The 57,671-nt window shown below is 59.2% G+C and carries 46 protein-coding genes and 1 pseudogene (1 of these 47 running past the window's edge); 35 read left to right on the top strand and 12 right to left on the bottom strand.

Annotation, left to right across the window (positions count from 1 at the left end; genetic code table 11):
- Together zntA and K5R89_RS14190 are read right to left on the bottom strand one after the other, a co-directional pair.
- Positions 1–1,975 carry the 5' portion of a Zn(II)/Cd(II)/Pb(II) translocating P-type ATPase ZntA gene (gene zntA, locus K5R89_RS14195; protein ID WP_217259330.1) on the bottom strand. It extends 236 nt beyond the left edge of the window, so only the first 1,975 of its 2,211 coding nucleotides appear in the window; it begins with the start codon at positions 1,973–1,975; its stop codon lies off the left edge, out of view.
- Between the two features lie 78 nt (positions 1,976–2,053).
- Positions 2,054–2,680, bottom strand: coding sequence for a lysoplasmalogenase (locus K5R89_RS14190; protein WP_004173987.1), 627 nt, complete (start codon positions 2,678–2,680; stop codon positions 2,054–2,056).
- Positions 2,681–2,830: 150 nt separating this feature from the next.
- Between K5R89_RS14190 and K5R89_RS14185 the strand changes: the two genes are divergently transcribed.
- Positions 2,831–3,181 carry a DUF2500 domain-containing protein gene (locus K5R89_RS14185; protein WP_023291234.1) on the top strand — a complete coding sequence of 117 codons (351 nt, stop codon included), beginning with the start codon at positions 2,831–2,833 and terminating at the stop codon, positions 3,179–3,181.
- 13 nt (positions 3,182–3,194) lie between these two features.
- Here the strand turns inward: K5R89_RS14185 and K5R89_RS14180 are convergent, their stop codons facing one another.
- Both K5R89_RS14180 and rsmD read right to left on the bottom strand, forming a co-directional pair.
- Positions 3,195–3,470 carry a DUF1145 family protein gene (locus tag K5R89_RS14180; protein WP_004202092.1) on the bottom strand — a complete coding sequence of 92 codons (276 nt, stop codon included), beginning with the start codon at positions 3,468–3,470 and terminating at the stop codon, positions 3,195–3,197.
- Positions 3,460–4,056 (bottom strand): 16S rRNA (guanine(966)-N(2))-methyltransferase, encoded by a 597-nt coding sequence (rsmD, locus tag K5R89_RS14175; RefSeq protein WP_023291233.1) that lies wholly within the window; start codon positions 4,054–4,056, stop codon positions 3,460–3,462. The genes K5R89_RS14180 and rsmD overlap by 11 nt, the downstream gene beginning before the upstream one ends.
- 182 nt (positions 4,057–4,238) lie before the next feature.
- Here rsmD and ftsY point away from each other — a divergent pair, with 182 nt between their 5' ends.
- From ftsY to rpoH, 4 genes are all read left to right on the top strand, one after another.
- Complete coding sequence (ftsY, locus tag K5R89_RS14170; RefSeq protein ID WP_217259332.1) at positions 4,239–5,771, top strand: signal recognition particle-docking protein FtsY; 1,533 nt, start codon at positions 4,239–4,241, stop codon at positions 5,769–5,771.
- Between the two features lie 2 nt (positions 5,772–5,773).
- Positions 5,774–6,442: a cell division ATP-binding protein FtsE gene (gene ftsE, locus K5R89_RS14165; protein ID WP_004202097.1), complete on the top strand. Its 669-nt coding sequence runs from the start codon at positions 5,774–5,776 to the stop codon at positions 6,440–6,442.
- Positions 6,435–7,490 (top strand): permease-like cell division protein FtsX, encoded by a 1,056-nt coding sequence (gene ftsX, locus K5R89_RS14160; RefSeq protein ID WP_002920816.1) that lies wholly within the window; start codon positions 6,435–6,437, stop codon positions 7,488–7,490. The genes ftsE and ftsX overlap by 8 nt, the downstream gene beginning before the upstream one ends.
- A 269-nt stretch (positions 7,491–7,759) precedes the next feature.
- Positions 7,760–8,614, top strand: a complete 855-nt coding sequence (gene rpoH, locus K5R89_RS14155) for an RNA polymerase sigma factor RpoH (RefSeq protein ID WP_002920815.1) — start codon at positions 7,760–7,762, stop codon at positions 8,612–8,614.
- Between the two features lie 45 nt (positions 8,615–8,659).
- On the opposite strand, the gene K5R89_RS14150 is transcribed toward rpoH, so the two are convergent.
- On the bottom strand, positions 8,660–10,183 hold the full coding sequence (locus tag K5R89_RS14150; RefSeq protein ID WP_060589718.1) for a PLP-dependent aminotransferase family protein: 1,524 nt from the start codon (positions 10,181–10,183) through the stop codon (positions 8,660–8,662).
- A gap of 118 nt (positions 10,184–10,301) precedes the next feature.
- On the opposite strand from K5R89_RS14150, the gene K5R89_RS14145 reads away from it, so the two are divergent.
- The 3 genes from K5R89_RS14145 to livJ all read left to right on the top strand — a co-directional run bounded on the left by K5R89_RS14145 (position 10,302) and on the right by livJ (position 14,320).
- Entirely contained in the window at positions 10,302–11,567 is a 1,266-nt protein-coding gene (locus K5R89_RS14145) for a 4-aminobutyrate--2-oxoglutarate transaminase (RefSeq protein WP_023291230.1), read from the top strand.
- Between the two features lie 147 nt (positions 11,568–11,714).
- A complete protein-coding gene (locus tag K5R89_RS14140; protein WP_023291229.1) occupies positions 11,715–12,959 on the top strand; it encodes an aromatic amino acid transport family protein in 1,245 nt (414 codons plus the stop codon).
- A gap of 257 nt (positions 12,960–13,216) precedes the next feature.
- Entirely contained in the window at positions 13,217–14,320 is a 1,104-nt protein-coding gene (livJ, locus tag K5R89_RS14135) for a branched chain amino acid ABC transporter substrate-binding protein LivJ (RefSeq protein WP_002920812.1), read from the top strand.
- Positions 14,321–14,588: 268 nt separating this feature from the next.
- On the opposite strand, the gene panM is transcribed toward livJ, so the two are convergent.
- Entirely contained in the window at positions 14,589–14,972 is a 384-nt protein-coding gene (gene panM, locus K5R89_RS14130; protein ID WP_110238281.1) for an aspartate 1-decarboxylase autocleavage activator PanM, read from the bottom strand.
- 423 nt (positions 14,973–15,395) lie between these two features.
- Between panM and livK the strand changes: the two genes are divergently transcribed.
- The 10 genes from livK to ugpQ all read left to right on the top strand — a co-directional run bounded on the left by livK (position 15,396) and on the right by ugpQ (position 25,479).
- Positions 15,396–16,505, top strand: coding sequence for a high-affinity branched-chain amino acid ABC transporter substrate-binding protein LivK (livK, locus tag K5R89_RS14125; protein WP_048298510.1), 1,110 nt, complete (start codon positions 15,396–15,398; stop codon positions 16,503–16,505).
- A 61-nt stretch (positions 16,506–16,566) separates the two neighbouring features.
- Entirely contained in the window at positions 16,567–17,493 is a 927-nt protein-coding gene (livH, locus tag K5R89_RS14120; RefSeq protein WP_002920807.1) for a high-affinity branched-chain amino acid ABC transporter permease LivH, read from the top strand.
- Positions 17,490–18,767, top strand: a complete 1,278-nt coding sequence (gene livM, locus K5R89_RS14115) for a branched chain amino acid ABC transporter permease LivM (RefSeq protein ID WP_004202111.1) — start codon at positions 17,490–17,492, stop codon at positions 18,765–18,767. Before livH ends, livM begins: the two co-directional genes overlap by 4 nt.
- Positions 18,764–19,531: a high-affinity branched-chain amino acid ABC transporter ATP-binding protein LivG gene (gene livG / locus K5R89_RS14110; protein WP_023291227.1), complete on the top strand. Its 768-nt coding sequence runs from the start codon at positions 18,764–18,766 to the stop codon at positions 19,529–19,531. Before livM ends, livG begins: the two co-directional genes overlap by 4 nt.
- Before the next feature lies 1 nt (position 19,532).
- Positions 19,533–20,246 carry a high-affinity branched-chain amino acid ABC transporter ATP-binding protein LivF gene (gene livF, locus K5R89_RS14105; RefSeq protein ID WP_004145133.1) on the top strand — a complete coding sequence of 238 codons (714 nt, stop codon included), beginning with the start codon at positions 19,533–19,535 and terminating at the stop codon, positions 20,244–20,246.
- Positions 20,247–20,517: 271 nt separating this feature from the next.
- Complete coding sequence (ugpB, locus tag K5R89_RS14100) at positions 20,518–21,834, top strand: sn-glycerol-3-phosphate ABC transporter substrate-binding protein UgpB (RefSeq protein ID WP_032454248.1); 1,317 nt, start codon at positions 20,518–20,520, stop codon at positions 21,832–21,834.
- Positions 21,835–21,940: 106 nt separating this feature from the next.
- On the top strand, positions 21,941–22,828 hold the full coding sequence (gene ugpA / locus K5R89_RS14095; RefSeq protein WP_101989689.1) for a sn-glycerol-3-phosphate ABC transporter permease UgpA: 888 nt from the start codon (positions 21,941–21,943) through the stop codon (positions 22,826–22,828).
- Complete coding sequence (ugpE, locus tag K5R89_RS14090) at positions 22,825–23,670, top strand: sn-glycerol-3-phosphate ABC transporter permease UgpE (protein WP_008806976.1); 846 nt, start codon at positions 22,825–22,827, stop codon at positions 23,668–23,670. The genes ugpA and ugpE overlap by 4 nt, the downstream gene beginning before the upstream one ends.
- A 1-nt stretch (position 23,671) precedes the next feature.
- Positions 23,672–24,742 (top strand): sn-glycerol-3-phosphate import ATP-binding protein UgpC, encoded by a 1,071-nt coding sequence (locus K5R89_RS14085; protein ID WP_101989690.1) that lies wholly within the window; start codon positions 23,672–23,674, stop codon positions 24,740–24,742.
- Positions 24,739–25,479, top strand: a complete 741-nt coding sequence (gene ugpQ, locus K5R89_RS14080) for a glycerophosphodiester phosphodiesterase (RefSeq protein ID WP_101989691.1) — start codon at positions 24,739–24,741, stop codon at positions 25,477–25,479. The genes K5R89_RS14085 and ugpQ overlap by 4 nt, the downstream gene beginning before the upstream one ends.
- A 24-nt stretch (positions 25,480–25,503) precedes the next feature.
- On the opposite strand, the gene K5R89_RS14075 is transcribed toward ugpQ, so the two are convergent.
- The gene (locus K5R89_RS14075) at positions 25,504–25,824 is read right to left on the bottom strand and encodes a DUF2756 family protein (protein WP_023291222.1); all 321 of its coding nucleotides are present in this window, start codon (positions 25,822–25,824) and stop codon (positions 25,504–25,506) included.
- Between the two features lie 123 nt (positions 25,825–25,947).
- Between K5R89_RS14075 and ggt the strand changes: the two genes are divergently transcribed.
- Positions 25,948–27,693 carry a gamma-glutamyltransferase gene (gene ggt / locus K5R89_RS14070; RefSeq protein ID WP_044524972.1) on the top strand — a complete coding sequence of 582 codons (1,746 nt, stop codon included), beginning with the start codon at positions 25,948–25,950 and terminating at the stop codon, positions 27,691–27,693.
- A gap of 89 nt (positions 27,694–27,782) precedes the next feature.
- Here the strand turns inward: ggt and yhhY are convergent, their stop codons facing one another.
- A complete protein-coding gene (gene yhhY, locus K5R89_RS14065) occupies positions 27,783–28,259 on the bottom strand; it encodes an N-acetyltransferase (protein ID WP_072096665.1) in 477 nt (158 codons plus the stop codon).
- 240 nt (positions 28,260–28,499) lie between these two features.
- Positions 28,500–29,141: a polymer-forming cytoskeletal protein gene (locus K5R89_RS14060; protein ID WP_023291219.1), complete on the bottom strand. Its 642-nt coding sequence runs from the start codon at positions 29,139–29,141 to the stop codon at positions 28,500–28,502.
- Positions 29,142–29,405: 264 nt separating this feature from the next.
- On the opposite strand from K5R89_RS14060, the gene K5R89_RS14055 reads away from it, so the two are divergent.
- From K5R89_RS14055 to gntU, 5 genes are all read left to right on the top strand, one after another.
- Complete coding sequence (locus K5R89_RS14055; protein WP_032454242.1) at positions 29,406–30,443, top strand: oxidoreductase; 1,038 nt, start codon at positions 29,406–29,408, stop codon at positions 30,441–30,443.
- A 121-nt stretch (positions 30,444–30,564) separates the two neighbouring features.
- A complete protein-coding gene (locus tag K5R89_RS14050; protein WP_002920779.1) occupies positions 30,565–31,260 on the top strand; it encodes a pirin family protein in 696 nt (231 codons plus the stop codon).
- Positions 31,261–31,499: 239 nt separating this feature from the next.
- A complete protein-coding gene (gntR, locus tag K5R89_RS14045) occupies positions 31,500–32,495 on the top strand; it encodes a gluconate operon transcriptional repressor GntR (protein WP_023291217.1) in 996 nt (331 codons plus the stop codon).
- 180 nt (positions 32,496–32,675) lie between these two features.
- A complete protein-coding gene (gene gntK / locus K5R89_RS14040; RefSeq protein WP_004202126.1) occupies positions 32,676–33,206 on the top strand; it encodes a gluconokinase in 531 nt (176 codons plus the stop codon).
- Positions 33,206–34,546 (top strand): gluconate transporter, encoded by a 1,341-nt coding sequence (gene gntU, locus K5R89_RS14035; protein ID WP_217259331.1) that lies wholly within the window; start codon positions 33,206–33,208, stop codon positions 34,544–34,546. The genes gntK and gntU overlap by 1 nt, the downstream gene beginning before the upstream one ends.
- Here gntU and K5R89_RS14030 read toward each other — a convergent pair.
- A pseudogene (locus K5R89_RS14030) lies at positions 34,543–34,904 on the bottom strand (hypothetical protein). The gene gntU and the pseudogene K5R89_RS14030 overlap by 4 nt on opposite strands.
- 103 nt (positions 34,905–35,007) lie before the next feature.
- Between K5R89_RS14030 and asd the strand changes: the two are divergent.
- The 6 genes from asd to glgP all read left to right on the top strand — a co-directional run bounded on the left by asd (position 35,008) and on the right by glgP (position 45,786).
- A complete protein-coding gene (gene asd / locus K5R89_RS14025; RefSeq protein WP_032454240.1) occupies positions 35,008–36,114 on the top strand; it encodes an aspartate-semialdehyde dehydrogenase in 1,107 nt (368 codons plus the stop codon).
- A gap of 238 nt (positions 36,115–36,352) precedes the next feature.
- Positions 36,353–38,539, top strand: a complete 2,187-nt coding sequence (glgB, locus tag K5R89_RS14020) for a 1,4-alpha-glucan branching enzyme (protein WP_023291214.1) — start codon at positions 36,353–36,355, stop codon at positions 38,537–38,539.
- Positions 38,536–40,512, top strand: coding sequence for a glycogen debranching protein GlgX (gene glgX / locus K5R89_RS14015; protein WP_048335467.1), 1,977 nt, complete (start codon positions 38,536–38,538; stop codon positions 40,510–40,512). Before glgB ends, glgX begins: the two co-directional genes overlap by 4 nt.
- 80 nt (positions 40,513–40,592) lie before the next feature.
- On the top strand, positions 40,593–41,888 hold the full coding sequence (glgC, locus tag K5R89_RS14010; protein ID WP_002920566.1) for a glucose-1-phosphate adenylyltransferase: 1,296 nt from the start codon (positions 40,593–40,595) through the stop codon (positions 41,886–41,888).
- Positions 41,888–43,321, top strand: coding sequence for a glycogen synthase GlgA (gene glgA / locus K5R89_RS14005; RefSeq protein WP_004202133.1), 1,434 nt, complete (start codon positions 41,888–41,890; stop codon positions 43,319–43,321). Before glgC ends, glgA begins: the two co-directional genes overlap by 1 nt.
- Before the next feature lie 17 nt (positions 43,322–43,338).
- Complete coding sequence (gene glgP / locus K5R89_RS14000) at positions 43,339–45,786, top strand: glycogen phosphorylase (RefSeq protein WP_023291212.1); 2,448 nt, start codon at positions 43,339–43,341, stop codon at positions 45,784–45,786.
- A 101-nt stretch (positions 45,787–45,887) separates the two neighbouring features.
- Here glgP and glpD read toward each other — a convergent pair whose 3' ends face one another.
- Positions 45,888–47,396, bottom strand: a complete 1,509-nt coding sequence (gene glpD, locus K5R89_RS13995) for a glycerol-3-phosphate dehydrogenase (RefSeq protein ID WP_117127841.1) — start codon at positions 47,394–47,396, stop codon at positions 45,888–45,890.
- A gap of 204 nt (positions 47,397–47,600) precedes the next feature.
- Here glpD and glpE point away from each other — a divergent pair, with 204 nt between their 5' ends.
- The 3 genes from glpE to K5R89_RS13980 are packed head-to-tail and all read left to right on the top strand — an operon-like array spanning position 47,601 to position 49,619.
- Entirely contained in the window at positions 47,601–47,930 is a 330-nt protein-coding gene (gene glpE / locus K5R89_RS13990) for a thiosulfate sulfurtransferase GlpE (RefSeq protein WP_023291211.1), read from the top strand.
- A gap of 50 nt (positions 47,931–47,980) precedes the next feature.
- Positions 47,981–48,811: a rhomboid family intramembrane serine protease GlpG gene (gene glpG, locus K5R89_RS13985; RefSeq protein WP_004151408.1), complete on the top strand. Its 831-nt coding sequence runs from the start codon at positions 47,981–47,983 to the stop codon at positions 48,809–48,811.
- Between the two features lie 49 nt (positions 48,812–48,860).
- Positions 48,861–49,619: a DeoR/GlpR family transcriptional regulator gene (locus K5R89_RS13980; RefSeq protein WP_002920548.1), complete on the top strand. Its 759-nt coding sequence runs from the start codon at positions 48,861–48,863 to the stop codon at positions 49,617–49,619.
- Between the two features lie 15 nt (positions 49,620–49,634).
- Here K5R89_RS13980 and malT read toward each other — a convergent pair whose 3' ends face one another.
- The gene (gene malT / locus K5R89_RS13975) at positions 49,635–52,340 is read right to left on the bottom strand and encodes an HTH-type transcriptional regulator MalT (RefSeq protein ID WP_023291210.1); all 2,706 of its coding nucleotides are present in this window, start codon (positions 52,338–52,340) and stop codon (positions 49,635–49,637) included.
- A 624-nt stretch (positions 52,341–52,964) separates the two neighbouring features.
- Here malT and malP point away from each other — a divergent pair.
- Positions 52,965–55,355, top strand: coding sequence for a maltodextrin phosphorylase (gene malP / locus K5R89_RS13970; RefSeq protein WP_023291209.1), 2,391 nt, complete (start codon positions 52,965–52,967; stop codon positions 55,353–55,355).
- Positions 55,356–55,365: 10 nt separating this feature from the next.
- Positions 55,366–57,459 carry a 4-alpha-glucanotransferase gene (gene malQ / locus K5R89_RS13965; RefSeq protein ID WP_023291208.1) on the top strand — a complete coding sequence of 698 codons (2,094 nt, stop codon included), beginning with the start codon at positions 55,366–55,368 and terminating at the stop codon, positions 57,457–57,459.
- Positions 57,460–57,671 lie beyond the last annotated feature (212 nt).

Genomic DNA, 57,671 nt, shown 5'->3' with positions numbered 1-57,671 from the left:
CGGTCTCCAGCGCCACGTCGGTGCCGCTGCCCATGGCGATGCCGATGGTCGCCGCCTTCATCGCCGGGGCGTCGTTGATGCCGTCCCCGACCATCGCCAGCGGCGCATCGGCATTCAGCGCCATCACCGCTTCGACTTTGTCCGCCGGCAGCAGGCCGGCGCGGAATTCCAGCCCCAGTTCGCTGGCGATGGCCGCCGCGGCGCGCGGGTTATCCCCGGTAAGGATCACCCCCTGCACCCCCAGCTGGTGTAAGGCATCCACTGCCTGACGCGCGTCGTCGCGCAGGGTGTCGCGCAGCGCCAGGATGCCGAGAAGCGTCTCGCCGCGCATGACCAGCACCACCGTTTGACCGGCGCTCTCCAGCTGCTGGATCTGCGCCTCATGCTCTGACGGGGCGGCTTTGCTGGCCGCGCAGATCACGATACGGCTGCCGTTGACCTCGGCTTCGATACCGGAGCCGGCCAGCGCCCGCTGGCCGCTGGCCTGCGGAATACTCAACTGACGCCGCTGCGCTTCGCGGACGATAGCCTGCGCCAGCGGATGGCTGGAGCCTTGCTCAACCGCCGCCGCCAGCGCCAGCAGCGTGTTATCGTCATTCTCAGCCGTGGCGATGACCGAGGTCACCTGCGGCTGGCCGACGGTCAGGGTGCCGGTTTTGTCGAACGCCACCTGGCGCACCTGGCCCAGCTGTTCCAGGGCCGCGCCGCCTTTAATTAACGCTCCGCGTCGGGCGGCGACCGCCAGGCCGGAAGTGATGGCTGCCGGGGTGGAGATGACCAGCGCGCACGGGCAGCCGATCAGCAGCAGCGTCAGCCCTTTATAAATCCACGGCAGCCAGGCGCTGGCGAAGAGCAGGGGCGGGACAATGGCGACCAACAGGGCCACCACCATAATGGCCGGAGTGTAGATCCGGCTGAAGCGATCGATAAAACGCTCGATCGGCGCCCGACGCTCCTCCGCCTCTTCAATCAGCTTCAGGATGCGGTCGATGGCGCTGTCGCCCGGTTCGGAGATTACGGTCAGCTGCACCAGGCGGTCGACGCTGGTGGCGCCCGCCGCTACGCGTTCTCCGGCCTGACGCTCCACCGGCACCGACTCGCCGGTCAGAGCGCTTTCATCAAAGCTGGCAAATGGCGACAGCAGCTGACCATCCGCCGGCAGACGCCCGCCGGCGGCCACTTCGATCACATCCCCCGGGCGCAGATCGCGCTGGGCGACGGTTTCCCGCACGCCGTTGCGCAGGCGAATGGCGGTGTCGGGCTTCAGCGCCATCAGCGCGCTCACCCCCTGCCGCGCGCGGCTGGCGGCCCAGCCTTCGAGACGCTCGCCGATCAGGAACAGCAGCAGGACCATCGCCGCCTCTGCGGTGGCGCCGATAAACAGCGCCCCGATGGCGGCGACGCTCATCAGCGTTTCAATGGCGAACCAGCTCCCGCTCTTGATCAGGCGCAGCGCCTGGCGGGCAACCGGCCACAGGCCGACCAGGGTGGTGGCAATAAAGGCTAACTGACCGGCAGGGTGGTTGGCCTGCTCCAACCCCCAGCTCAGGGCCATCATCATGATCAGCGTCAGCAACGGTAAATTGTCGCGCAGCCGCGAGCCCTGAGTTTTCTCTGACGCGGGGGCATCGGCATCGCGCAGCGTATAGCCTGCCTGACGTACCGCCTGCTCAACCTGAGCCCGAACGTCGCCCTCGGCGTTAACCAATAATTTTTCAGTGGCGAACAGCACCTGAACCTGACTGACGCCGGGCACCTGACGAACCGCCGTTTCCACCTTGCGGGCGCAGGCGGCGCAGTCCATGCCTGCAACCTGCCAGCTGTAGCGGGCGTCGCTGAGCGCTTCGGCGGCAGGCGCGCTCACTGCGGCGCAGGCGTGGTCTGTGCAGCAGCTTTCCGCCGGGGCGGGCGCTGGCCGCATGGTGAATGACGAGAATTGTGGGACTTTTTTATCCTGCGCGTCTGGAGTCGACATGGCACCCTCCGGTAAATGATAATTTTCTCATTAGCCGTAGGATACACTCTGGAGTCGACTCCAGAGTCAAGGACTAAATTACAGGTACAGCGCGCGCACGATGAGGAAGTGGCCGGCAAAGTAAAACGCGGCGGCAATGGCGTTATCGGCGCGGAAACGGCGGCGATAGTGGCTCACCAGCCACACGGCATTGCTCAGCAGCAGCAGAGCGGCGCCGGCGAATCCGGACAGCGCGGTGTTGGTAGGGCGGGCAAACCACAGCTCACCGGCCAGCCAGACCATCACCAGCGTCATGCCGATAAAGGTCAGCACCGGCATTTTCATCTCTTCCAGCCGGCTCCAGATCACCGCCATCAGCAGGGCGCCGAATACCAGCAGCACCAGCGGCAGCGGCCAGAAGAACGACAGCGTCAGCTGGCTGGCGAACCAGATGGTATACAGCAGATGCGACAGGAAGAAGGCGCCCACCGCGTACATCACCCGCTGGCGCGGCAGCAGGGTCAGGGCGTCGCCGAGCAGTGAGGCGCACAGGCCGGCCAGCACCAGGTAGCTGATGGCATTGAACATCGGCGCCTGCCAGGCCAGCAACAGCAACAGAATCAGGGTGACAGGTTTAAATACCCAGCGTCGCCAGGCCGGCCCGCGATAGGATGCATCGACATAAAGCCATGCGGAGAAACAGACAGCAATAAATGACCAAAGCATAGTAAGTCCCTGTATCTGTTATCATAAGGAAAGTTACGGATGCGTGAAGCTACCACTCAGTGTAGTGGTTTGGCGCAGCAGATGACAATGTTATTCCAGTCGCAGTATGCTGATTCCTGATATTTTTTATGGGTAACCTTAATGAGTAAAATGCCGCTCTTTTTTGTTCTGGTCGTCGCGGTGATTGTGGTGGCGGCTTCGTTTCGCTATGTGCAGCAGCGCCGCGAAAAACTGGCGAACGACGCCGCGCCGGTGTTGCAAAAGCGGGTGATCGTCAGCAATAAGCGGGAAAAAGTGATTAACGATCGGCGTTCGCGGCAGCAGACGGTGACGCCTGCGGGCAGCGAGATGCGCTATGAAGCGAGCTTTCGCCCTGAGAACGGCGGGCTGGAGGTGGTGTTTCGCCTTGACGCGCCGCAGTATCATGCGCTGAGCGTCGGCGATCGCGGGATGTTGAGTTATAAGGGCACAGCGTTCGTGGCGTTCACGCCCGATCCCTGAGCCCTTGTCAGGACTATTTCTTCAGCGTCGCCTTCAGTTTTTTCTGCCAGGCGACGAGCTCAAACACGCCGAAGATAAAAATGCGGATTTGCTCAAAGCGGCCCAGCGGCGGGGCATCCTTCGGCTGCGTCGCCTTGAGCAGCGTCAGCTGCAGACCGTGCATCAGGATCATAAAAATCAGCGCGACGTTGACGAAGATATTCAGCGGCTTCGGGAAGGGCTGAAACAGATTCAATAACAGAAAGGCCCAGACGCACAGCATCAGCAGGCGGCCTAAATTAATCAGCATGGTTCTCTCCTTGGGCCTCACGTTGGTAAAGACGGTACGCGACCTGTCCGGCCACTTTTTCACGATACAGATGCCAGTTCGCCGGTACCGGCGGTAAACCGTTTTCGACTTCGCTTTCGACGTACACCAGGGCCTCGTCGGCCAGCCAGCCCTGCGTTTCCAGCAGGCGCAGCGTCTCCTCCAGCAGCCCCTGACGGAACGGCGGGTCGACAAACACAATCTGATGCGGCGTGCCCGGTTGGCTCAGGAAGCTGAGGGTGTTAGTCGCGATCACCTTGCCGCGATCCGCTTTCAGGGTGGCCAGGTTTTTTTGCAACTGCTGAGCGACGCCGCGCTCCATCTCCAGTAGCGTGGTGCTGGCCGCATAGCGAGACAGCGCCTCAAGCCCCAGCGCGCCGCTGCCGGCAAAGCAGTCGAGGCAGTGCGCGTCAACGATGGACGGCGCCAGCCAGTTAAAAAGGGTTTCGCGAACCCGGTCGGTGGTCGGCCGCAGGCCCGGGCTCTCCGGCACCGGTAATTTACGGCCGCGCCATTGCCCGCCGATGATGCGGATCTGGCCGCTGCCCGCGTGGTTTGGTTTTTTCATCTCTCTGCTCAAGTCTCAACTTCCGGCCTGCTATTCTAGCGATCGACGGCGGTTGACGAAACCTTAATCCGGGGGCGGTGCTGCGAGTTAAGTTAAGTGATAGACTATCCAACTAATTTCATCATTTTTTCAGCTTCTGATGAAGCTGCGCCATGAATAAACAGCGAGGAGTGTGGTCGCAAATGGCAAAAGAGAAAAAACGTGGCTTCTTTTCCTGGCTGGGCTTTGGACAGAAAGAGCAGGCACAGGAAACCGAGACTGAACAAAAAGTAGAAGAACAACAAGCGGTTGCCCAGGAGACGCCGGCGGCGGAAACCCCTGCTGAGCCGAGCGCGCCGAAAGAGGACCCGGAGGCGTTTGCCGAAGAGGTCGTCGAAGTCACCGAGACGGTGGTCGAAAGCGAAAAGGCCCACCTCGCGGAGCCTGCCAGCGCGCAGGAAGAAGAGGCGGCGCCAGCGCCTGCTTTGGTTGAAGAGGCGCCGGTCGTCGCGCCGGAGCCTGCGGTCAGCGAACCGCTGAAGGCGGAGGAACAGCCGGCAGTGGTTGAGTCGCTGGTGGAGGACGTTATCGCCGAACCGGTGGCGGCGGAGGCCGTGGCTGAGCAGCCTGTAGAGGATGTCGTCGCCCAACCTCAGGAGACGGAAGCGCCGGAAGAGGACGCGCCGTTAAGCGATGAAGAGCTGGAAGCGCAGGCGCTGGCGGCCGAGGCGGCGGAAGAGGCGGCGGTGGTGGTGCCGGCGCCAGAGGAAGAGGCGCCGGTGGAAGCGCTGGTCCAGGAGCAGGAAAAACCGACGAAAGAAGGCTTTTTCGCCCGCCTTAAGCGTAGCCTGCTGAAAACCAAACAAAATCTCGGTTCCGGATTTATCAGCCTGTTCCGCGGTAAGAAGATCGACGACGATCTGTTTGAAGAGCTGGAAGAGCAACTGCTGATCGCCGACGTCGGGGTGGAAACCACCCGCAAGATCATTACTCATCTCACCGAGGGCGCCAGCCGTAAGCAGTTGCGCGATGCGGAAGCGCTGTACGGCCTGCTGAAAGAAGAGATGGGCGATATCCTCGCCAAAGTGGATGAGCCGCTGAATGTTGAAGGCAAAACGCCATTTGTTATTCTGATGGTCGGCGTGAACGGGGTGGGGAAAACCACCACCATCGGCAAGCTGGCGCGTCAGTTTGAGCAGCAGGGCAAATCGGTGATGCTGGCGGCGGGGGATACCTTCCGTGCAGCGGCGGTGGAACAGCTGCAGGTCTGGGGCCAGCGTAACAATATCCCGGTGATCGCCCAGCACACCGGCGCCGATTCCGCCTCGGTGATTTTCGACGCCATTCAGGCGGCGAAGGCGCGCCATGTTGATGTGCTGATTGCCGATACCGCCGGGCGTCTGCAGAATAAATCGCACCTGATGGAAGAGCTGAAGAAGATCGTCCGGGTGATGAAAAAGCTGGACGTCGACGCGCCGCATGAGGTGATGTTAACCATCGACGCCAGCACCGGGCAGAATGCCATTAGCCAGGCCAAACTGTTCCATGAAGCGGTAGGTTTGACCGGGATCACCCTGACCAAGCTGGATGGCACCGCCAAAGGCGGCGTGATCTTCTCGGTGGCCGACCAGTTCGGCATTCCGATTCGCTATATTGGCGTCGGCGAGCGTATTGAGGATCTGCGTCCGTTTAATGCGGGCGACTTTATTGAGGCACTTTTTGCCCGAGAGGATTAAGAATGATTCGCTTTGAACAAGTCAGCAAAGCCTATCTCGGTGGGAGACAAGCGCTGCAGGGGGTGAACTTCCACCTGCAGCCGGGCGAGATGGCGTTTCTGACCGGCCACTCCGGCGCAGGGAAAAGTACCCTGCTGAAGCTTATCTGTGGTATCGAACGGCCCAGCGCCGGGAAAATCTTCTTCAGCGGTCATGAAATCAGCCGCCTGAAGAGCCGTGAGGTGCCGTTCCTGCGCCGCCAGATCGGCATGATTTTCCAGGACCACCATTTGCTGATGGATCGTACCGTGTATGACAACGTGGCGATCCCGCTGATTATCGCCGGCGCCAGCGGCGATGACATTCGTCGCCGGGTCTCGGCGGCGCTGGATAAGGTCGGGCTGCTGGACAAAGCGAAGAACTTTCCGATTCAGCTCTCCGGCGGCGAGCAGCAGCGCGTGGGGATCGCTCGCGCGGTGGTCAACAAGCCGGCGGTGCTGCTGGCGGATGAACCGACCGGTAACCTCGACGAGGCGCTCTCGGAGGGGATTTTACGTCTGTTTGAAGAGTTTAACCGCGTCGGGGTGACGGTACTGATGGCCACGCACGATCTGGGGCTTATCTCCAGCCGTCCGTACCGCGTGCTGACGCTCAGCGACGGCCATCTGCATGGAGGCATTCGGGGTGAATAAGCGCGACGCAATGAACCAAATCCGCCAGTTCGGCAGCAAGTTCGATCGCCTGCGCAACGCGGCGGGCGGCGGCGGCGGCGGGCGCAATGCGCCAAAACGGCCGAAAGCGGCGCCTAACCCGGCCTCGCGTAAGAGCAACGTGTTCAACGAGCAGGTGCGCTACGCCTGGCACGGCGCGCTCCAGGATTTAAAAAGCACGCCGCTGGCGACCTTCCTGACGGTGATGGTTATCGCCATCTCGTTGACCCTGCCAAGCGTCTGCTACATGGTCTACAAAAACGTCAGCAGCGCGGCGTCACAGTACTATCCCTCGCCGCAGATCACCGTGTATCTGGAAAAAACGCTGGATGACGATGCCGCGGCGCGGGTGGTCGGCCAGCTGCAGGCGGAGCAGGGCGTCGACAAGGTGAACTATTTGTCACGTGACGAGGCATTGGGTGAATTCCGTAACTGGTCCGGCTTTGGCGGCGCCCTGGATATGCTGGAAGAGAACCCGCTGCCGGCGGTCGCCATCGTGGTGCCGAAGCTGGATTTCCAGAGCACGGAAGCGCTGAACACCCTGCGCGATCGGGTATCGCGGATCCAGGGGGTCGATGAAGTACGGATGGACGACAGCTGGTTTGCCCGCCTCTCCTCGCTCACCGGGCTGGTGGGCCGCGTGTCGGCGATGATCGGCGTGCTGATGGTGGCGGCGGTGTTCCTGGTGATCGGCAACAGCGTGCGCCTGAGCATCTTCGCCCGCCGCGATACCATTAACGTGCAGAAACTGATCGGCGCCACCGACGGCTTTATCCTGCGTCCGTTCCTCTACGGCGGGGCGATGCTGGGCTTCTCCGGCGCGTTTTTATCGCTGATCCTGTCGGAGATTCTGGTGATGCGCCTCTCGTCGGCAGTGACCGAGGTGGCGAAGGTGTTCGGCACCCAGTTTGAGCTGAGCGGCTTAGGCTTTGACGAGTGTCTGCTGATGCTGATCGTCTGCTCGATGATCGGGTGGGTGGCCGCCTGGCTGGCGACAGTGCAACATTTACGTCACTTTACTCCCGATTAAAAAAAGCGTGATATAATCTTTCCCTGCTGCAATGAGTTCCTGTTCGCAGGGAAAGATACCGCAAGCTTGTTCTCCTTTTCCTGCCCTCACTTTTTCATCGTGGTGTCACATTTTGTGCGTAATTTATTCACACCGTTGCAGGGAACTTGTGGATAAAATCACTGTCTGATACTAATGTGAGTGATATTCTCGTTGCTCATGAATGCTGGCATGCTTGTTGCCTGATGGGGACAAGACCACGTCAGAAGATATCAATTGAGAGGATTTGAATGACCAAAGAAATGCAAACTTTAGCTTTAGCCCCCGTTGGTAACCTGGAATCGTACATCCGGGCCGCTAACACTTGGCCGATGCTGTCGGCTGATGAAGAGCGGGAGCTTGCTGAAAAGCTGCATTACCAGGGCGATCTGGAAGCAGCGAAAAAGCTGATTCTGTCTCACCTGCGCTTTGTTGTTCACATTGCTCGTAACTACTCGGGCTATGGCCTGCCGCAGGCGGATCTGATCCAGGAAGGCAATATCGGCCTGATGAAAGCCGTGCGTCGCTTCAACCCGGAAGTGGGTGTGCGCCTGGTCTCCTTCGCCGTGCACTGGATTAAAGCCGAAATTCACGAATACGTGCTGCGCAACTGGCGTATCGTGAAGGTCGCTACCACCAAAGCACAGCGTAAGCTGTTCTTTAACCTGCGTAAAACCAAACAGCGTCTGGGTTGGTTCAACCAGGATGAAGTGGAAATGGTGGCCCGTGAGCTGGGCGTGTCGAGCAAAGACGTCCGCGAGATGGAATCCCGTATGGCGGCCCAGGACATGACGTTCGACATGTCGTCGGACGATGAATCCGACAGCCAGCCGATGGCGCCGGTTCTTTATCTGCAGGACAAAACGTCAAACTTTGCCGACGGCATCGAAGACGACAACTGGGAAGAGCAGGCGGCGAATAAGCTGACTGACGCGATGCAGGGCCTGGACGAGCGTAGCCAGGATATCATCCGCGCCCGCTGGCTGGACGAAGACAACAAGTCCACGCTGCAGGAGCTGGCTGACCGCTACGGCGTCTCCGCAGAGCGCGTGCGTCAGCTGGAAAAGAACGCCATGAAAAAACTGCGTGCCGCGATCGAAGCCTGATACGCCACCCCTGCCTGACGCCAGGCACCCCGATAACGCCCCGCCTCAGGTTGGGGCGTTTTGTTTTTCTGCGCCATCCATGGGCAGCAGCACCTCTGGACAGTGCGTCCGCAGGCAGCCTATCAGCACGCTGAACGCCGGCGCCATCTGCTCCTCGGGCTGGCTGGCAAATCCCATCAATAATCCTTTCTTACGCGCCGCCGTCAGGTAGTAGCGCGAGAGCGGCCGCACCAGAATGTGGCGCGCATTGGCCTCGCGGGCGATCGCCACATCGTCCGCCTCCTCCGGTAAATTGAGGATCAAATGCAGTCCGGCATTATCGCTGAAGTCCGACAGGGCGTCGGGCATACAGTGCCGCTGAATCAGCTCGGTTAAAAAGGCGCGACGACGGCTGTAGAGCAGCCGCATGCGGCGGATATGCGCCGAGTAGTGACCAGCGGTAATAAACTCCGCCAGCGCCATCTGGATCAGCGAATGGCCGCCGCGATAAAGCTCGGCGTGGGCGTGCTTCAGATCGCTGACCAGCGGGCGGGGGATCACCACATAGCCCAGGCGCAGGCCGGGATAGAGCGTCTTGCTGAAGGTGCCGACATAGACCACCGGCGCATCGGCCACCAGCCCCTGCAGGGCGGGGATGGGCTGCCCGGAAAAGCGAAACTCGCTGTCATAATCATCTTCGACGATCCAGCTGCCCTGCTGGCGGGCGAGCGCCAGCAGCCGCTGACGGCGTTCAAGGCTCATCACTGCGCCCAGCGGATACTGGTGAGAAGGGGTGACGAAGATGAGTCGCGGCGCATCGTCAACCGTTTCCGGCGGGCACAGCCCATTGGCATCGACGGTGATGGGGGCCGCCCGGACGTCGTTCATCGCCAGCACATGGCGAATGCCCCAGTAGGAAGGCTCCTCCACCCACGCCAGATCGCCGTTGTCGCACAGCATGCGAGTGACCAGGTCAATCGCCTGGTGGATCCCCTCGGTGATAAGAATTTGATCTGCCTGACAGTGGACGCCGCGCGATACCCGCAGATAATCCACCAGCGCCTGCTGCAGTTCCGGGGTACCGCCGTTGCAGCTGTAGCTGAGCCGCTCCGGCTTTGGCCGACGGCTGATGCGGGCCTGGATCTTGCTGAACAGCGGATGGGGAAAGGCGTTAACGTCCGGTACGCCGGGAATAAACGCTCCCCACTGGCGTGGGCTGGCGCTGACCTGGCCGAGCAGGTGCTGGCCGCGGCGTGAAAGGTGCGCCGTCGAAGTCGCGATACTGCTGTTTTCCCGCTTCCCCTTAGCGGTCAATGAACTTTCAGGCGCGGTTTGGGCAACGAATGTTCCGCTTCCCCGACGGGAAACCACATATCCCTCCGCCAGCAATTGTTCATAAGTTGTTAATATGGTGTTTCTTGATACGCCGAGTTCTCCCGCCAGGTCCCGCGACGGCGGCAGGCGGCTTTGCGGCGCCAGCGAACCGTCAAGGATCGCGCGGCGAAGCGCGTTGTATAAGCGTTTGTGCAGAAGAGGGTCGCGCTCTTCCTGCAGACGGACCAGCACCAGGTCACCCACCAGCGAACGCAATTGGATCCCTCAGATATTCAAAATTGGTACTCGATTATAGGGCCAACTCCTGTGTAAATAAACGACATCGTTTCTAATTTGTTGCGATAACGTGACATACACGACAGGAGATTCGCAGGTGAAAAGCTCAGAACTGAATCAACGTCGCCAGCAGGCGACGCCGCGCGGCGTAGGCGTAATGTGTAACTACTTTGTCGAGAAGGCGGAGAACGCCACGCTGTGGGATATCGAAGGCAATGAGGTGATCGATTTCGCCGCCGGTATCGCCGTGTTAAATACCGGTCACCGTCATCCGAAGGTGGTTGCCGCGGTCGCTGACCAGCTGCAGGCGTTCACCCACACCGCCTATCAGATTGTGCCGTACGAAAGCTATGTCACGCTGGCGGAACGTATCAACGATCTGGCGCCGATTGACGGGCCGGCAAAAACGGCCTTCTTCACCACCGGCGCGGAAGCGGTCGAGAACGCGGTGAAAATTGCCCGCGCTTACACCGGCCGTCCGGGGCTGATTACTTTCGGCGGCGGCTTCCACGGCCGTACCTTTATGACCATGGCGCTCACCGGTAAGGTCGCGCCCTACAAAATCGGCTTCGGCCCCTTCCCGGGCTCGGTGTATCACGGTGTCTACCCGAATGCGGCGCACGGCGTCTCCACCGCGGATGCGCTGAAAAGCCTGGAGCGCATTTTCAAAGCGGATATTGCGCCGGATCAGGTCGCGGCCATCATCCTCGAGCCGATCCAGGGAGAAGGCGGCTTTAACGTCGCGCCAGCCGATTTCATGCAGGCGTTGCGCGATCTGTGCGATACCCACGGCATTCTGCTGATCGCCGATGAAGTGCAGACCGGTTTCGCCCGTACCGGCAAGCTGTTCGCCATGCAGCACTATGATGTGAAACCGGATCTGATGACGATGGCGAAAAGCCTCGCCGGCGGTTTCCCGCTGTCGGGCGTCGTTGGTCGCGCCGAGGTGATGGATGCCCCTGCGCCAGGCGGCCTGGGCGGAACCTATGCCGGTAACCCGCTGGCGGTAGCCGCGGCGCACGCGGTGCTGGATGTGATTGCTGAAGAGCAGCTGTGCCAGCGCGCTGAACAGCTGGGTAGCCATCTGCAGGAAGTGCTCAACCAGGCGCGCGCCACCTGTCCGGCGATTGTCGATGTCCGCGGTCGGGGGTCGATGGTGGCGGTGGAGTTTAACGATCCGCAAACTGGCGAGCCGTCGCCGGAGTTTACCCGCCAGGTGCAACAGAAAGCGCAGGAGAACGGCCTGCTGCTGCTGAGCTGCGGCGTCTACGGCAACGTGATCCGCTTCCTCTATCCGTTGACGATTCCGGACGCCCAGTTCTCGAAAGCGCTGGATATTCTGGCGCGCGTACTGAAGAGCTAACGTCTCCCCGGTGGGCTGCGGCGGCAGGGAAGCCGAACAGAAACAGGAAGCCGCAGCCGGCTGTTCATGCTCAGCGTGAGTGGTTTATCACCCTGATATCACCTTTTTTCCGGCGGAGAAAACCGCCGGAGTAAAACGGAAAGTATTATGTCTGAAAACTCCACCTTTTCTCCCGTCCTCACCGGCCGGGAACGTACGGCTGTCCCTGCAAAATCTCTGAGCTTCGTCGAAGGGGTATCGATGATTGTCGGTACCAATATCGGCGCGGGTGTCCTCTCCATCGCCTATGCGTCAAGCAAAGCGGGCTTCTTACCGCTGCTATTCTGGCTGGTGCTGGTGGGCAGCCTGACCACGGTGACCATGCTCTATGTCGCGGAATCTACGCTCCGCACGCGTAAACATCTGCAGCTCAGCGGATTATCAAAGCGCTACGTCGGCGGCTTTGGCGCGCTGATGATGTTCCTCTCCGTCTGCGTCAACAGCGTCGGCGCATTGACGGCTTATATGACCGGCAGCGGCAAGCTGCTCTACTCCCTGTTTGGCATTTCGCCGGCGCTGGGCAGCGTGCTGTTTTTCGTCCCGGCGGCAGGGGTGCTTTATCTGGGGCTGAAGGCGATCGGCCGCGGCGAGAAATTTATCAGCATCGGTATGGTGGTGATGATCTCGGTGCTGGTGATTGCCACGCTGCTGAAAGAGACCACCCGCGTGGGCTATCTGCTCGACGGCAACTGGCTGTATATGGTTCCGGTCTTCAACGTCGTGGCGTTCTGCTTCTCGGCACAGTATATCGTCCCGGAAATGGCGCGAGGCTTCGCCGACAAACCGGAAAAATTGCCTAAAGCCATTATGGTCGGTATGGCGCTGACCTTTACCCTGCTGGCGCTGGTGCCGCTGTCGGTGATCTCGCTTAATGGCCTGGACAATATTTCGGATGTGGCCACCATCTCCTGGGGCAGGGCGCTTGGCGAATGGGCCTTCTTCTCCGCCAACCTGTTTGCGCTGTGCGCGATGTTGACCTCCTACTGGGGACTGGGCGGCAGCTTCCTGACCAACATCTTCGATCAGTTCCGCCTGGGGAATGATGAACAGCCCGCCCGCCGCTTGATGGTGCTGCTGGTGGTGGCGATCCCGCCGTTCGTGCTGGCCTACAGCGGTATGGTCTCTTTCGTCAACGCGCTCTATTTTGCCGGGGTGTTCAGCGGCGTTATTTTATCGATTATGCCGATCCTGATGCTTAAGGGCGCCCGCCAGCGTGGCGACCTGACGCCGGGCTGGACCTGTCCGGCCTGGATGACCCATCCGCTTATCCAATGCTTCATTGTGTTGTTGTATCTTTGCAGCGCCGTCTACGCGGTAGCGTCCGCGGTAGGCTACCTGCCCGCTGGCTGGTAATCAGGGCCTGTTTTGCACCGCGTCCGGTTCATGCTGGCGCGGTTTTTTTATTTGTCACTTATCTGTTACATAGCCCGCAATTTAGTCGTTTCAAATTCCTCAGAATGACGGTATGTTTAGCATAGTGTGCTGCAAAAGCGCGAGCAGCCCCCGGTTGGTTAGCTATCATATGCTTTTCCTATCGATATAAACAAAATAATGCGCTAACAAACAACATCACAACAAATGCAAAAACCATAATAATGGGGAGCCTCAGGATGAATATGAAGGGTAAAGCGTTACTGGCAGGATGTATTGCCTTAGTTATGAGCAGCGCGGCGCTGGCGGAAGATATCAAAATCGCGGTAGTCGGGGCGATGTCCGGCCCGGTGGCCCAGTACGGCGATCAGGAGTTTACCGGCGCCGAGCAGGCGGTAGCGGATATCAACGCGAAGGGCGGCATTAAGGGCAATAAGCTGCAGATCGTAAAATATGATGACGCTTGCGACCCGAAACAGGCGGTAGCGGTCGCCAACAAAGTGGTCAACGACGGGATCAAATACGTTATCGGCCACCTGTGCTCCTCTTCCACTCAGCCGGCGTCTGACATCTATGAAGACGAAGGCATTCTGATGATCACCCCCGCTGCGACCGCGCCGGAGCTGACCGCGCGCGGCTATAAGCTGATCCTGCGCACCACCGGTCTGGACTCCGACCAGGGACCAACCGCGGCGAAATACATTCTCGACAAAGTGAAGCCGCAGCGTATCGCAGTCGTGCATGACAAACAGCAGTACGGCGAAGGTTTGGCCCGTGCGGTGCAGGATGGCCTGAAAAAAGGCGGGGCGAACGTGGTCTTCTTCGACGGGATCACCGCCGGTGAGAAAGATTTCTCCACTCTGGTGGCGCGCCTGAAGAAAGAGAATATCGACTTCGTCTACTACGGCGGTTACCACCCGGAAATGGGCCAGATCCTGCGTCAGGCCCGCGCTGCCGGTCTGAAAACCCAGTTTATGGGCCCGGAAGGCGTAGCGAACGTCTCCCTGTCTAACATCGCCGGCGAGTCGGCGGAGGGCCTGCTGGTGACCAAGCCGAAGAACTACGACCAGGTGCCGGCGAACAAACCGATCGTGGATGCGATCAAGGCGAAGAAACAGGATCCGAGCGGCGCCTTCGTCTGGACCACCTACGCGGCGCTGCAGTCGCTGCAGGCGGGCCTGAATCAGTCTGACGATCCGGCGGAAATCGCTAAATACCTGAAAGGCGCGACGGTAGACACCGTGATGGGCCCGCTGTCGTGGGATCAGAAAGGCGACCTGAAAGGCTTCGAGTTCGGTGTCTTTACCTGGCATGCTAACGGTACGGCGACCGACGCCAAATAATTTAACCGGCGCCTTTCACGCTGCAAATGCGTTGTCTGCGCCCCTCAACCCCGGTCACTTACTGATGTAAGCTCCCGGGGATTTCGGGTCTTGACGCCTTTTTGCAACGCGAAATGCTGGGTTAAATGGGTGGGGCGCTTTTCACGCTGCTAATGCGTTGTCTGCGCCCCTCAACCCCGGTCATTTACTGATGTAAGCCAGGTAGCCCGGCTAAGCGAAGCGCCGCCGGGTTCTTCCTTGGCCATGCTCCGCTTATTGGGGCTACGGCTTAATGCTTTTCCCAACCGGTCTGCTGGGCGCTAAAGCCGAGCGCCTGCATAAAGGCCGCCATCACGCCGCGGTCTTCCACCCCGCGGTCGGCGATGCGCCAGCTATTGATCGCCGGGTTATCACGCAATGTCTCTTCCACTAAATATTGCCCGACGCCGCGGCGGCGGGTCACTTCACGCACGCACAGATCGCTGAGCTCACCTTCGACGCCGCGCAGGGTAACGCGCACAGCGCCCAACAGGCGCTCGTTAAAGCGGGCGGCATAGAGACGATGGTTTTCATCCAGGGCCAGCGTCGACAGATCCTGCGACGGCCAGATTTTCCCCAGATCAATGCGATCCTGATCGCTGAAGTGCTGTAAACGGATAATAGTCAGTTTCATGGGCGGCAAGTCCAGTGCAAAACAGAGGCGCCAGTGTACCCAAAATTGCTGTCTGGCGGAGCGCTGTTTTTTGCGCATACATCAGGGGATTCGTTTTCCTGGCGTTGTTGGGGTAGCGCAATCCGTCATGGATCGAAAAATAAGCAGGATTTTAACCTAATGTGCAGCGTTTTATTCCGCCTTATGTATCGTTATTTTATGCTGCCGCATGGACTTTTTTTTGTTTATCTTCAGCAAAATACAGAATATTATCTTTGCTTAATCGACTGAAAAATAGAGATTTTAATCTGTTTTTTAGTGAAAAGCTGCGCTAAACCATTAAACTCAATGGTAAAAATGGCGTTGTTTAATAAAAGCACAGAATGCTTTTTAACCATAAAAATACAAAACATTTACACCACATCACGAACGGGGTTCTGCAGCATGAAAAGGAACGCGAAAACCATCGTCGCGGGCATTGTCGCATTAGCGATGTCGCACGCGGCGATGGCCAAGGATATTAAGGTCGCCGTGGTCGGCGCGATGTCGGGTCCGGTGGCCCAGTGGGGCGACATGGAGTTCAACGGCGCGCGTCAGGCGATTAAAGACATCAACGCCAGCGGCGGTATTAAGGGCGACAAGCTGGTGGCCGTCGAATATGACGACGCCTGCGATCCGAAGCAAGCGGTCGCGGTGGCCAACAAAATCGTCAACGACGGTATTCAGTACGTTATCGGCCACCTGTGCTCCTCTTCCACCCAGCCGGCTTCCGATATCTATGAGGATGAAGGCATCCTGATGATCTCCCCGGGAGCGACCAACCCGGAGCTGACCCAGCGCGGCTATCAGTACATCATGCGTACCGCCGGCCTCGACTCCTCGCAGGGGCCGACCGCGGCGAAATATATCGTCGAGAACGTCAAACCGCAGCGTATCGCCATCATTCATGACAAGCAGCAGTACGGCGAAGGGCTGGCGCGTTCGGTGCAGGACAACCTGAAAAAAGCCGGGGCCAACATCGTCTTCTTTGACGGCATCACCGCGGGCGAGAAAGATTTCTCCGCGCTGCTGGCGCGCCTGAAGAAAGAGAACATCGACTTCGTCTACTACGGCGGTTACTACCCGGAAATGGGCCAAATGCTGCGCCAGGCGCGCTCCGTGGGGCTGAAAACCGTGTTTATGGGGCCGGAAGGGGTCGGCAACGCCTCGCTGTCCAATATCGCGGGCGCCGCGGCGGAAGGGATGCTGGTGACGATGCCAAAACGCTACGATCAGGACCCTGCCAACAGCGCCATCGTCAACGCGCTGAAAGCGGAGAAGAAAGATCCGAGCGGGCCGTATGTCTGGATCACTTACGCCGCGGTTCAGTCGCTGGCGCAGGCGATGGACAGAACCGGCAGCCAGCAGCCGCTGGATTTAATCAAAGATTTGAAAGCGCACGGGGCGAAAACCGTGATTGGGCCGCTGACCTGGGATGAAAAAGGCGATCTGAAGGGATTTGAGTTTGGTGTCTTCCAGTGGCACGCCGACGGCTCTTCGAGCGCGGCGAAATAAGCGCTGAAGATGAGTTATCCCTCCGCCCGCGAGCCGCGGGCGGTTTGAAAAAGGTTACCTTATGTCCGAGCAGTTTCTCTATTTTCTGCAGCAGATGTTTAACGGCGTCACGCTGGGCAGTACCTACGCGCTGATCGCCATCGGCTATACGATGGTGTACGGCATTATCGGCATGATCAACTTCGCCCATGGCGAGGTCTACATGATTGGCAGCTATGTCTCCTTCATGATCATCGCCGCGCTGATGATGATGGGTATCGACACCAGCTGGCTGCTGGTCGCCGCCGGCTTCGTGGGCGCCATTGTGATTGCCAGCGCCTACGGCTGGAGCATTGAGCGCGTGGCCTATCGGCCGGTGCGTAATTCCAAGCGTCTGATTGCGCTGATCTCCGCTATCGGGATGTCTATCTTCCTGCAGAACTACGTCAGCCTGACCCAGGGCTCCCGCGACGTGGCGCTGCCGAGCCTGTTTAACGGCCAGTGGGTCGTCGGCCACAGCGACAGCTTCTCCGCGACGATCACCACCATGCAGCTGGTGATCTGGGTGGTGACCTTTATCGCCATGCTGGCCCTGACGCTGTTCATTCGCTACTCGCGGATGGGGCGCGCCTGCCGCGCCTGTGCCGAAGACCTGAAAATGGCGAGCCTGCTCGGCATTAACACCGATCGCGTCATTGCCCTGACCTTTGTCATCGGCGCAGCGATGGCGGCGGTGGCGGGCGTGCTGCTGGGTCAGTTCTACGGCGTGATTAACCCCTACATCGGCTTTATGGCCGGGATGAAGGCCTTCACCGCCGCCGTGCTCGGCGGTATCGGCAGTATCCCCGGCGCGATGATCGGCGGCCTGATCCTGGGTATTGCCGAGGCGCTCTCTTCTGCCTATCTCAGCACCGAATATAAGGATGTGGTTTCCTTTGCGCTGCTGATTCTGGTGCTGTTAGTGATGCCGACCGGCATTCTGGGCCGCCCGGAGGTGGAAAAAGTATGAAACCGATGCAAATTGCAATGGCGCTGCTCTCTGCTGCGATGTTCTTCATTCTGGCGGGCGTCTTTATGGGCGTGCAGCTGGAGCTGAACGGCACCAAACTGGTGGTGGATACCGCCGCCGATATTCGCTGGCAGTGGATCTTCATCGGCACCGCGGTGGTCTTTTTCTTCCAGCTGCTGCGGCCGCTGTTCCAGAAAGCGGTTAAGAACGTCTCCGGGCCGAAGTTTATTATGCCGGCGATTGACGGCTCGACGGTGAAGCAGAAGTTGTTCCTGATAGCCCTGCTGGTGATTGCCGTGGCCTGGCCGTTTATGGTGTCGCGCGGTACGGTGGATATCGCCACCCTGACGATGATCTATATCATTCTCGGCCTTGGGCTGAACGTGGTGGTCGGCCTTTCCGGCCTGCTGGTCCTGGGCTACGGCGGGTTCTACGCCATCGGCGCGTATACCTTCGCGCTGCTGAACCACTATTACGGTCTCGGCTTCTGGACCTGTCTGCCGCTGGCCGGCCTGGTCTCCGCGGCGGCTGGCTTCCTGCTTGGCTTCCCGGTGCTGCGTCTGCGCGGCGACTACCTGGCGATCGTGACCTTAGGCTTCGGCGAGATCGTACGTATTCTGCTGCTCAACAATACCGAAATCACCGGCGGGCCAAACGGCATCAGCCAGATCCCGAAACCGACCTTCTTTGGCCTCGAATTCAGCCGCAGCGCCCGCGAAGGCGGCTGGGATACCTTCAGCAACTTCTTCGGCGTCAAATACGATCCCTCCGACCGGGTCATTTTCCTCTATCTGGTGGCGCTGCTGCTGGTGGTGCTGAGCCTGTTCGTTATCAACCGCCTGCTGCGGATGCCGCTGGGGCGGGCGTGGGAAGCGCTGCGTGAAGATGAGATCGCCTGTCGTTCGCTGGGCCTGAGCCCGACGCGCATCAAGCTGACCGCCTTTACCATCAGCGCCGCGTTTGCCGGCTTCGCCGGGACGCTGTTCGCCGCGCGCCAGGGCTTCGTCAGCCCGGAATCCTTTACCTTCGCCGAGTCCGCCTTTGTACTGGCGATCGTCGTGCTGGGCGGGATGGGCTCGCAGTTCGCGGTGATCCTGGCGGCTATTCTGCTGGTGGTGTCGCGTGAGCTGATGCGTGACTTTAACGAATACAGCATGTTAATGCTCGGCGGCCTGATGGTGCTGATGATGATCTGGCGTCCGCAGGGGCTTCTGCCAATGACGCGCGTGCAGTTGAAGCTGAAAAACGGTCAGGCGAAAGGAGAGCAGGCATGAGTCAGCCATTATTATCCGTCAGCGGCCTGATGATGCGTTTCGGCGGTCTGCTGGCCGTCAACAATGTGTCGCTGGAGCTCAAAGAGCGCGAGATCGTCTCGCTGATCGGCCCCAACGGCGCCGGGAAGACCACCGTCTTTAACTGCCTGACCGGTTTTTACAAGCCCACCGGCGGCACCATTCTGCTGCGCGACCAGCATCTGGAAGGGCTGCCGGGCCAGCAGATTGCCCGGATGGGCGTGGTGCGGACCTTCCAGCACGTGCGCCTGTTCCGCGAAATGACGGTCATTGAAAACCTGCTGGTGGCGCAACATCAGCAGCTGAAAACCGGGCTCTTCTCCGGCCTGCTGAAAACGCCGGCCTTCCGTCGGGCGCAGAGCGAAGCGCTGGACCGCGCGGCCACCTGGCTTGAGCGTATCGGCCTGCTGGAGCACGCTAACCGGCAGGCCAGCAACCTGGCCTATGGCGACCAGCGCCGGCTGGAGATTGCCCGCTGCATGGTGACCCAGCCGGAAATTCTGATGCTCGATGAACCGGCGGCGGGGCTGAACCCGAAAGAGACCAAAGAGCTGGATGAGCTTATCGCCGAGCTGCGTAACCATCACAACACCACCATCCTGCTTATCGAACACGATATGAAGCTGGTGATGGGCATTTCCGATCGCATCTACGTCGTGAACCAGGGGACACCGCTGGCCAACGGGACGCCGGAAGAGATTCGTAATAACCCGGACGTGATCCGCGCATACCTTGGTGAGGCATAAGATGGAAAACGCGATGTTAACTTTTGACAACGTCAGCGCCCACTACGGCAAGATTCAGGCGCTGCACAACGTCAGCCTGCATATCAAACAGGGCGAGATCGTCACGCTTATCGGCGCCAACGGCGCGGGGAAAACCACCCTGCTCGGCACGCTGTGCGGCGATCCGCGCGCCTCCAGCGGGCGTATTGTCTTTGACGGTAAGGATATTACCGACTGGCAGACGGCGAAGATCATGCGCGAGGCGGTGGCGATCGTCCCGGAAGGGCGGCGCGTCTTTTCGCGAATGACGGTGGAAGAGAACCTGGCGATGGGCGGTTTTTTTGCCGACCGCGATCAGTTCCAGACCCGCATCAAATGGGTGTATGAGCTGTTTCCGCGTCTGCACGAGCGTCGTATCCAGCGCGCCGGCACCATGTCCGGCGGCGAACAGCAGATGCTGGCCATCGGCCGCGCCCTGATGAGCCAGCCGCGTCTGCTGCTGCTGGATGAACCGTCGCTGGGGCTGGCGCCGATCATCATTCAGCAGATCTTCGATACCATCGAGCAGCTGCGCGAGCAGGGGATGACTATCTTCCTGGTTGAGCAGAACGCCAACCAGGCGCTGAAGCTGGCCGATCGCGGCTACGTGCTGGAGAACGGCCACGTGGTGCTGGAGGATACCGGCGACGCGCTGCTGGCCAACGAGGCGGTGCGCAGCGCCTATCTCGGCGGTTAATTCATCGCAACCCGGCGTCATTCACTTCGCCGGATAGTAGCCCGGGTGAGGCGCTTGCGCCGACCCCGGGAGCCGATCGCACAACTATTATCCGTGTCTCAGCTCCCACTTTACTTCCCCCGTCCTTTCATCGGCTTGTCATCTCTCTGACCCGTTACTATCTTTTTTTTGTAATAAAAAAGTTATTTTTCTGTAATTCGAACATGTCATGTTACCCCGCGAGCATAAAACGCGTGAAATCGCGCATCCGGCACAACAAGAGAGATAACCGATGATATCGTTACGACATACAGCTTTAGGACTGGCGCTGAGCCTGGCTTTTGCCGGTCAGGCCCTGGCGGTTACCACCATCCCGTTCTGGCACTCAATGGAAGGCGAACTGGGTAAAGAAGTGGATTCTCTGGCGCAACGCTTTAACGCGGCCAATCCTGATTACAAAATCGTTCCGGTATACAAGGGCAACTATGAACAGAGCCTGAGCGCCGGTATCGCCGCCTTCCGTACCGGCAACGCGCCGGCGATCCTGCAGGTGTATGAAGTGGGTACCGCCACCATGATGGCGTCAAAAGCCATTAAGCCGGTCTACCAGGTGTTCAGCGAGGCGGGCATCACGTTTGATGAATCGCAGTTTGTGCCAACGGTCGCCGGGTATTACACCGATTCGAAAACCGGCCATCTGCTCTCCCAGCCGTTTAACAGCTCCACGCCGGTGCTGTACTACAACAAAGACGCCTTCAAAAAAGCCGGCTTAGATCCGGAGCAGCCGCCGAAGACCTGGCAGGATCTGGCGGCCTACACCGCGAAGCTGAAAGCCGCCGGAATGAAGTGCGGCTACGCCAGCGGCTGGCAGGGCTGGATCCAGATTGAGAACTTCAGCGCCTGGCACGGTCTGCCGGTGGCGACGAAAAACAATGGCTTTGACGGCACCGACGCGGTTCTTGAGTTCAACAAGCCGGAGCAGGTGAAGCATATCGCGCTGCTCGAAGAGATGAACAAGAAGGGCGATTTCAGCTACTTCGGGCGTAAAGACGAGTCCACCGAAAAGTTCTATAACGGCGACTGCGCCATTACCACTGCCTCGTCCGGCTCGCTGGCCGATATCCGCCAGTACGCCAAATTTAACTACGGCGTCGGCATGATGCCCTACGATGCCGACGTGAAAGGCGCGCCGCAGAACGCCATCATCGGCGGGGCCAGCCTGTGGGTGATGCAGGGTAAAGACAAAGAGACCTACACCGGCGTGGCGAAGTTCCTCGACTTCCTGACCAAACCGGAAAATGCCGCCGAATGGCACCAGAAAACCGGCTATCTGCCGATCACCACCGCGGCCTACGATCTGACCCGCCAGCAGGGCTTCTATGATAAGAACCCGGGCGCCGATATCGCCACGCGCCAGATGCTGAACAAGCCGCCGTTGCCGTTCACCAAAGGCCTGCGTCTGGGCAACATGCCGCAAATCCGCACCATCGTCGATGAAGAGCTGGAGAGCGTGTGGACCGGCAAGAAAACCCCGCAACAGGCGCTGGATTCCGCCGTTCAGCGTGGGAATCAGCTGCTGCGCCGCTTCGAACAAGCGACCAAATCGTAATCTGTAACTTGCCCGGTGGCGCTGCGCTTACCGGGCCTACGATGTGCCTTATGTAGGCCGGGTAGGGCGTAGCCGCCACCCGGCATTGTTCAGGAACCCAATCTCAATGTCATCATCCCGTCCGGTATTCCGCTCGCGCTGGCTGCCCTATGTCCTGGTCGCGCCACAGCTGATTATCACGCTGATTTTCTTTATCTGGCCCGCGGGCGAAGCGCTGTGGTATTCGCTGCAGAGCGTCGATCCGTTTGGCCTGTCCAGCCAGCTTGTCGGCCTGGATAACTTCGTGGCGCTGTTCCATGACCCGTACTATCTGGACTCGTTCTGGACCACTATCAAATTCAGCGCCCTGGTGACCGTCAGCGGCCTGCTTATTTCGCTCTTTTTCGCTGCGCTGGTCGACTACGTGGTACGCGGCAGCCGCTTCTATCAGACCCTGATGCTGCTGCCGTATGCCGTGGCTCCCGCGGTGGCGGCGGTGCTGTGGATCTTCCTCTTTAACCCCGGGCGCGGGCTGATCACCCATTTCCTCGGCGAGCTGGGCTACGACTGGAACCACGCGCAGAACAGCGGCCAGGCGATGTTCCTGGTGGTCTTCGCCTCGGTATGGAAGCAGATAAGCTACAACTTCCTGTTTTTCTTCGCCGCGCTGCAGTCGATCCCGCGTTCGCTGGTTGAGGCTGCCGCTATCGACGGCGCCGGGCCAATCCGCCGCTTCTTCAGGCTGGCGCTGCCGCTGATTGCGCCGGTGAGTTTCTTCCTGCTGGTGGTCAACCTGGTTTACGCCTTCTTCGACACCTTCCCGGTGATCGATGCCGCCACCGCCGGCGGCCCGGTGCAGGCGACTACCACCCTGATTTACAAAATCTATCGCGAAGGTTTCGCCGGGCTCGATCTTTCCGCTTCCGCCGCGCAGTCGGTGGTGCTGATGTTCCTCGTCATTATCCTGACGGTGGTGCAGTTCCGTTACGTTGAAAGTAAGGTGCGTTACCAATGATTGAGAACCGTCGCGGGCTGACGATTTTCAGCCACACCATGCTGATTCTGGGCATCGCCGTCATTTTATTCCCGCTGTACGTCGCCTTCGTGGCGGCGACGCTGGATAACCAATCGGTGTTCGAAACGCCGATGACGCTGATCCCCGGCGGACATCTGCTGGAGAACATGAAGACCATCTGGGTGAACGGCGTTGGCGTCAACAGCGCGCCGTTCTGGCTGATGATGCTCAACAGCTTCATCATGGCGTTCGCCATTACCGTGGGCAAAATCGTCGTGTCGATGCTGTCGGCGTTCGCCATCGTCTGGTTCCGCTTTCCGCTGCGTAACCTGTTCTTCTGGATGATTTTTATCACGCTAATGCTGCCGGTCGAGGTGCGTATTTTCCCGACGGTGGAAGTGATCGCCAATCTCAACATGCTCGACAGCTACGCCGGGCTTACGCTGCCGCTAATGGCCTCAGCCACCGCCACCTTCCTGTTCCGCCAGTTCTTTATGACCCTGCCGGACGAGCTGATTGAAGCAGCGCGTATCGATGGCGCTTCGCCGATGCGCTTCTTTCGCGACATCGTGCTGCCGCTGTCGAAAACCAACCTCGCGGCGCTGTTCGTCATCACTTTTATCTACGGCTGGAACCAGTATTTGTGGCCGTTGCTGATTATTCAGGATGTGAATCTTGGCACCGCCGTCGCCGGCATCAAAGGCATGATCGCCACCGGCGAAGGTACTACCCAGTGGAATCAGGTGATGGCGGCGATGCTGCTGACCCTGATCCCGCCGGTTGTCATCGTTTTAGCCATGCAGCGCGCATTTGTGCGTGGCCTGGTCGATAGTGAGAAATAAAATGGCTGGTTTAAAACTACAGGCAGTAAGCAAAAGCTGGGATGGCAAAACCCAGGTGATTCAACCGCTGACGCTGGACGTGGCGGACGGGGAATTTATCGTCATGGTCGGCCCGTCGGGCTGCGGGAAATCAACGCTGCTGCGGATGGTCGCCGGACTGGAGCGGGTGACCAGCGGCGATATCTGGATCGACCGCAAGCGGGTCACCGAGATGGAGCCGAAGGATCGCGGCATCGCCATGGTGTTCCAGAACTATGCCCTTTATCCGCATATGAGCGTGGAAGAGAACATGGCGTGGGGGCTGAAGATCCGCGGCATGGGTAAGGGATTGATCGCCGAGCGGGTGCAGGAGGCGGCGCGTATTCTTGAGCTCGACGGCCTGCTCAAGCGCCGCCCGCGCGAGCTCTCCGGCGGTCAGCGCCAGCGCGTGGCGATGGGCCGCGCCATCGTGCGTGACCCGGCGGTATTCCTCTTCGACGAACCGTTGTCAAACCTCGACGCCAAGCTGCGCGTGCAGATGCGTCTTGAGCTGCAGCAGCTGCATCGCCGCCTGAAAACCACCTCGCTGTACGTTACCCATGATCAGGTGGAGGCGATGACCCTCGCTCAGCGGGTGATGGTGATGAATAAAGGCGTTGCCGAGCAGATCGGCACCCCGGTGGAAGTGTATGAGAAGCCGGCCAGCCGCTTTGTGGCGAGCTTTATCGGCAGCCCGGCCATGAACCTGCTGGAAGGGCGCATCAGCGATAACGGCGGTCGCTTTGAGCTGGCGGGCGGCATCCAGCTGCCGACGAATCATGAGCACCGGCGCCACGCCGGGCGTAAAATGACCCTCGGTATCCGCCCGGAGCATTTTATCTTAAGCTCGCAGGCGCAAGGCGGCATTCCGCTGCTGATGGACTCCCTGGAAATTTTAGGCGCCGATAACCTTGCCCACGGGCGCTGGGGCGAACAGAAGCTGGTGGTCAGACTGCCGCACCAGCAGCGCCCGGCGGCAGGCAGCACGCTATGGCTGCATCTGCCTTTGGAACATCTGCACCTCTTTGATGGTGAAACAGGACAACGCGCATGAGTAACTGGCCTTATCCCCGTATCGTCGCCCATCGCGGCGGCGGTAAACTGGCGCCGGAGAACACCCTGGCGGCTATCGACGTCGGCGCTCGCTACGGGCACACGATGATTGAATTTGACGCCAAGCTGTCAAAGGACGGGCAGATCTTTCTGCTGCATGACGATAATCTCGAACGCACCAGCAACGGCTGGGGCGTGGCGGGGGAGCTGCCATGGGACGATCTGCTGAAGGTTGATGCCGGTAGCTGGTTCAGCCGTGAATTTAAGGGCGAGCCGCTGCCGCTGCTCTCCCAGGTGGCGGAGTGCTGCCGCCGTCACGGCATGATGGCGAATATCGAAATTAAACCGACCACCGGCCTTGGGCCGCAGACCGGCAACGTGGTGGCCCTGGCGGCGCGGGAGCTGTGGGCGGGAATGACCGCGCCGCTGCTGTCGTCGTTTGAAATCGATGCCCTGGAAGCGGCGCAGGAAGCCGCCCCCGAGCTGCCGCGCGGGCTGTTGCTGGATGAGTGGCGTGAGGACTGGCGGGAGTTGACCACCCGGCTGGGCTGCGTCTCCATTCACCTTAACCACAAGCTGCTGGACGCCGGGCGGGTGGCAAGCCTGAAACAGGCCGGCCTGCATATCCTGGTGTATACCGTTAACAAACCCCAGCGCGCCGCCGAGCTGCTGCGCTGGGGCGTAGACTGCATCTGCACCGATGCCATTGACGTCATCGGGCCCCATTTCCAGCCTTAATAACCGCTGCGCGGCGGCTGGCCTTTACGGGTTGGTCTGCCGCAGCATCCCTCCGTTGTTGTTCGGCAGCACCTGCTGCGGCGGATTGAGATTCCCGCCCTGCGCCGCGCGCTGCTGATTGGTCTGCAGCTGGTTTTGCAAATGCTGCTGCTGGGAGCGAGTCTGATTGTTCAGATTCTGCTTCAGCATGCTCTGTTGCTGCTGTTGCTGCACCTTCATCTCATTTTGCATGCGCTGCTGGCTGGGGACCACGTAACCCGGCTGGTTGGGGTTGTTATCAATATTGATTGGCTGGGCTAAAACGCCGAGCGGCATCAGCGCCGCCAGAAATAACATCGCTTTCATGGTTTTCTCCTCCCGTGCGTGGGATCACTTAAGTGTACCTCGAATCCGCCATAACAATGATTTTTTAGGAGTTATCAACCAGGCTTAAGCGGGGAATGAAACCTACCTATCAGGAGTAAGACAATGATAAAAACAACAATCTGGCGTCAGGTGGTCATCGCTGCGTTGCTGGCGGGCGGTAGTTTTACCGTCGCCGCCAGTCCACCGCCGCCGCCGCCGGTCTCTTATGGCGTAGAGGAGGATGTATTCCACCCGGTGCGCGCCCGGCAGGGCATGGTGGCCTCGGTGGATGCGCTGGCCACCCGCGTCGGGGTGGATATTCTGCGCCAGGGCGGCAACGCTGTCGATGCGGCGGTGGCGGTTGGCTACGCGCTGGCGGTCACTCATCCGCAGGCGGGGAATATTGGCGGCGGCGGTTTTATGATGCTGCGGACGAAAGACGGCAAGACTACGGCGATCGATTTCCGCGAAATGGCGCCAGAGCAGGCCACCCGCGACATGTTCCTCGACGACCAGGGTAACCCGGACAGTAAAAAATCGCTCACCTCGCATCTGGCCTCTGGCACGCCAGGCAGCGTGGCGGGCTTCTCTCTTGCCCTGGAAAAATACGGCACCATGCCGCTGAACAAAGTGATCCGCCCGGCAATCAAGCTGGCGGAAGAGGGCTTTATTGTTAACGATGCGCTGGCGGACGATCTGAAGACCTACGGCAGCGAAGTGATCCCGCAGCACGAAAACAGTAAAGCGATCTTCTGGAAGAACGGCGAGCCGCTGAAGAAGGGCGACCGGCTGGTACAGAAGAACCTGGGGAAAAGCCTCGAGCTGATTGCCGAGCACGGTCCGGATGCCTTCTATAAAGGCGCTATTGCCGACCAGATCGCGGACGAGATGAAAAAGCACGGCGGGCTTATCACCAAAGCCGACCTCGCTAACTATAAGGCCGTGGAGCGCACGCCGATTAGAGGCGAATATCGCGGGTATGAGATCTACTCTATGCCGCCGCCCTCCTCCGGCGGGATCCACATCGTGCAGATCCTCAATATCCTCGAAAATTTCGATCTGCAGAAATATGGCTTTGGCAGCGCCGACGCTATGCAGGTGATGGCGGAGGCGGAGAAACACGCCTATGCCGACCGCTCTGAATATCTCGGCGACCCTGACTTCGTCAAAGTGCCGTGGCAGGCGCTGACCAGCAAAGCCTACGCCAAAGCGATTGCCGCCGAGATCGACGTCAATAAGGCGAAGCCTTCCAGCCAGATCCGCCCGGGCAAGCTGGCGCCCTATGAAAGCAACCAGACCACCCACTTCTCGGTGGTCGATAAAGACGGCAATGCGGTGGCGGTGACCTATACGTTGAATACCACCTTCGGCACCGGCATTGTGGCGGGGGACTCCGGCATTCTGCTGAATAACCAGATGGATGATTTCTCGGCGAAGCCCGGCGTACCTAACGTCTATGGCCTGGTGGGCGGCGACGCCAATGCGGTGGAGCCGAAAAAACGCCCGCTGTCGTCGATGTCGCCGACCATTGTGGTGAAAGACGGCAAAACCTGGCTGGTGACCGGCAGCCCGGGCGGCAGCCGGATCATCACCACTGTGCTGCAGATGGTGGTCAATACCATCGATTTCGGGATGAACGTCGCAGAAGCCACCAACGCCCCGCGCTTCCATCATCAATGGTTGCCGGATGAGCTGCGGGTGGAGAAAGGCTTTAGTCCGGATACCCTGAAGCTGCTGGAGGCGAAAGGGCAGAAAGTGGCGCTGAAAGAGGCGATGGGCAGCACTCAGAGCATTATGGTGGGGCCGGACGGGATGCTGTATGGCGCCTCCGACCCGCGTTCGCCGGATGATTTAACGGCGGGGTATTGATATGTTGCCCGGTGGCGCTGCTGCGCTTACCGGGCCAACCACTGCACGAACGTAGGTCGGGTAAGGCGAAGCCGCCACCCGGCAACATGCTACTTCATTCTCGCCATATAATATGCATCCACATATTCACCGTTGCGCAGCGCGTAACGCTTGCCGGTGCCTTCGATCTCAAATCCGTGTTTTTTGTACACCGCAATCGCCGGCTTGTTATCAGCGAACACCGTCAGCTCAATGCGGTCAACGCGCAGCCAGTTATCGCACAGGTCGATCATCTCGCGCATCAGTGCGCTGCCGATACCGCGCCCCTGATGGCCGGCGGCAACCGCCATGCCAAAGGTCGCCACGTGGCTGCGACGAGGGCGCGGTTCGACATGGAGCGACAGATGCCCGGTAACCCGATCGTCCAGCGTCGCCACCAGATGGAAGGTATGGGGTTTGGGCTGTAGCTTCTCCTGCCAGGCTTCCATGGCGGGGTAAGGGATCTGTAGCGTGTCATGATAGACCTCCGGGTGCGCCATCAGCATACGTAAAGGTTCAGCATCGCGCGGTTCGGCATGGCGTATCACTATGTCACTCATTCCCTTGTCCTCTTTTTGGTGGTTGATTCTCCTTCACCATCTCTGACGGCAGCCGGGGAGTCAATGCCGTTTTTTGCAAAAAAAAGATAGACAAGTGCGAATGAGAATGATTATTATTGTCCTGCATTCAGGAAGACCCTTGCGGAAAGCCTGAAAGCACGACATTGCTCACATTGCTTCCAGTATTACTTTAGCCAGCCGGGTGCTGGCTTTTTTTTTGCTGCTACCTCAGGCGCTTTGCGGCCTGGCGGACATCACGCCGTCTTCCGCAACCAGGCCGATGAGATGACTTTTGCTTTCCGCCGCGGCCAGCACCTCGGCGCTGCCGGTGAACTGGCCGCCCTTTTTAATCGCCAGCGAGCGATAGGCGAGGGTGCCATCCAGATTGCCGTGCTCCTCAATGGTGATGCTGTCGCCGCGGCACTGGCCCTGAACCTTGCCATCAATAATCAGCTCACGGCAGCTGATGTTGCCCTCGACCTGACCTTCACGCATCACCTTAATCAGATGTTCTTTCGCCTCAATGTTGCCGGTAAGCTGGCCGTGAATATAGACATGGCCGCTGGCGACAATATTGCCGACGAAATGCACCCCGCTGGCGATGACCGTAGTCTCTTGTTTTTTGCTGGCGACCGCCTGGGATTCTGGGTTGTTTGCCGGAGGCGTGGCCACTTCTGACGTCTGAGGTTCCGTTTTATTTTTCTTAATAAACATCGCGTTAATTTTGTTCCGTTGGCTATGGAGGAGAAAGGCGACCAGTGCGCAGGCGGCCGCCAGGCGCGCCGGCACGATCGCATCGACAGACCAGGCGATCAGCGCGAGAAGCCAGAAAAAAAGGGCGCCGTTTAAGGCGAGATACTGTTTGTCCATCCGTAGCGGCTGGCTACTCCGTTAGTCATCAGCAACGTCCTGGTTTGCCCTCCACTTATCCGCAGTTTCGCCATTGAGATCAAGATATTTAACCGAAAAATGTCGATTTAATCTGTTGTTAATCAATGAGTTATTAATAATTGCGTATGGATGGTACGCGACCTATTTTTTTGACGAATCTTCACGGAAAACGGACTGAGAGGATGAAGTCATGTCCCGGCTTGCGCTATGGTTGAAGGTAGCTCATTAACTAAGGACAGCGTTATGACTCTGCACTGCGCATTTATTGGCTTCGGCAAAAGCACCACCCGCTACCATCTTCCTTACGTGTTACACCGCCAGGACCGCTGGCAGGTGGCGCACATCTATCGCCGTCGGGCGAAGCCCGAGGAGCAGGCGCCGCAGTATTCCCACATCCATTTCACCAGCGATCTCGATGAAGTATTAAACGACCCGCAGGTCAGGCTGGTGGTGGTCTGCACCCATGCCGACAGCCATTTTGACTATGCGAAAAAGGCGCTGGAGGCGGGGAAAAACGTGCTGGTGGAAAAGCCGTTCACCCCGACGCTGGAGGAAGCCAAGACCCTGTTTGCGCTGGCGAACAGCAAAGGCCTGACGGTGACGCCCTACCAGAACCGCCGTTTCGACTCCTGCTTCCTGACCACTAAAAAGGTGATTGAGAGCGGCAAACTTGGCGAACTGGTGGAGATTGAAAGCCATTTTGACAACTACCGCCCGCTGGCGGAGACCAACCCCGGCGGCCCGCAAAACGGCGAGTTCTATGGCCTTGGCGTGCATACCCTGGACCAGATTATTTCGCTGTTCGGCCGCCCGGACCATGTCGCTTACGATCTGCGCTCGCTGCGCAACAAAGCTAACCCGGATGATACCTTTGAGGCCCAGCTGTTCTACGGCGATCTGAAGGCCATCGTTAAGACCAGCCACCTGGTGCAGATCGACTACCCGAAATTCATCGTCCACGGCCATAAAGGCTCGTTTGTGAAATATGGTATCGACCAGCAGGAGACCAGCCTGAAAGCCAATATCATGCCGGGCGAGCCGGGCTTTGGCGCGGACGACAGCGTCGGCGAGCTGGTGTATGTCAACGAGGCAGGGGAGACGGTGCGCGAAGCGGTCCCGCTGGAGAGCGGCGACTATGGCCGGGTCTACGACGCGCTGTACGACACCCTCGTCAACGGCCAGCCAAATTACGTCAAGGAATCTGACGTTCTTACCAATATGGAGATCCTGCAGCGCGGCTTTGAGCAGCCCTCACCGGCCACCATTACTCTGGTGAAATAAGCCCAAGCGGCTCCTCTGCGCTTGTTCATATTTTTTGAACAGAGGAGTCAATTTTCACCCTCTATGATCGTCGGCGAAATGGGTCCACACTGATTCCATCGAAAACATATGGGGGTGCAACATGATCTACTTACGCAAAGCGAACGAACGTGGCCACGCTAACCATGGCTGGCTGGATTCCTGGCATACTTTCTCTTTCGCCAACTACTACGACCCGAACTTTATGGGCTTCTCCGCCCTGCGGGTGATTAACGACGACGTCATCGACGCCGGTCAGGGCTTCGGTACCCACCCGCATAAAGATATGGAGATCCTGACCTATGTACTGGAAGGGGCGGTGGAGCACCAGGACAGCATGGGCAACAAAGAGCAGGTGCCGGCGGGCGAGTTCCAGATCATGAGCGCGGGTACCGGGGTGCGTCACTCTGAGTACAACCCGAGCAAAACCGATCGTCTGCGTCTGTACCAGATCTGGATTATTCCGGAAGAAACCGGCATTACCCCGCGCTACGAGCAGCGCCGCTTCGACGCCGCCCAGGGCAAACAGCTGGTGCTGTCGCCGGATGCACGGGATGGCTCGCTGAAGGTCTATCAGGATATGGAGCTGTATCGCTGGGCGCTGCTGAAAGATGAGCAGTCGGTTCACCAGATTGCCGCGGAACGTCGCGTCTGGATCCAGGTCGTCAAAGGCGAAGTGACCATCAACGGTACCAAAGCCACTACCAGCGATGGTTTGGCTATCTGGGACGAGCAGGCGATTTCGGTTCATGCCGACAGCGATAGCGAAATCCTGCTGTTCGATCTGCCGCCGGTTTGATCGTTATCTGAGGTCGTCTATACCCAAAATAATTTGAGTTGCAGAAAGGCGGCGACGCAGAGAATCCCCAGGAGCTTACTTAAGTAAGTGACTGGGGGTGAGCGAGGAAAGCCAACGCGCATGCAACTCGAAGTATGATAGGTATAAATAAATTGCGTAGCCTTCCCTCATGTTAGGGAAGGTTGCGCTTTGTCCGTGATAAACTGAGAAAATGTTCCCCGTTGATCACAGTCAGGACGATGAAAAAGAAAAGACCCGTACTTCAGGATGTAGCCGATCTTGTCGGCGTGACCAAAATGACGGTCAGTCGCTATTTACGCAACCCGGAGCAGGTCTCCGAAGCGCTGCGTGGCAAGATTGCCGTTGCCCTCGATGAACTGGGTTATATTCCCAATCGCGCCCCTGACATTCTCTCCAACGCCACCAGCCGCGCCATTGGCGTGCTGCTGCCATCGTTAACCAACCAGGTATTCTCGGAAGTGCTGCGCGGGATTGAAAGCGTCACTGACGCCTTCGGCTATCAAACCATGCTGGCGCACTACGGCTACAAGCCGGAAATGGAAGAGAAACGCCTCGAATCGATGCTCTCCTGGAACATTGACGGCCTGATCCTCACCGAACGCACCCATACGCCCCGCACCCTGAAGATGATTGAAGTCGCCGGCATTCCGGTGGTGGAGCTAATGGACAGCCAGTCACCGTGCCTCGATATTGCGGTCGGTTTCGATAACTTCGAAGCGGCGCGGCAGATGACGGCGGCGATTATCGCCCGCGGCCACCGCCACGTTGCTTATCTCGGCGCGCGTCTTGATGAACGTACTATCATCAAACAGAAGGGGTACGAGCAGGCGATGCTCGATGCGGGCATGACGCCCTACAGCGTGATGGTGGAGCAGTCCTCGTCCTATTCATCCGGGATTGAGCTGATGCGCCAGGCGCGCCGCGAATACCCGCAGCTTGACGGCATCTTTTGCACCAACGATGACCTCGCGGTCGGCGCGGCCTTTGAGTGCCAGCGCCTGGGGCTGAAGATCCCGGACGACATGGCGATAGCCGGTTTCCACGGCCACGATATCGGCCAGGTGATGGAGCCGCGGCTGGCCAGCGTCCTGACCCCGCGCGAGCGGATGGGGCGCATTGGCGCCGAACGTCTGCTGGCGCGCATTCGTGGCGAAGCGATTACCCCTAAGATGTTAGATTTAGGTTTCACATTGTCACCGGGCGGATCAATTTAAACTGACAAGTTTGAAGTAGATCACACATATTCACATCTGGCACGAATGGATATTGCTTCTCCACAGGTCCGGCATGACAATGTTACCGATAACAGTTACCCGTAACAATTAACCGATACGCCGCCTTCGCGCTCAATGAGTCAGCCCCGGCGCGGCGTACCTGTCCGGTGGGAGGATGCTTTGAGCACGACTAATCATGATCACCACGTCTACGTTCTGATGGGCGTTTCCGGCAGCGGGAAATCCGCTGTCGCCAGCGAAGTGGCGCATCAGCTGCATGCCGCGTTTCTCGACGGCGACTTTCTGCATCCGCGCAGCAATATCACCAAGATGGCCTCCGGTGAGCCGCTCAACGATGACGACCGTACCCCGTGGCTGCAGGCGCTAAATGACGCCGCGTTTGCCATGCAGCGTACCAATAAGGTGTCGCTGATCGTCTGTTCGGCGCTGAAGAAGAGCTATCGCGACATTCTGCGCAAGGGCAACCCGAACCTCTCCTTCATCTACCTGAAAGGCGACTTCGAGGTGATCGAAAACCGTCTGAAGGCGCGTAAAGGGCACTTCTTCAAAACCCAAATGTTGGTGACGCAGTTTGAAACGCTGCAGGAACCAGGCGCCGACGAGAGCGATGTGCTTATCGTCGATATCGACCAGCCGCTGGAAGGCGTGGTGGCCAGCACCATTGAGGTGATCAACAAAGGCAGTCACTAGTGAGTACTTTAACGCTTGTTTTAACAGCAGTCGGCTCGGTATTGCTGCTGCTGTTTTTAGTCATGAAGGCGCGGATGCACGCCTTCGTGGCTTTGATGGTGGTTTCTATTGGCGCAGGTCTCTTCTCCGGCATGCCGCTGGATAAAATCGCGGCGACGATGGAGAAGGGGATGGGCGGTACGCTGGGCTTCCTGGCGATCGTCGTCGCGCTGGGCGCGATGTTCGGGAAGATCCTGCATGAAACGGGGGCGGTCGATCAGATTGCCGTCAAGATGCTCAAATCCTTCGGCCACAATCGCGCGCACTATGCGATTGGTCTCGCCGGCCTCATCTGCGCGCTGCCGCTGTTTTTTGAAGTGGCGATCGTGCTACTGATCAGCGTCGCCTTCTCGATGGCGCGCCATACCGGCACTAACCTCGTGAAGCTGGTGATCCCGCTGTTTGCCGGGGTGGCCGCCGCCGCGGCGTTCCTGCTGCCGGGACCGGCGCCGATGCTGCTGGCGTCGCAAATGCACGCCGACTTTGGCTGGATGATCCTGATTGGCCTGTGCGCGGCCATTCCGGGAATGATTATCGCCGGGCCGCTGTGGGGCAACTTCATCAGCCGCTTCGTTGAGCTGCATATTCCTGACGACGTGACGGAGCCGCATCTCGGCGAAGGCAAAATGCCCTCCTTCGGCTTCAGCCTGTCGCTGATCCTGCTGCCGCTGGTGCTGGTAGGCCTGAAAACCATCGCCGCGCGCTTTGTGCCGGTGGGGTCGACCGCTTACGAATGGTTTGAATTTATCGGTCACCCATTCACCGCGATCCTGGTAGCCTGTCTGGTGGCAATCTACGGCCTGGCGGTACGTCAGGGGATGGCGAAAGACCGGGTGATGGAGATCTGCGGTCATGCGCTGCAGCCGGCGGGCATTATCCTGCTGGTGATCGGGGCAGGCGGCGTCTTCAAGCAGGTGCTGGTTGACTCCGGCGTCGGCCCGGCGCTGGGTGAAGCGCTGACCGGTATGGGGCTGCCGATCGCCATTACCTGCTTCGTGCTGGCGGCGGCGGTGCGTATCATCCAGGGCTCCGCCACCGTGGCGTGCCTGACGGCGGTCGGCCTGGTGATGCCGGTGATTGAGCAGCTGAACTACAGCGGCGCGCAGATGGCGGCCTTGTCTATCTGTATCGCCGGCGGCTCGATTGTCGTGAGCCATGTGAACGACGCCGGCTTCTGGCTGTTCGGTAAATTTACCGGCGCCACCGAAGCCCAGACGCTGAAAACCTGGACGATGATGGAAACCATCCTCGGCACCACCGGGGCGATTGTCGGCATGATCGCCTTCCAGCTGCTGAGCTAAGTCTGTTCGCCACCCGCTCGCGGGTGGCCAAAAGCCAGGGTAACGCCGTTTACCCTGGCTTCCCGGCGATAAGCCGCGCTTTTTCCCTCTTTTCTCTTCCCGCTCCTCGCCCTTATTAGCGCTACGACGATGCTCGTATCCTTCGGCAAGCCTTGCTGCACCTGGGTTTGTTGCCTCTTTTTGGCAAGGGGAAAATCAGCGGATTTCGCGCTTAATCCATAATCAGGATCAATAAAATCGCGACGGAAAATGTTCCATTCCCTGGGTGATTTCCCCGATAATCATTGCGCTTTGACGACGACCAGCGACGGTGGACAATGTGCAGGATAAGTTGCTTTTCTGATTGTTCAGCAATCATTGATTAATTTCACTTGCGACTTTAGCTGCATTTTGTAAGGTGAGGGATAATCCAGTTGGAAACTGGTCAGGCACAAACAGCACACACCTCGCAGGAATACGTTATGAAAAATGTTGGTTTTATCGGCTGGCGCGGAATGGTCGGCTCTGTTCTCATGCAACGCATGGTTGAAGAGCGCGATTTCGACGCCATTCGCCCGGTGTTCTTCTCTACCTCCCAGCTGGGACAGCCAGCGCCGTCTTTCGGCGGTAGCACCGGTGGCACGCTTCAGGATGCGTTCGATCTGGACGCGCTGAAGGCACTGGACATTATTGTCACGTGCCAGGGCGGCGATTACACCAACGAGATTTACCCGAAGCTGCGCGAAAGCGGCTGGCAGGGTTACTGGATTGACGCCGCCTCTTCGCTGCGCATGAAGGACGATGCGATCATTATCCTCGACCCGGTTAACCAGGACGTGATCACCGCCGGCCTGAACAACGGCGTAAAAACCTTTGTCGGCGGCAACTGTACCGTCAGCCTGATGCTGATGTCCCTCGGCGGCCTGTTTGCCCAGGATCTGGTGGAGTGGGTCAGCGTGGCGACATACCAGGCGGCTTCCGGCGGCGGCGCGCGTCATATGCGCGAACTGCTGAGCCAGATGGGCCAGCTGCACAACCACGTCGCGGCAGAGCTGGCGGACCCGGCTTCCGCCATTCTGGATATCGAGCGCAAAGTGACGTCGCTGACCCGCAGCGGCGAGCTGCCGGTGGATAACTTCGGCGTACCGCTGGCGGGCAGCCTGATCCCGTGGATCGACAAACAGCTGGATAACGGCCAGAGCCGCGAAGAGTGGAAAGGCCAGGCGGAGACCAACAAGATCCTCGCCACCTCGTCCGTTATCCCGGTAGACGGCCTGTGCGTCCGCGTTGGCGCGCTGCGCTGCCACAGCCAGGCGTTCACCATTAAGCTGAAAAAAGATATCTCTATCCCGACCGTTGAGGAGCTGCTGGCCGCGCACAACCCGTGGGCCAAAGTGGTACCGAACGATCGCGACATTACCATGCGCGAGCTGACCCCAGCCGCGGTGACTGGCACCCTGACCACCCCGGTAGGTCGCCTGCGTAAACTGAATATGGGGCCGGAGTATCTGTCGGCCTTTACCGTTGGCGACCAGCTGCTGTGGGGCGCCGCGGAGCCGCTGCGCCGGATGCTTCGCCAGCTGGCGTAAGCGCAGGATGAACAGAAAGGGGGTCTTCGAGCCCCCTTTTTTTTTGCGTAATACAAGGAGTAAACGCGGATGTTAGATTTTTCCCCACGGAGGTAACTCAGCCTTGGCTATGCTTTAAGTAAGGAATTCCTTACCTGAAGGTGGGACGGAGCAGAAGGATGCAGAAAGCGCTGCGCCGTTCAGGTCAAAAAAAGTCGCCAGTTACAGGAATGAGCGACACTTACAACAGGATGAAAGCATGTCTAATCATATCGATAGAGACGTGATTAATGCGCTAATCGCCGGTCATTTCGCGGACCCTTTTTCCGTGCTCGGCATGCACCGTACCGACGCCGGGCTGGAAGTGCGCGCATTATTACCCGATGCCACCGATGTGTGGGTTATTGAACCGAAAACCGGACGCAAAGTCGGCAAGCTCGAATGCCTCGACTCGCGTGGTTTCTTCAGCGGCGTTCTGCCGCGGCGTAAAAACGCCTTTCGCTATCAGCTGGCCGTCACCTGGCACGGGCAGCAGAATCTGATTGATGACCCTTATCGCTTTGGTCCGCTGCTGCAGGATCTTGACGTCTGGCTGCTGTCGGAAGGGACCCACCTGCGCCCTTACGAAACGCTGGGCGCGCACGCCGCCACCATGGACGGCGTCACCGGCACCCGTTTCTCGGTATGGGCGCCGAACGCCCGTCGCGTCTCAGTGGTGGGGCAGTTTAACTACTGGGACGGCCGGCGCCACCCGATGCGATTCCGCAAAGAGTCCGGCATCTGGGAACTGTTCGTCCCCGGCGCGCACAATGGCCAGCTGTATAAATTCGAGCTGATTGACGCCCACGGCCATCTGCGGGTCAAAGCCGACCCTTACGCCTTTGAATCGCAAATGCGTCCGGAAAGCGCCTCGCTTATCTGCGACCTGCCGCCTAAAGTCGAACAGCCGGCGGACCGCAAAGCGGCGAACCAGTTCGATGCCCCTGTCTCTATCTATGAAGTGCATCTTGGCTCATGGCGTCGCCATACCGACAATAATTTCTGGCTGAGCTACCGCGAGCTGGCCGACCAGCTGGTGCCCTACGCGAAATGGATGGGCTTCACCCATCTCGAGCTGCTGCCGGTTAACGAGCACCCGTTCGACGGCAGCTGGGGCTATCAACCCACCGGCCTCTATGCGCCGACCCGCCGATTCGGCACCCGCGATGATTTCCGTTACTTTATCAACGCCGCGCACGCCGCCGGGCTAAACGTCATTCTGGACTGGGTGCCTGGCCACTTCCCGGCGGATGATTTTGCCCTTGCCTCTTTCGATGGCACCGCCCTGTATGAGCACAGCGATCCGCGCGAGGGGTATCACCAGGACTGGAATACCCTGATCTACAACTACGGACGCCGCGAAGTCAGCAACTTCCTGGTGGGAAATGCGCTGTACTGGATCGAACGCTTCGGCATCGATGCTCTGCGCGTCGACGCGGTGGCCTCGATGATCTATCGCGACTATAGCCGCAAGGCGGGGGAGTGGATCCCCAACGAATACGGCGGCCGGGAAAATCTGGAAGCCATTGAGTTTCTGCGCAACACCAACCGCATCCTTGGCGAACAGACGCCGGGCGCGGTCACCATGGCGGAAGAGTCCACCGATTTCGCCGGGGTAACCCGTCCGCCAGCCGGCGGCGGCCTCGGTTTCTGGTTCAAATGGAACCTCGGCTGGATGCACGACACCCTGGATTACATGAAACTCGATCCGGTGCACCGCCGCTTCCATCACGACAAAATGACCTTCGGCATGCTCTACAACTACACCGAGAACTTTGTGCTGCCGCTCTCCCACGATGAAGTGGTGCACGGCAAAAAATCGATTCTCGACCGCATGCCGGGGGACGCCTGGCAGAAGTTCGCCAACCTGCGCGCCTACTACGGCTGGCTGTTCGCCTTCCCGGGGAAAAAGCTGCTGTTTATGGGCAATGAGTTCGCCCAGGGCCGCGAGTGGAACCACGACGGCAGCCTCGACTGGCATCTGCTGGAGGGCGGCGACAACTGGCACCACGGCGTCCAGCGGCTGGTGCGCGACCTGAACCATACCTATCGCCACCATAAGGCGCTGCACGAGCTGGACTTTGACCCGTACGGCTTCGAATGGCTGGTGGTGGACGACCACGAGCGCTCAGTGTTTGTCTTTGTGCGCCGCGACCGGGCGGGGAACGAGATTATCGTCGCCAGCAACTTCACGCCGGTGCCGCGCCACGACTACCGCTTCGGCATCAACCAGCCGGGCCGCTGGCGCGAGGCGTTGAATACCGACTCAATGCACTATCACGGCAGCAACCAGGGCAACGGCGGGGTGGTGGAAAGCGATGCCATCCCCAGCCACGGTCGCGAACATTCGCTGTCCCTGACCCTGCCGCCGCTGGCGACGATCTGGCTGGTCCGGGAGGCGCAATGACCAACCTCGCGGCAGGCAAGCCTGCGCCGTTGGGCGCCAGCTATGACGGCAAGGGGGTGAACTTCGCCCTCTTCTCCGCCCACGCGGAGCGGGTGGAGCTGTGCGTGTTCGACGAGCAGGGCAACGAGCAACGCTTCGATCTCCCGGCGCGCAGCGGCGATATCTGGCACGGCTGGCTGGCTGCCGTCGGGCCGGGCCTGCGCTACGGCTACCGGGTGCATGGCCCCTGGGATCCGGCGCAGGGACACCGCTTTAACCCGGCCAAGCTGCTGCTCGATCCCTGCGCTCACCGGGTTGAGGGCGATCTGCCGGACGACGAGCGCCTGCACGGCGGAATGTGGCAGCCGGATCATCGCGATAGCGCCGCGATAGCGCCAAAATCGCAGGTAGTGGATCTGCGTTACGACTGGCTGGGCGATAAACCGCCGCGTACCCCGTGGGGGGAGACGGTGATTTATGAAGCGCACGTGAAAGGGCTCACCCTGCTTAATCCGCAGCTGCCGGAAGCCATTCGCGGAACGTATAAGGCGCTGGGCCACCCGGTGATGATCGCTTACTTCAAATCGCTGGGCATCAGCGCCCTTGAACTGTTGCCGGTGGCGCAGTTCGCCAGCGAGCCGCGACTGCAGCGGATGGGGTTGAGCAACTACTGGGGCTACAACCCGCTGGCCTGGTTCGCGCTGGATCCGCGCTATGCCAGCGACCCGACGCGCGCCCTGGATGAGTTTCGCGATGCGGTTAAGGCGCTACATGCCGCCGGTATCGAGGTGATTCTGGATATCGTGCTCAACCATAGTGCGGAAATCGATCTTGAAGGTCCCACCGTCTCCCTGCGCGGAATCGACAACCGTAGCTATTATTGGGTAAGGGAAGATGGCGATTATCACAACTGGACCGGGTGCGGGAATACGCTCAATCTCAGCCACCCGGGGGTAGTGGAACTGGCGCGCCAGTGTTTGCGCTTCTGGGTGGATGAGTGCCATGTCGACGGTTTTCGCTTCGATCTCGCCTCAGTGATGGGGCGGACGCCGGAATTCCGCCAGGATGCGCCGCTGTTCGAGGCTATCCGCCACGACAGCGTGCTGTCGCAGGTGAAACTGATCGCCGAACCCTGGGATATCGGCCCGGGGGGCTACCAGGTGGGCAATTTTCCCCCGCTGTTCGCCGAGTGGAACGACCATTTTCGCGATAGCGCCCGCCGCTTCTGGCTGCAGCAAAACGTCTCCCTGGGGGATTTCGCGCAACGCTTCGCGGCCTCCAGCGATCTCTTTGCCCGTGATGGCAAGCCGCCATCGGCGACGGTCAATCTGGTGACGGCCCACGATGGCTTCACGCTGCGCGACTGCGTTTGTTTCAATCAGAAACACAATGAGGCGAACGGGGAGGAGAATCGCGATGGGACTAACAATAACTACAGCAACAATCATGGTATAGAAGGATTAGAAGCTAATTTTGCGGTGATTGAACGGCGACGCGCCAGCGTGCATGCGCTGCTGACGACGCTGCTGCTGGCTCAGGGGACGCCGATGCTGCTGGCGGGCGATGAGCAGGGCCACAGCCAGCACGGCAACAATAATGCCTACTGTCAGGACAACGCCCTGACCTGGCTCGACTGGCGCCAGGCGAACCCGGGATTAACCGCCTTTACCGCGGCGCTGATCCACCTGCGCCGGCGCATTCCGGCGCTCACCCGCAACCGCTGGTGGCAGGAGGGGGATGGCAGCGTCCGCTGGCTTAATCGCCATGCCCAGCCGCTGACTGCCGGGGAGTGGCAGCAGGGGGCAGCGTGTATGCAGATCCAGTTGTCGGATCGCTGGCTGCTCACGCTGAACGCCACCGCAGAGGTGGTCGATATGGTTTTACCCGAGGGGGAATGGCGCGCCGTTCCTCCATTCGCCGGAGAGGATAATCCGGTCATCATGGCTGTCTGGCATGGGCCCGCGCACGGAGTGTGCGTATTTCAAAGGTCGTAAGCCCTGAAGCTTCCGGTTGAACCCGTGGCGGCGGCGCGGCGGGATGAGCAGGAAAGCGGGGGTGTAAAAAGGAGTTAATCATGGTTAGGCTTGAAAAAAACGATCCGCTGATGCTGGCGCGTCAATTACCTATCAAATCCGTGGCGTTGATCCTCGCGGGCGGCCGTGGCACCCGGCTTAAGGATCTCACCATTAAGCGTGCGAAACCTGCCGTTCACTTCGGCGGCAAGTTCCGTATTATCGATTTCGCATTATCTAACTGCATTAACTCAGGGATCCGCCGCATCGGCGTTATTACCCAGTATCAGTCGCACACGCTGGTGCAGCACATCCAGCGCGGCTGGTCGTTCTTCAGCGAAGAGATGAACGAGTTTGTCGATCTGCTGCCGGCCCAACAGCGCGTACACGGCGAAAACTGGTATCGCGGCACGGCGGACGCGGTGACGCAGAACCTGGACATCATCAGCCGCTACAAGGCCGAGTACGTGGTGATCCTCGCGGGCGACCATATTTATAAGCAGGACTACTCGCGCATGCTGATCGACCATGTCGAAAAAGGGGCGCGTTGCACCGTGGCCTGCATGCCGGTGCCCATTGAAGAGGCATCCGCCTTCGGCGTCATGGCGGTCGACGAAAACGAAAAAATCATTGAGTTTGTCGAGAAACCCGCCAACCCGCCGGCGATGCCGACCGACCCGACCAAATCGCTGGCCAGCATGGGCATTTATGTCTTCGACGCCGCCTATCTTTATGAGCTGCTGGAGGAAGACGATCGCAACGAGAACTCCAGCCATGATTTCGGCAAAGACATCATTCCGAAGATCACCGAAGCTGGCATGGCTTATGCACATCCTTTCCCGCTCTCCTGCGTGCAGTCCGACCCGAACGCCGAGCCGTACTGGCGCGACGTGGGGACGCTGGAGGCCTACTGGAAGGCCAACCTCGATCTGGCGTCAGTCACGCCGGAGCTGGATATGTACGACCAGAACTGGCCGATCCGTACCCATATGGAATCGCTGCCGCCGGCGAAGTTCGTGCAGGACCGTTCCGGAAGCCACGGCATGACCCTGAACTCGCTGGTCTCCGGGGGCTGCATTATCTCCGGGTCGGTGGTGGTGCAGTCGGTGCTGTTCCCGCGCGTGCGGGTGAACTCATTCTGTAACATTGATTCGGCAGTGTTGTTGCCAGATGTCTGGGTGGGGCGCTCATGCCGCCTGCGTCGCTGCGTGATTGACCGCGCCTGCGTCATCCCGGAAGGAATGGTGATTGGTGAGAACGCGGAAGAGGATGCACGCCGCTTCTATCGCTCAGAGGAAGGTATCGTGCTGGTGACCCGCGACATGCTGCGGAAATTGGGGCACAAACAGGAGCGCTAATGCAGGTCTTACATGTATGTTCTGAGATGTTCCCGCTGTTAAAGACGGGCGGTCTGGCGGACGTCATCGGCGCGCTGCCGGCGGCGCAAATCGCGGAGGGTATCGATACGCGCGTGCTGTTGCCGGCGTTTCCCGATATCCGCCGCGGCGTGGTGGATGCCCAGGTGGTGACCCGCCGGGATACGTTCGCCGGGCGGATCACGCTGCTGTACGGCCACTTTAACGGCGTGGGGATCTATCTGATAGACGCCCCGCATCTCTATGACCGGCCGGGGAGCCCTTACCACGATACCAACCAGCACGCTTATACCGACAACGTTCTGCGCTTTGCGCTGCTGGGCTGGGTGGGAAGCGAAATGGCCAGCGGACTGGATCCGTTCTGGCGCCCGGATGTGGTCCATGCCCACGACTGGCACGCCGGCCTGACGCCGGCCTACCTGGCGGCGCGCGGGCGTCCGGCTAAATCGGTCTTTACCGTGCACAACCTGGCGTACCAGGGGATGTTTTACTCCTGGCATATGAATGATATCGAGCTGCCGTGGTCGTTTTACAACATGCATGGCCTCGAGTTTAACGGCCAGATCTCGTTTCTGAAGGCCGGTCTTTACTACGCCGACCATATTACGGCGGTGAGCCCGACCTACGCGCGCGAGATCACTGAGCCGCAGTACGCCTACGGCATGGAGGGGCTGCTGCGTCAGCGCCATCATGAAGGGCGGCTGTCGGGAATTCTCAACGGCGTTGACGACGGTATCTGGAGCCCGCAAAACGACCTCCTGCTGCCGATGCGCTACGATCGCGACACGCTGGAGGAGAAGGCGGAGAACAAGCGTCAGCTGCAGATCGCCATGGGCCTGAAGGTCGATGATAAAGCGCCGCTGTTTGCCGTCGTCAGCCGTCTCACCAGCCAGAAAGGGCTCGATCTGGTGCTTGAAGCGCTGCCGGGCCTGCTTGAGCAGGGCGGCCAGCTGGCGCTGCTGGGCGCCGGCGATCCGGTGCTGCAGGAAGGGTTCCTCGCCGCCGCTGCCGAACACCCGGGCAAGGTGGGGGTGCAGATTGGCTATCATGAGGCCTTCTCCCACCGCATTATGGGGGGCGCCGACGTCATTCTGGTCCCGAGCCGCTTTGAACCCTGCGGCCTGACCCAGCTGTACGGTCTGAAGTACGGTACGCTGCCGCTGGTGCGCCGTACCGGCGGGCTGGCGGACACGGTCTCTGACAGTTCGCTGGAGAACCTTGCCGATGGTCTGGCGACAGGTTTTGTCTTTGAGGACAGCAATGCGCTGTCATTGCTGCGCGCTATACGTCGCGCCTTTGTCCTCTGGTCGCGCCCATCGCTCTGGCGCTATGTGCAGCGTCAGGCGATGAATATGGATTTTAGCTGGCAGGTTGCCGCGAACTCCTATCGCGAACTTTATCAACGCTTGATGTAATCACTGGAGTCATTGTTATGAATGTACCCTTTAGCTATGCATCACCGACGCTGAGCGTTGAGGCGTTAAAACATTCTATTGCCTATAAGCTGATGTTTATCATCGGTAAAGATCCGGCCATCGCCAACAAGCATGAATGGCTTAACGCCACGCTGTTTGCCGTTCGCGATCGCATGGTGGAGCGCTGGCTGCGCTCCAACCGCGCGCAGCTCTCGCAGGAAGTGCGTCAGGTATACTATCTGTCGATGGAGTTCCTGATCGGCCGTACCCTCTCGAATGCCCTGTTGTCGCTCGGCATCTATGACGATGTGAGCAGCGCGCTGGCGGAGATGGGGCTCGATCTTGAAGAGCTGATCGATGAAGAGAACGACCCGGGGCTTGGCAACGGCGGTCTGGGCCGCCTGGCGGCCTGCTTCCTTGACTCCCTGGCGGCGCTGGGGCTGCCGGGACGTGGCTACGGGATCCGCTACGACTACGGGATGTTTAAACAGAATATCGTCGATGGCCGGCAAAAAGAGTCCCCTGACTACTGGCTGGAGTACGGTAACCCGTGGGAGTTTGAGCGCCACAACACCCGCTATAAAGTGCGCTTCGGCGGCCGCATTCAGCAGGAGGGGAAGAAAACCCGCTGGATAGAGACGGAAGAGATCATTGCCGAAGCCTACGATCAGATTATCCCCGGCTTTGACACCGACGCCACCAACACGCTGCGTCTGTGGAGCGCGCAGGCCAGTAGCGAAATTAACCTCGGTAAGTTTAACCAGGGCGACTACTTCGCCGCGGTAGAGGATAAGAACCACTCCGAAAACGTCTCCCGCGTCCTCTATCCGGACGACTCGACCTACTCCGGCCGCGAGCTGCGCCTGCGCCAGGAGTATTTCCTCGTCTCGGCCACGGTGCAGGATATTCTGAACCGCCACTATCTGTTGCATAAGACCTATGACAACCTGGCGGACAAGATAGCCATCCACCTGAATGACACCCACCCGGTGCTGTCGATACCGGAGCTGATGCGCCTGCTTATCGACGAGCATAAATTCAGCTGGGACGAGGCGTTCGAGGTGACCTGTCAGGTCTTCTCCTATACCAACCATACCCTGATGAGCGAAGCGCTCGAGACCTGGCCGGTGGATATGCTGGGCAAAATTCTCCCGCGCCATCTGCAGATTATCTTTGAGATTAACGACTACTTCCTCAAGACCCTGCAGGAGCAGTATCCCAACGATACCGCGCTGCTCAGCCGGACCTCGATTATCGACGAGTCAAACGGCCGTCGCGTGCGGATGGCCTGGCTGGCGGTGGTGGTCAGCCACAAGGTCAATGGGGTGTCGGAGCTACATTCCCGATTGATGGTGGAGTCGCTGTTTGCCGAATTCGCCAAAATTTTCCCGATGCGCTTTATCAACGTGACCAACGGCGTCACGCCGCGCCGCTGGCTGGCGCTGGCCAACCCGCCGCTGTCGAAAGTGCTGGATGAGCATATCGGCCGCACCTGGCGGACCGATCTGAGCCAGCTTGACGAGCTGAAGCAGCATATCGACTATCCGACGGTCAATCAGGCAGTGCGTCAGGCTAAACTGGAAAACAAACAGCGGCTGGCCAGCTATATTGCGCAGCAGCTTAATGTGGTGGTGAATCCGAAGGCGCTGTTTGATGTGCAGATCAAACGCATTCACGAGTACAAACGCCAGCTGATGAATGTGCTGCACGTCATTACCCGCTATAACCGGATCAAAGCCGATCCGCAGGCGGAGTGGGTGCCGCGGGTGAACATTTTCGCCGGTAAGGCGGCTTCAGCCTACTACATGGCCAAGCATATTATTCACCTGATCAACGATGTGGCGGCGGTGATCAATAACGATCCGCAGATTGGCGACAAGCTGAAGGTCGTTTTTATCCCCAACTACAGCGTCAGCCTGGCGCAGCTGATCATTCCGGCGGCAGATCTGTCGGAACAGATCTCGCTCGCAGGCACGGAAGCCTCCGGCACCAGTAATATGAAGTTTGCCCTTAACGGCGCGCTGACGATCGGCACCCTCGACGGGGCGAACGTGGAGATGCAGGAGCACGTGGGCGAAGAGAATATCTTTATCTTCGGCAACACCGCGGAAGAGGTGGAGGAGCTGCGTCGCAGCGGCTATAAACCTCGCGAATATTACGAGCAGGATGAAGAGCTTCACCAGGCGCTGACGCAGATCGGTACCGGCGTTTTCAGCCCGGCGGAACCGGGGCGCTACCGCGACCTGCTGGATTCGCTGATTAACTTTGGCGACCACTACCAGGTGCTGGCGGACTATCGTAGCTATGTGGACTGCCAGGATCGCGTCGACGAGCTGTATCAACATCCGGAAGAGTGGGCCTACAAGGCGATGCTGAATATTGCCAATATGGGCTACTTCTCTTCCGACCGGACGATCCAGGAGTACGCGAAATACATCTGGCATATCGACCCGGTAAGGCTGTAAGCCAGTCAACGCAACACAACGGGGCCATTTGGCCCCGTTGTTTCATTATTGCGGTTGGATCCGGCCTCAGGCGTTTCCCCAGGCCCGCGCAGCCGGGCGCGTTAAGACGCTAACGACAGCTCAGACTTTCCCGCATGCTGCGCCAGCCATTCGCTGATGCGCGCCTGCTGCTCGCCATTCAGCCACATGCCCTGTTTGGTTCGACGCCAGATGGCGTCATCCAGGCTGCGCACCCATTCATGTTCAACCAGATACTTCAGCTCGGCTTCATAAAACTCATGGCCGAAATCTTCCCCCAGATCGCTCAGGGCGCTGGCTTCCTTGAGGATCCACTCGCTGTTGCTCCCGTAGGTGCGGGCATAATGGCGGGCCAGTGATTCACTGATGAACGGGAAGCGACGGCGCAGTTTTGCCGCGTAGTCGTCGCGGTCGCCGCCGATATCGCCGCCTGGGAGCACCGCGGTTTTGGTCCATGCCGGGCCGATCCCTTTGTAATAGGGGGTCAGTTTTTCCAGCGCATGCTCGGCCAGTTTGCGATAGGTGGTCAGCTTCCCGCCGAAGACGGAGAGCAGCGGCGCCTGGCCGTTCTCATCGTGAATATCCAGCGTGTAGTCGCGGGTGATCGCCTGCGGTGAATCCGACTCGTCATCGCACAGCGGACGGACGCCGGAGTAGGTCCAGACGATATCGTTCCGGCTGAGGGTCTTTTTAAAGTGCGCGTTATAGACGTTCAGCAGGTAATTAATCTCTTTATCATCAATGGCCACCGCTTTCGGATCGCCCTTATACTCGACGTCCGTCGTGCCGATGATGGAGAACTCATCCATCCACGGGATAACAAACACAATACGTTTATCTTCGTTTTGCAGAATGTAGGCCTGCTTCTGGGTATGCACCCGCGGCACCACGATGTGGCTGCCCTTGATCAGGCGGATACCGTAAGGCGAGCGGAGATGCATCCCTTCGTCGAAGAACTGTTTGACCCATGGACCGGTGGCATTGACCAGACCGCGCGCCTTCCAGGTAAACTTCTCGCCGCTATCGATATCTTCCGCTTCCACCACCCACAGGCCGTTCTCCCGTTTTGCCGAGATGGCGCGAGTGCGGGTCCGCACCTCGCCGCCTTTGCGGACGACCATCTGCGCGTTGGCCAGTACCAGGCGGGCATCGTCGACCCAGCAGTCGGAATATTCGAAACCGCGCACAATTTCCGGCTTAAGTACCGATTCTGCGCCAAAACGCAAGCCGGTGGATCCCGGCAGACTGGTGCGTTTGCCCAGATGATCGTACATAAACAAGCCGATGCGGATCATCCATGCCGGACGCAGATGCGGGCGATGCGGGAGACGAAAGCGCATCGGGAAGGCGATATGCGGGGCCATTTTTAACAGCACTTCGCGTTCGGCCAGCGCTTCGCTGACCAGGCGGAACTCATAGTGTTCGAGGTAGCGTAGCCCGCCGTGGATCAGTTTGGAACTGGCGCTGGAGGTGGCGCAGGCGAGATCGCGCGCTTCCAGCATCAGTACGGATAAACCACGCCCGGCGGCATCTGCCGCGATACCGGCACCGTTGATGCCTCCGCCTATCACAATCAGATCTTTGGTTTCCACGTTCTTACCCTCTCACACTTTCGTTTAAGCTCACAAATGCTCGATATCGCTCACTATAGCAAACAAACGCGCTTTTGGTAACATCAAAAAAACATTTTGGAGTGATGGGTGTAACATATTGGCGTTTCTTTACCGCCTGACGGTACACTACAGGGTAAAATTGGGCCGGCCACTGCCCGTCATGACGAGAAAGAGAAGAGAACCATGGAACAGTTTGAATGTATCAACGTTGAAGAAGCGCACCAGAAACTGCATCAGCAGACGGCGGTTTTGGTCGATATCCGCGATCCGCAAAGCTATGCGATGGGCCATACGCCGGGCGCGTTTCATCTGACCAACGATACCCTGGGCGCGTTTATGCGTGACAACGACTTTGACACGGCGGTGATGGTGATGTGCTATCACGGCAACAGCAGCAAGGGCGCCGCGCAGTATCTGCTGCAGCAGGGGTTTGATAAGGTCTACAGCGTTGACGGCGGGTTCGACGCCTGGCATCGCCATTTCCCGGCGGAAGTGGCGCACGGGACGTTTTAACGACTGGCAGGTATACTATCTCCCTTTGTGTGGAATAAGCGATTCGCTGCATGTTAATGATTACCTCTTTTGCCAACCCGCGCGTGGCCCAGGCGTTTGTCGATTATATGGCGACGCAGGGGATTATCCTGACTATCCAGCAGCACACCCAGAGCGACGTCTGGCTGGCTGATGAGAGTCAGGCCGGGCGCGTCAGGGCTGAGCTGGCGCGTTTTCTCGAAAACCCGGCGGACCCGCGCTATCTGGCGGCGAGCTGGCAGTCCGGACAGACCAACAGCGGGTTGCGCTATCAGCGCTTTCCTTTCTTTGCCACGCTGCGGCATAACGCCGGCCCGTTCACCTGGGCGATTCTGCTGATCTGCATCGCGGTGTTCATCCTGCAAAATCTGCTGGGCGATCAGCCGGTGATGATTTGGCTGGCCTGGCCCTACGATCCTTCGCTGCAGTTCGAAGCCTGGCGCTATTTCAGCCATGCTTTCATGCATTTCTCGCTGATGCATATTCTCTTCAACCTGCTATGGTGGTGGTATCTCGGCGGCGCGGTGGAAAAGCGCATCGGCAGCGGCAAGCTGGTGGTGATCACCGTCATCAGCGCCCTGCTGAGCGGCTTTGTGCAGCACCAGTTTAGCGGCCCGTGGTTTGGCGGGCTGTCGGGCGTGGTTTACGCGCTGATGGGCTATGTCTGGCTGCGGGGCGAGCGCGATCCGCAGAGCGGTATTTATCTGCAGCGCGGGTTGATACTCTTCTCTTTAGTGTGGTTAATTGCTGGCTGGTTTGACGTTTTCGGCATGGCGATCGCTAACGGCGCGCACGTGGCTGGTCTGGCGACCGGCCTGGCGATGGCGTTTGTCGATACCTTGCATGGGCGAAAACGCGCATAAAGACTTACCGACAGGGGTCGGGTAGGCGACATTTTTCCAGGGATATTTCATGAAACAAACACAACGTCATGACGCCATTATCGAGCTGGTAAAAAAACAGGGTTACGTCAGCACGGAAGAGCTGGTTGAGCAGTTCGCGGTCAGCCCGCAGACCATCCGCCGCGACCTGAACGATTTAGCCGAACAGAAAATGATCCTCCGTCATCACGGCGGCGCGGCGCTGCCCTCCAGCTCGGTGAACACCTCCTGGCACGATCGCAAAGCGACCCAGACGGCGGAGAAAGAGCGTATCGCCCGGCGGGTGGCCAGCGAGATCCCGGACGGGGCGACGCTGTTTATCGATATCGGCACCACGCCGGAAGCGGTGGCGCACGCCCTGCTCGATCACAACGATTTGCGGATTGTGACCAATAACCTGAACGTCGCCAACACGCTGATGGTGAAAGAGGACTTCCGCATTATTCTCGCCGGCGGCGAACTGCGCAGCCGCGACGGCGGGATCATCGGGGAAGCCACCCTCGACTTTATCTCGCAGTTCCGTCTCGACTTCGGCATTCTCGGCATCAGCGGCGTCGACAGCGATGGCTCGCTGCTGGAGTTTGATTATCATGAAGTGCGCACCAAGCGCGCGATTATTGAGAATTCACGCCACGTGATGCTGGTGGTGGATCATACCAAGTTTGGCCGTAACGCGATGGTCAACATGGGCAGCATCAGCATGGTCGATGCGGTCTATACCGATGTGCTGCCCCCGGCGGGCGTGCTCAAGGTCATCACCGATAACAACCTCCAGCTCGAGCTGTGCTAAGCGACAACGGCGTCGTCAGACGCCGTATCCCATCATCTTAAGCAACTGCTGGGCATGCTGCACCGCGTCCTGACGGTGGGCGACGCCCAGTTTCTGATACAGGTTGCGAATATGGGTCTTGATGGTGGTGGCCGCCACGTCAAGCTCGCCGGCAATCTGCTCGTTGCTGTAGCCGGAATAGATTAAGCCAAGCACCTGCCATTCGCGCTGGGTCAGCGGGCTGGTGCGGATAAGCTCCGGCACCTCCGGGTGATTCAGCAGCCGCTCGACGAACCCTTCGTCAAAGTGGGCGAATTTGTGGCGATGATGCTGGTTGATGTCGCGCAGAATGCGCTGGGCGCGATGCTGCTCCAGCTCCGGCAGGGTGTTCAGCTGGATCAGCTGGCGCAGCTGCTGGGCCATCGCCTCGCCTTCAATCACAAAGTGGTTGATAAAGCCGGTGCGGTTGGCGAGCGTCAGGGCTTCCAGCAGGGCTTTCTGCGCTTCGCTCTTGCGTCCTGCCTGCCAGTACAGCTGGTTGAGCAGCAGCAGGTTGCGGTTGAGATCGCTCATCAAACGCAGTGAGCGCGCATTTTCGTTCAGCTCTTCCAGCACCATTTCCGCCGGTTCGAAATCGCCCAGCAGGATCTGCGCGCGGGCAATATTGCGCCACTGGCTCTGCAGGAAGTGGTTATTGGCGAATTCCGGCTTCGGCGTCTGGCGCAGCCAGTTGGCCGCCGCGGTTTTATCGCCGGTCATCTGCCAGTAGATCACCCGCACCTTGTCGGCGTTGGAGACCCAGTCGCTGTGGTAGTGACCGTTACCGAGCAGGTTTTCCAGCCGGTTCAGGTGGCTACGGGCATTATCCAGATCGCCGCGCGCCAGCGAGCATTGCACCATCAGCGCCAGACACTGCAGCTGCTGCTGCGGTTGATAAGTTGAGAGAACCGCCATCCCCTGGCGGGCGCAGGCTTCAGCCTCGTCGAGGCGCGCCCATGCCCACAGCAGCTGAGAGCGGATGCGCAGCAGGAACTCATGCATCGGCAGCTGCTCAAGATGCTGTTCGCGTACCAGATGGAAGGCTTTCTCCTGGCTCTCCCAGGCGGCCTGCAGGAAGCCCTGGGCGAACAGAATTTCGCTTTGCTGAATGATGCTCCACAGGGCGTAATGCCAGACGTCGTGACGGCGGGCCATCTGTTCGGTCTGCTGCATCACGGCGAGAGATTTGGTCAGTTTCCCCTTACAGTGGAGGACTTCGCCATGTACTGAGGTGGCGACGATGCGGCTGTAATAGTTGGCCAGCGGCAGCTCTTCCAGCGCCACCATCGACAGTCGTTCCGCTTCGTCCTGGTCGCCGTCGTTAATCGCCACCTGCGCGCGCAGGGCGTTGAAGTCGCCATGCATCGCGGTATCCATTTCGACGCTCATCTCCTGCTCGGCGCGCGCCAGCAGGGTGTTGACTTCGCTGTAGCGATGCTGGCTCTGCATCAGCCAGGCCTGCAGCAGGATCAGGCGCGGATTTTCCAGCAGATTTGACCAGGGCAGCGCCGACAGCGACTGCTCCAGCAGACCCAGTTCGCTATGGTTGAACATGCCCCAGGCGTGATTGAGCAAGATATCGCGCAGCATTTTGGCATCGCCGGCCGCCAGCGCATGGTGGATGGCCTCGCTGGGGAAGCCTTGCGCCATCCAGCTCTCCGCCGCGGCGCGGTGGATCTCCGGCAGTTCAACCGCCAGCTCCCACTGACAGCGCTGGCGCAGGAAACTGCCAAACAGCGGGTGATAGCGGAACCATTCGCCGGAATCATCCATCCGCTGCAGGAACAGCCCCTGACGTTCGATCTCCTCCAGCTGCATCTGGCCATTCTCTTCGCCGGTGACGCGCACGATTAACGCGTCGTTCATTGAGCGCAGCAGAGAGCTCTTCAGCAAAAAGTTGCGCGTGCGGGCGTCGACGTTATCCAGCACTTCATCCACCAGATAATCCGACAGATGGCTGGCGTTAATCCCGGCGAGGCGACGGGCGGAGTGTTGGGCGGAGGAGTTATTCTGGCGGGCGGAGAGGGCGATGAGCTGCAGCGCGGTGGCCCACCCGGCGACGTCGTCGCACAGCCGACTGCTGTCGTCGGCTTCGATAGGCGACGTCAGACGACAGTCGAAAAATTGTTTCGCTTCCTGGTGGGTAAAGGCCAGCTGCTGGCTGCCAATCTCCAGCAGCTGATCGCGGACGCGCAGGTTGGCAATGCCCAGCTGCGGCAGGTTCCGCGACAGGACCACGAGGGTCATATTCTCCGGCTGATGGCGCAGGAAAAAGCGCATCGCGTCATGGATCACCGGATTATTGATCAGGTGATAATCATCAATGACGAGGTACAGCGGGCGCTGCCAGTCGGCGAGTTCAATAAACAGCTGCGCAAAAAGAGAGGAGAGGCTGGCGTACTGGCGCTTTTGCACCATCGCTTCACTGGCCGCGCAGTGGTTGCCGGTGGCCTGCTGGATCGCCGCGATCAGATAGCTGGCAAAACGCTCCTGCTGGTTGTCGCCTTCGTCCAGCGAAAACCACCCAAGATCGTTTTTACCTGCGGCCCACTGAGAAATGAGCGTTGTTTTACCGTACCCGGCAGGACTGGTGATCAGCACGAGACGATAATTGTTCGCGCCGGAAAGTTTCGCCAGTAAACGCTCACGAACCACGGTGTGTTCAAGGCGAACCGGACGACTTAATTTGGACGGAATCAACATAGTTCTACATTTCGCTGTGCAAGAGAGAGGTTGCGATTTTTTTTGCGCTTCGTAATTAATATCTAATAAGGTCGGTGATTATGAAATTTATTGCAAGTTATGTCCGAAGTTTATGCTCTTGAATTTGCTCTATGTCACAAATTTCGACATTGGTTGCGAATGGGTAAAAATCGCAGGCAGGACTCGTCCTCAGCGGTTTTTAGCCGGCAGCTGGCGGAGCGGGGAGAGATTTATTTTATATCGGGAGTAGTTGTTTGTTTTTATTAAATTATTGTCAGTGATTTCTTAGAAGTAATCTTTTTTGCGGATTAATGTGATGAAATGTGCTTATTTTCCCGGAGGTCGCAATTCATTTTTTTAATAACCAGGCGAAATGCGGGAAGCGTTTTGCCGCGTAGTGGCCTGTAACAAATTTTTACCCTGCACAGGTGACATCTCGACTGTCATACAGCGGTGATTTTTACAGCATATTTTGGCCTTCTCACCCACACTATAGTGGCCAGGATCACACTTTTCGCTCATCCCCGGTACTCCTCCCTGTCTAATCCCCGTCGGGATGAGGACGATGAATCGGGAGGTCGGCACACTAGCGCCATCGTTTTAGTAAAGGACCCGGATCTCATTATGTCACAGACTTCATTTAACAAAGCTCAGTTTCAGGCTGCACTGACGCGTCAGTGGCAGCGTTTTGGTTTACAGTCCGCTTCCGAGATGACGCAGCGTCAATGGTGGCGCGCCGTCAGCGGAGCGCTGGCGGAACTTCTGTCGGCGCAGCCGGTGGCAAAACCAGCGCAAGGACAACGTCACGTTAACTACATCTCGATGGAGTTTCTGATTGGTCGCCTGACCGGCAACAACCTGCTCAACCTGGGCTGGTACGAGGGCGTGAGCGACGCGCTGAAAGGCTATGACGTCAACCTCACCGATCTGCTGGAAGAAGAGACCGACCCGGCGCTGGGTAACGGCGGCCTGGGCCGTCTGGCAGCCTGCTTCCTCGACTCCATGGCGACCGTGGGGCAGTCGGCGACCGGCTACGGCCTCAATTACCAGTATGGTCTGTTCCGCCAGTCCTTCGACGATGGCCAGCAGAAGGAAGCCCCGGACGACTGGGGTCGCAGCAGCTACCCGTGGTTCCGCCATAACGAGGCGCTGGATGTCCAGGTCGGCATCGGCGGCAAAGTCAGCAAAAACGGCGAATGGCAGCCGGCGTTCGTCATTACCGGCGAAGCCTGGGATCTGCCGGTGCTCGGCTATCGCAACAACGTCGCCCAGCCGCTGCGTCTGTGGCAGGCCAAACACGCCCATCCGTTTAACCTGACCAAATTCAACGACGGCGATTTCCTGCGCGCCGAGCAGCAGGGCATCGACGCGGAAAAACTGACTAAGGTGCTGTACCCGAACGACAACCATCAGGCCGGTAAAAAACTGCGCCTGATGCAGCAGTACTTCCAGTGCGCCTGCTCAGTGGCCGATATCCTGCGTCGTCATCATCTGGCAGGCCGCAAGCTGGCCGAACTGGCGGATTACGAAGTGATCCAGCTGAACGATACGCACCCGACCATCGCCATCCCGGAACTGCTGCGCGTGCTGATCGACGAGCACCAGCTGAGCTGGGACGACGCCTGGGCGATCACCAGCAAAACCTTTGCTTACACCAACCATACCCTGATGCCGGAAGCGCTGGAGTGCTGGGATGAGAAGCTGGTGAAAGCGCTGCTGCCGCGCCATATGCAGATCATCAACGCGATTAACGACAAATTTAAACTGCTGGTGGACAAAACCTGGCCGGGCGATAAGCAGGTCTGGGCGAAACTGGCGGTGGTGCATGACAAGCAGGTGCGGATGGCCAACATGTGCGTGGTGGGCGGTTTTGCCGTCAACGGCGTGGCGGCGCTGCACTCGGACCTGGTGGTGAAAGATCTGTTCCCGGAATATAACCAGCTGTGGCCGAACAAATTCCATAACGTGACCAACGGCATCACGCCGCGCCGCTGGATCAAGCAGTGCAACCCGGCGCTGGCCACGCTGCTGGATGAGACGCTGAAAAAAGAGTGGGCCAATGACCTCGACCAGCTGATCAATCTGGAAAAATACGCTGACGATGCGGCATTCCGTCAGACTTATCGCGATATCAAGCAGGCCAACAAAGTTCATCTGGCTGAGTTTGTGAAGCAACGTACCGGGATTGAGATCAACCCGCAGGCGATTTTCGACATTCAGATCAAACGTCTGCACGAGTACAAGCGTCAGCACCTCAACCTGCTGCATATCCTTGCGCTGTACAAAGAGATCCGCGAAAACCCGCAGGCCGACCGCGTTCCGCGCGTCTTCCTGTTCGGCGCGAAAGCGGCGCCGGGCTACTATCTGGCGAAAAACATTATTTTTGCCATCAACAAGGTAGCGGAAGCGATTAACAACGACCCGAAAGTCGGCGATAAGCTGAAAGTGGTCTTCCTGCCGGACTATTGTGTATCGGCTGCGGAAAAACTGATCCCGGCGGCGGATATCTCCGAGCAGATCTCCACCGCGGGCAAAGAAGCCTCTGGCACCGGCAACATGAAGCTGGCGCTGAACGGCGCGCTGACCGTCGGGACGCTGGATGGCGCCAACGTGGAAATCGCCGAGCAGGTCGGTGAAGAGAACATCTTTATCTTCGGCCACACGGTAGAAGAAGTGAAAGCCCTGAAAGCGAAAGGCTACGATCCGCTGAAATGGCGTAAAAAAGACAAACTGCTCGATGCAGTGCTTAAGGAGCTGGAGAACGGCACCTATAGCAACGGCGATAAGCATGCCTTCGACCAGATGCTGCATAGTCTGCTGCAGGGCGGCGACCCGTATCTGGTGCTGGCCGATTTCGAAGCCTACGTGGCGGCGCAAAAACGGGTAGATGAGCTGTATCGCGACCAGGAGGCCTGGACCCGCGCGACAATCCTCAACACTGCGCGCTGCGGCATGTTCAGCTCCGACCGCTCGATCCGCGATTATCAGCAACGTATCTGGCAGGCGAAACGCTAAAGGAAGGCCTATGGAGAGTAAACGCCTCGATAATGCCGCGCTGGCGGCGGGCATCAGCCCCAGCTATATCAACGCGCACGGCAAGCCGCAGTCTATCGCGGCTGTCACCAAACAGCGTCTGCTGGATGCGATGCATCGCTCAACCGCCGCCACGAAAGTGGCGGTTAACCCGCTGCCGAACGTGAAGATCTTCACCCACGGCAAAAAAATGTCGCTGCCGGTGGCAGGACGCGGTGAGTATCAGTGGATCCTGACCACTGAGGACGGTAAGCAGTATCAGGGTAAAACCCGCGGCGGCGAGACGCTGCCGCTGCCGGCCAGACTGCCGGAGGGGTATCACTCCCTGACGCTCACCCAGGAGGGGGAGCGCTGGCACTGCCGGACCATCGTCGCCCCGGCCCGCTGCTATGAGCCGCAGCCGCTGAAAGAGGGGAAAAAGCTGTGGGGCACCTGCGTGCAGCTGTATACCCTGCGTTCGGAGAAAAACTGGGGGATCGGCGATTTTGGCGATCTGCGCGCCATGCTCCCGGAAATCGCCCGCCGCGGCGGGTCGTTTATTGGCCTCAACCCGATCCATGCCCTCTATCCGGCGAACCCGGAGAGCGCCAGTCCGTATAGCCCGTCTTCACGGCGCTGGCTGAACGTCATCTATATCGACGTCAACGCGGTTGAAGATTTCCAGCGTAGCGAAGAGGCGCAGGCGTGGTGGCAGTCCGCTGCGACCCAGCAGGCCTTGCAGGCGGCGCGGCAAACGGATGATGTGGATTACACCGCCGTGACCACGCTGAAAATGACCGCGCTGCGTATGGCGTGGAAACGATTCTCCCGTCGTGAAGATGAACAGATGACGGCGTTCCGCGAGTTTGTTCTGCGCGAAGGGGAAAGCCTCTACTGGCAGGCCGCTTTCGATGCGCTGCACGCCTGGCAGGTTCAACAGGACCCGCTGCGCTGGGGCTGGCCGGCCTGGCCGAAGGCCTTTCAGGATATCGACAGCCCGGAGGTGAAAGCCTTCTGCGTCGAGCATGAGGACGACGTCAGTTTCTATCTCTGGCTGCAGTGGCTGGCCTGGAGCCAGTTTGCCGCCTGCTGGGAAACCAGCCAGCGCGACGGGATGCCGATCGGCCTCTACCGCGATCTGGCGGTGGGCGTCGCTGAAGGCGGGTCGGAGACCTGGTGCGACCGTGAGCTGTACTGTCTGAAAGCGTCCGTGGGCGCGCCGCCGGATATTCTGGGTCCGCTGGGCCAGAACTGGGGCCTGCCGCCGATGGATCCGCATATTATTGCCGCTCGCGCCTATGAGCCGTTTATCGACCTGCTGCGCGCCAATATGCAGAACTGCGGCGCGCTGCGTATCGATCACGTGATGTCGGTGCTGCGTCTGTGGTGGATCCCCTATGGTGAAACCGCCGACCATGGCGCTTACGTTCAGTATCCCGTCGACGATCTGCTGTCGCTTCTGGCGCTGGAAAGCCAGCGTCATCGCTGCATGGTCATCGGCGAAGATCTGGGCACGGTACCGGTGGAGATCGTCAGCAAGTTACGCAACAGCGGCGTCTATTCGTATAAGGTGCTCTATTTTGAGAGTGATGCAGAGAAAACGTTCCGCGCGCCGGCGCTGTACCCGGAGCAATCAATGGCTGTGGCGACGACGCACGACCTGCCCACCCTCCGCGGCTACTGGGAAAGCGGCGATCTGACGTTAGGCAAAGCGTTGGGTCTCTATCCTGATGAGGTGGTGCTGCGCGGGCTGTACCAGGACCGTGAGCTGGCGAAGCAAGGGCTGCTGGATGCGCTGCATAAGTACGGCTGTCTGCCCAAGCGTGCCGGCCATAAGGCCTCCCTGATGAGCATGACGGGGATCCTCAACCGGGGGATGCAACGTTATATTGCCGACAGCAACAGCGCCCTGCTGGGCCTGCAGCCGGAAGACTGGCTGGAGATGGCGTCGCCGGTCAATATTCCGGGCACCAGCACTGAGTACCCAAACTGGCGCCGGAAGCTGTCCGTCACCCTTGAGCAGATGTTTGCCGATGAACAGGTCAATAAGCTGATTAAGGATCTGGATAAACGGCGCAAGGCGGCGAGCAAAAAAGCCGCCTCCTGATGACTCCCCGCCGCGCGCACCTCAGCGCGGCGAAGAGTATGTCCGATAAAAAAGGATTGCCCCCCCCCGGGCGGGGCGGCCCCCTCTTTTTTTCGGGGTGGCGTCCACCCCCCCCCCCCCCCCCCCGCCCCCCCCCCGCCCCTGCCGAAAGCGTCGCGCCTTGACGCTTTCTTCTCACGCTTTCTCATTCCGCAGGCCAGCGCCTGTTCAGC

It is taken from the genome of Klebsiella sp. TF21-TM (genome assembly GCF_019753495.1).
In the GTDB taxonomy this organism is placed as follows: domain Bacteria; phylum Pseudomonadota; class Gammaproteobacteria; order Enterobacterales; family Enterobacteriaceae; genus Klebsiella; species Klebsiella quasipneumoniae.
The sequence above is the reverse complement of the archived record's forward strand: the minus strand, read 5'-3'. Positions and strand labels throughout refer to the sequence as shown.

What these genes read in the sequence shown, in the direction of transcription:
- ugpE (WP_008806976.1), top strand. Translation starts at nt 22,825, where the DNA reads ATGATTGAGAACCGTCGCGGGCTGACGATTTTCAGCCACACCATGCTG.
- gntR (WP_023291217.1), top strand. Translation starts at nt 31,500, where the DNA reads ATGAAAAAGAAAAGACCCGTACTTCAGGATGTAGCCGATCTTGTCGGC.
- livK (WP_048298510.1), top strand. Translation starts at nt 15,396, where the DNA reads ATGAAAAGGAACGCGAAAACCATCGTCGCGGGCATTGTCGCATTAGCG.
- glpE (WP_023291211.1), top strand. Translation starts at nt 47,601, where the DNA reads ATGGAACAGTTTGAATGTATCAACGTTGAAGAAGCGCACCAGAAACTG.
- livM (WP_004202111.1), top strand. Translation starts at nt 17,490, where the DNA reads ATGAAACCGATGCAAATTGCAATGGCGCTGCTCTCTGCTGCGATGTTC.
- K5R89_RS13980 (WP_002920548.1), top strand. Translation starts at nt 48,861, where the DNA reads ATGAAACAAACACAACGTCATGACGCCATTATCGAGCTGGTAAAAAAA.
- K5R89_RS14060 (WP_023291219.1), bottom strand. Translation starts at nt 29,141, where the DNA reads ATGGACAAACAGTATCTCGCCTTAAACGGCGCCCTTTTTTTCTGGCTT.
- K5R89_RS14055 (WP_032454242.1), top strand. Translation starts at nt 29,406, where the DNA reads ATGACTCTGCACTGCGCATTTATTGGCTTCGGCAAAAGCACCACCCGC.
- K5R89_RS14050 (WP_002920779.1), top strand. Translation starts at nt 30,565, where the DNA reads ATGATCTACTTACGCAAAGCGAACGAACGTGGCCACGCTAACCATGGC.
- K5R89_RS14190 (WP_004173987.1), bottom strand. Translation starts at nt 2,680, where the DNA reads ATGCTTTGGTCATTTATTGCTGTCTGTTTCTCCGCATGGCTTTATGTC.
- malQ (WP_023291208.1), top strand. Translation starts at nt 55,366, where the DNA reads ATGGAGAGTAAACGCCTCGATAATGCCGCGCTGGCGGCGGGCATCAGC.
- K5R89_RS14085 (WP_101989690.1), top strand. Translation starts at nt 23,672, where the DNA reads ATGGCTGGTTTAAAACTACAGGCAGTAAGCAAAAGCTGGGATGGCAAA.
- livH (WP_002920807.1), top strand. Translation starts at nt 16,567, where the DNA reads ATGTCCGAGCAGTTTCTCTATTTTCTGCAGCAGATGTTTAACGGCGTC.
- livG (WP_023291227.1), top strand. Translation starts at nt 18,764, where the DNA reads ATGAGTCAGCCATTATTATCCGTCAGCGGCCTGATGATGCGTTTCGGC.
- asd (WP_032454240.1), top strand. Translation starts at nt 35,008, where the DNA reads ATGAAAAATGTTGGTTTTATCGGCTGGCGCGGAATGGTCGGCTCTGTT.
- ftsE (WP_004202097.1), top strand. Translation starts at nt 5,774, where the DNA reads ATGATTCGCTTTGAACAAGTCAGCAAAGCCTATCTCGGTGGGAGACAA.
- malT (WP_023291210.1), bottom strand. Translation starts at nt 52,340, where the DNA reads ATGTTGATTCCGTCCAAATTAAGTCGTCCGGTTCGCCTTGAACACACC.
- malP (WP_023291209.1), top strand. Translation starts at nt 52,965, where the DNA reads ATGTCACAGACTTCATTTAACAAAGCTCAGTTTCAGGCTGCACTGACG.
- glgB (WP_023291214.1), top strand. Translation starts at nt 36,353, where the DNA reads ATGTCTAATCATATCGATAGAGACGTGATTAATGCGCTAATCGCCGGT.
- glgA (WP_004202133.1), top strand. Translation starts at nt 41,888, where the DNA reads ATGCAGGTCTTACATGTATGTTCTGAGATGTTCCCGCTGTTAAAGACG.
- rsmD (WP_023291233.1), bottom strand. Translation starts at nt 4,056, where the DNA reads ATGAAAAAACCAAACCACGCGGGCAGCGGCCAGATCCGCATCATCGGC.
- ugpB (WP_032454248.1), top strand. Translation starts at nt 20,518, where the DNA reads ATGATATCGTTACGACATACAGCTTTAGGACTGGCGCTGAGCCTGGCT.
- ftsY (WP_217259332.1), top strand. Translation starts at nt 4,239, where the DNA reads ATGGCAAAAGAGAAAAAACGTGGCTTCTTTTCCTGGCTGGGCTTTGGA.
- panM (WP_110238281.1), bottom strand. Translation starts at nt 14,972, where the DNA reads ATGAAACTGACTATTATCCGTTTACAGCACTTCAGCGATCAGGATCGC.
- glpG (WP_004151408.1), top strand. Translation starts at nt 47,981, where the DNA reads ATGTTAATGATTACCTCTTTTGCCAACCCGCGCGTGGCCCAGGCGTTT.
- rpoH (WP_002920815.1), top strand. Translation starts at nt 7,760, where the DNA reads ATGACCAAAGAAATGCAAACTTTAGCTTTAGCCCCCGTTGGTAACCTG.
- glgP (WP_023291212.1), top strand. Translation starts at nt 43,339, where the DNA reads ATGAATGTACCCTTTAGCTATGCATCACCGACGCTGAGCGTTGAGGCG.
- K5R89_RS14140 (WP_023291229.1), top strand. Translation starts at nt 11,715, where the DNA reads ATGTCTGAAAACTCCACCTTTTCTCCCGTCCTCACCGGCCGGGAACGT.
- ugpA (WP_101989689.1), top strand. Translation starts at nt 21,941, where the DNA reads ATGTCATCATCCCGTCCGGTATTCCGCTCGCGCTGGCTGCCCTATGTC.
- glgX (WP_048335467.1), top strand. Translation starts at nt 38,536, where the DNA reads ATGACCAACCTCGCGGCAGGCAAGCCTGCGCCGTTGGGCGCCAGCTAT.
- K5R89_RS14075 (WP_023291222.1), bottom strand. Translation starts at nt 25,824, where the DNA reads ATGAAAGCGATGTTATTTCTGGCGGCGCTGATGCCGCTCGGCGTTTTA.
- K5R89_RS14180 (WP_004202092.1), bottom strand. Translation starts at nt 3,470, where the DNA reads ATGCTGATTAATTTAGGCCGCCTGCTGATGCTGTGCGTCTGGGCCTTT.
- ggt (WP_044524972.1), top strand. Translation starts at nt 25,948, where the DNA reads ATGATAAAAACAACAATCTGGCGTCAGGTGGTCATCGCTGCGTTGCTG.
- K5R89_RS14185 (WP_023291234.1), top strand. Translation starts at nt 2,831, where the DNA reads ATGCCGCTCTTTTTTGTTCTGGTCGTCGCGGTGATTGTGGTGGCGGCT.
- ugpQ (WP_101989691.1), top strand. Translation starts at nt 24,739, where the DNA reads ATGAGTAACTGGCCTTATCCCCGTATCGTCGCCCATCGCGGCGGCGGT.
- livJ (WP_002920812.1), top strand. Translation starts at nt 13,217, where the DNA reads ATGAATATGAAGGGTAAAGCGTTACTGGCAGGATGTATTGCCTTAGTT.
- livF (WP_004145133.1), top strand. Translation starts at nt 19,533, where the DNA reads ATGGAAAACGCGATGTTAACTTTTGACAACGTCAGCGCCCACTACGGC.
- glgC (WP_002920566.1), top strand. Translation starts at nt 40,593, where the DNA reads ATGGTTAGGCTTGAAAAAAACGATCCGCTGATGCTGGCGCGTCAATTA.